Raw genomic sequence first — 57,671 nt, forward strand, 5'->3', positions numbered from 1 at the left:
TAATTTCTACACAAGGAACATCACTGACATAGTCACCAGTAATTAAGGTTCCCGTATGTTCCGGTTCAAAGGTATTTTTCACTCGCAAAGATATAGAGTTTTGACGCAAACCTTTTGCCGCCTTGGGATGAATAGCTTCCATACCAAGATTGGCTAACTGGTCAGCGACGTCATAATTAGTACGCCCAATTGGCACAGCTTTCGTTTCACCAACTAGACGAGGGTCTGCACTACTCAAATGGAACTCTTTATGAATGACCGCTTCTCGAGCTTGTGTTAACACAGCAATACGGCTAAATGTCATCTCACTATAGCCACGATCAAACGTTGTCATCAGACCTGTTTCACTATGGGCATAACCAGTAGCAATTGGTAGCTCTCGATTTAAATCTACCCCTTTAAAGGCATCAACAATTCGCTCATCAAGAGACATATGACTAGGGGCATTCCACCCAGTTAAATCAACGAATACCGCTTTAACACCGTCTCTTTGTAAAAGGTGAGCCATATTCCAAGCACTATGGGCTTCACCAATACTCGCTAGCATTTCGCGTACAGTGGCCAAATGCTCACTAATAGAAAAATGGCCATGCTGGCAGAGTCTGTATAAATCTTCTAAACACTCTTGTGCATCTTTAAGGCGGCTATTCAAAAAAGCGTCGGCTTTATCTCGCAAATCGCCTGCTTCAAATAGGCTATGATTAACTTCCAGCATTGCTTTCTTTACTTCTTGTAAGGCTGGAAGCCAATTGTTCTGATGACGATCATAGGCAAAAAGAGCATACACCCCCGCATCGCCTGTTTTCTTATGCTCTAACAATTTGTCTGTCATGCCACCGTAAGCAGAAACAACAAAAATGCGTTGATACATAGTATGCTTTTGAGCGGGCTTAAAAATAATATTATCTCTAACCGAATGGTAGTCGCTCATTGACGTGCCACCGATTTTTTCAACTGTATGCTGTGCCATTTCCGATCCAATTCATATGGGGGTAAGCCGAACGCTCACCCCAGAAAAAATTGTCGCTATATTGTCACAAGAAAGCCGAAAAATTAAGTGTTTTCCTACTTTTTAAGGGATATTTTACGATGTTTTTCTCTTTTCAGGCCTAACAACCTAATCATCACAGAAGACCAATCTCTAGTAATTTGCTCATTGTAATTGTCACTTAATGAAAGCACGAACAGCTTCTCAGCATGACCTTAAAGCATAACTTTCACCAATGGTTTCCATTGCACCTTTTACTTCACCCTCTTCTCTTTTATTTTGTATTTTACTCCAAACTAATTCATGGAAATAAAACGCAACTGTATTGATAGCAGGCTCAACAATAGCGACCAAACCACCAACCACAAAGCTCCCAGTAATTAAATACGCAACTAAAAAAGCGATTGAGAAATGCATAACAGAAAAAGTCATTGTTTTTATCATGATACCTACCTCCTAGTTATCTAGGACTAAGAGTATTATAGATCTATAGATATTAATAAAATTAATTATAACTAAATCATCAATAGCTAATAATTAACAAGTGCTTATCTAGTAACGAAGCGGGCCTTAATATAAGATACACTGTATATATAAACAGTTAGACCTTCTTATGATTCTTTACATTGCTGAAAAGCCCAGTTTAGCTAGAGCCATTGCTGCCGCACTACCCTCACCTCAAAAAAAGCAAGAAGGTTGCATATGGCTGCCTAACGGAGATTGCATAAGCTGGTGTATTGGGCACTTGTTAGAACAAGCCGAACCACATAAATACAACCCAGACTATAAATCTTGGAAATTAGATCACCTCCCAATCATCCCTAGTGAGTGGCAATGGCAAGAGAAGTCGCAAACCAAAAAGCAGTTAACCATTTTAAAAAAGCTAATCAAAAAAGCCTCAACCTTAGTTCATGCTGGTGACCCAGATAGAGAGGGTCAATTACTCGTAGATGAAGTTATCCATTATGCGAAAACAGCAAAATCAAAAATAGAAAGCACGCAACGCCTACTAGTGAGTGACTTAACTCCATCAGCAATAAAAAAAGCATTAAAGAATTTAAAAAGTAACAAGGAGTTCTCAGCACTGTCGCGGTCTGCCCTAGCAAGGTCAAGAGCCGACTGGTTATTCGGACTGAACCTAACGAGGGCTTATACCATACGTGGAAGGGAAGCTGGCTATCAGGGAGTACTGTCTATAGGAAGGGTACAAACGCCTGTATTGGGTCTAGTCGCTAATAGGGATAAAGAAAGAGATCACTTTATTCCTAAAGACTATTTCCAAGTATGGGCTCAAGTAGCAACAGTAGATAAGCAACACTTTCAGGCTAAATGGTTACCAAGTGAAGCTTGCCTACCTCATATGGACGACGAGAATAGGGTTATTAACCGTGCACTTACTGAAAACGTAGCTTCTCGTATTAACCAACAATATGGTCAAGTGATTGAGGCTAATTACAAGTCCAAAAAGCAACCACCACCATTACCTTATAGTCTTTCAAGCTTACAAATAGATGCGGCTAAAGCATTTGGCATGTCTGCCCAACAAACTTTAGACACCTGCCAAGCGTTATATGAACGCCATCAAATCATTACTTACCCCAGATCAGATTGCCAATATCTACCAAGCCAACAACATCAAGACGCTAAGAGCATATTCAATGCATTATCAAAGGCCACGCCAGAGCTTGCCAATAGCGTCACTGGGGCAAACTCAACAATACGCAGCAGAGCATGGAACGATAAACAGGTAACCGCTCACCACGCGATAATACCAACAAGCCAAGCTCACAAAGCGGCCTCTTTAAATAAGAATGAGTCTCTGATTTTCAATCTAATCGCACGTCAATATTTAATGCAGTTTTACCCTCACTACGATTACCTTTCCTCCTCGATAAAATTAAACATTGCTGGAGGAGTATTCGAGGCAAAAGGCAATACTCCTACGAATTTAGGCTGGCGAACGTTACTCCCTAATAAAGTGAAGCCAAAGCAAGATGATGAAGAACAAGAGCAGCTCCCAAAATTACAACAAGGTGACAGCGTATTCTGTAAAGAAGGGCTCATAAAAAACAAAACAACCACTCCTCCCGCTGCCTTTACAGATGCATCTTTGTTATCTGCTATGACGGGGATAAGCCGTTACGTATCGAACAAAGATATTAAAGGAATATTGAAAGAAACGGATGGACTAGGTACAGAAGCCACTAGGGCCAGTACCATCGAGCTCTTATTTAAACGAGGGTTCCTTATCCGGAAAGGAAAGCAGATTCATGCTAGTCCGACCGGTAGAGCCTTTATCGATTGCTTACCTACAGAACTCGTTACCCCAGATATGACTGCTCAATGGGAATCTTCCCTAAATGCAATAAGCTTAGGTGAATACAGTTACAACCATTTTATGAGCTCTCTTGAAGCTCATTTAAGTAAATTATTGGAATCACAACCTTTAGCCACTGAAGCATTAAAATCACTTCCCTCTCAGCCAAAGAAAGCATTCAAGAAAGGCACCTATAAAAGAAAGAAGACCTCTTCTAGGGCAGCAAAGAAGCGTTAATCTAGAGCTAACCAAGCGCCAACACCTATCATTAATGAACCAGATATTCGATTCATTAAGCGGACATTACCACTATGTTTCAATATGGCCTTCAGTGTCTTACCCCCAGCAGCATAGATAAGTAAGCAACTAAACTCGAGAATAAGAATTATGCTAATTAAAGCGGCTAGCTGGTTAGTAAGAGGTTGGCTAGCATCTAGAAAAGGAGGTAACAAGGCAACAAAAAAAGCCCATCCCTTAGGATTAGCAATAGCCGTTACAAAGCCTTGAGAAATTAAGTCAAACTTGGCGGTTTGTGTCACGTCGTCACCGACTTGTATTGCCATTTTTCCTTTTGACAGCCACATCTGAACACCAATAAAAGCTAAATAGGCACCGCCGATATATTTTAAAACAAGAAATATATTTGGATGGCTGAGTAACAATGCGGCAACCCCTACGGCAGACAGAGTCGCAACTATTGCAACACCTACTAATTCACCAAGCATCATCCAAAGGGCTCGTTTTACACCTACAGTCATGCCTAATGTCATAGCAAGTGTCATGCACATACCTGGAGTGATAGAAACAAAAAAGAAAGTCGGTATAAAAACCGAAAGAAGCACAAAGCTCATAAGTTACTGTAGTCCTTTAAAGTAATCCTAGATAAAGATAAATTGATAACAAAGTATATCTGCAATATAAACAAGGTTATAGATCGAGTCTTTAAAATTTTTCTTTCTTTTTAAATGTAGAGTCTTCGACGAATTTCCCCCACTCATCGTCATACACCTCACTAGTCGGTATATCTTCTACTTTTTGCTTTTCTTCCTCTTCTGCTTTCTTCAGAGCAATCGCTTCATTAATTTCAGTCACGGCCTCATTATATTTCAGCAGGGTAGGCTGAGCTTGAGGAAGATCTTTAACAGGCGACAATTGAGATAGGGCTTCGTTATACATTTCTAAAGCGACTTCATGCTGACCACTCAATAGCGCTTTTCGAGCACCATAAGCGTGAAAGTCGGATTGCACTTTATACTTAAAAAAACTGACGAGTTTAAAGTATCGGCTACTCTGCTTTTCATCAATTGTTTTTTCTCTTTGTGATACAGATAAATACGTCTCAAAAGAATCGAACAAACGCTTCACTTCTGTGATCAGTATTTCATCATTCATTGGTTTAGCACGGCGCTTTTGATCGCCATCCTGAAATGCTTTCATTTCTTCCATTAAGACACTTCGGCGTCGAGTGAGGGATGCATCAGGTTTTATATGAATAAGCTGATCTAAAATGGCAATAGTGCGTTTAAACAGCCATGAGCGCATATCTTTCGGTTGGTACTGGGGGGGCATTTCGTCTAAATAACGACGAACTTGTCTTAACTCATTATTGAGACCAGCGACCTTACGAAGCTCGTCTAAACGCGCTTTTTCTTTTAACTGCAACCAAATGGCAAAAGCAATAAAGCCGCCGATAAGCAGTAATAGTAAGGTGATAATAATGGCTGTCATGAGTTACTTTATTGGCCCTAGCATTTGTAGTGTATATTTCTACTTTGGAAATATTATTTCTGTCAAAGAGCCATTCTCTATTTAAAACTACCCTCCAATTGGTATTAGCTCTCTCCTCTTCCTTATCAAGTCGGCAGAAATCACAAAAAGTTGAGTAATTATTAAACCACAAAAAAGGCCAGAAAATCTGGCCTTTTTAAAATTTCGCTTTATTAGGTTCTAGTTATGCAACCGAAAAACCTAGTAGCATATAAAACAAAATAGCTGCTAGGAATGCTGAAGCTGGAACAGTAATTACCCAAGCTGCTGCAATTTTGAATAAAGCAGATCGTTTTACCAGCTCTTTCTTAGTCGCCTTTTTCAAGCCTTTACGCTCTGCAGATGAAATCGGTGAAGGCGATTGCGACGCTTTAAGTTCACGCAAAATAGCACGTTTCTCATCAACACTTGCTGTCTGAAAGCGCTCAACAAAGGCTTGCGTTTGCTCATTATCAAAACCGGATTTTTCTGAATGAGAAACAATTGCTTCCAATTTTTTCTCATACGACAGCTTTAGATATTCTCGTAGAAAACCGACACCAAAAATTCCGCCTACAGCAATATGCGTAGAACTAACAGGCAAACCAAGTTGGGATGCCAAAATTACAGTAATCGCGGCTGCCATTGCGACACAAAAAGCTCTAGATTTATCAAGCTCGGTGATCTCAGACCCAACAGTCTTAATGAGCTTAGGTCCAAATAAAGCTAAACCAAGAGCAATACCTAAACTACCAACAATCATCACCCATAAAGGAATAGCTGCTTTTGAAGAAACAAGCCCAGTCATCAGAGCATCATTTATAGCCGCTAAAGGCCCTATAGCATTGGCTACATCATTTGCACCGTGAGCAAAACTAAGCAAGGCAGCAGAAACAATAAGCGGAATGGTAAATAAGCTATTGACTGCATCCTTATCATTTTTAAGGCCTTGAGCAGCCTTATCAATAAGAGGGCGTACTATAAAGTAGACGGTTAAAGCAATTGCGAAGCCAATCATAGCAGCTGTAACAAAATCCAGTTTCCAGATTTTTTTCAACCCTTTTAGGATTAAGTAGGTCGAAAAAGCCCAAACCATTGTTGCTACTAGTAAAGGAACTGCCTTTTTGGCAGCCTCGACCATATCACTTTTATAAGTGATTGCTCGCTTAATATAGATCAAAAACAATGCTGCAATGACACCACCTAAAACAGGTGAAATTACCCAACTGGCAACAATCGCGGACATTTTTTCCCAGTTCGCAATATCCAGTCCACCAGCAGCAACACCAGCGCCTAATACGCCACCTACGATAGAATGAGTCGTGGACACTGGCGCGCCAAGATAGGTTGCCAAGTTAAGCCATATAGCTCCCGCTAGAAGCGCAGCCATCATGACCCAAACAAATGTCATAGCATCACCAATAGCGCTTGGATTGATAATGCCGTTTTTGATCGTGCCGACCACCGTTCCACCAGCAATCAGTGCACCAGACGCTTCAAAAATAGCGGCAATTACAATAGCACCCGTTAACGAGAGCGCTTTTGACCCTACTGCAGGCCCTACATTATTGGCGACATCATTCGCACCAATGTTAATCGCCATGTAAGCACCAATAGCGGCAGCAATTGCTAGTATTGATAAGTTAGAGACGCCCATACCATTGCTGCTAGCATAATAGCCAGCAACAAGAACAAAAGCTAAAGCGATTAGCACACGAACAAACTCATGCCCACCTAAAATGCCAGCATCGTCTTTAGAGTTATTTGCTTGGTTCATAATAATTCTTCTAAATTAAGTGTGTTTAGCATCAAATGTTTATAGATTCTCGGTATAAACAATTTGACCTGAAATGTCAGGGTAAATAGCTCTGAAGGTACTCTGCGTTTAGGGCTATAAAATAACCCCTTCCCTCAAATTCACTCTTCCAAATAACGCATTTTATAAAAAGCTGAACCTGACATATTTTTGAAACATTAATGAAATATTAATGAAATATTTCGTGGCGCCATTCTACACACTTTCATTTTGAAAAAAAGTACTTAATCAGTCCTTTTCTGCTGTTTTTTTGTTCAGTTTTCAAATCGAATTTACACTACTACCAATGAGCTTTTTTATTTTTTCCTGCTACCTTATCCCGATTTAAATAACTAACTACCTCCCCTATAAAACACAAAACCCCAAGCACTCAGTAAGCACTTGAGGTAAAGAGACTTTGCGGAAATAAGAAATGTATGGACTTTAAAAAAAGCCCAACGGATTAATATCATAGCTCACCAACATGTTTTTCGTTTGTTGGTAATGCTCTAACGCCAGTTTATGGGTCTCACGCCCGATACCTGACTTTTTGTACCCACCAAAAGCAGCATGAGCTGGGTAATGATGATAGCAATTCATCCAAATTCGTCCGGCTTCAATTTTTCGGCCCATTCTGTAAGCAAGGTTAGTATCTCTTGTCCATACACCAGCACCTAAGCCAAACTCGCTATCATTGGCAATAGCAAGTGCTTCTGCTTCATCCTTAAATGTGGTGACACTAACAACTGGCCCAAAAATCTCTTCTTGGAAAATACGCATGTCATTATTACCCTTAAAAAGAGTCGGCTGAATATAGAAACCATCATTCAGTCCATCAACCGCTGCCATATCTCCACCAATAAGTAGCTCGGCACCCTCTTCTTTACCGATATTGATATAGTTCATGATGCGATCAAACTGCCCCTGAGACACCTGAGCTCCCACTTGAGTCTCAGTATCCAAAGGATTGCCTCGTTTAATGGTTTTCGTACGTTCAATCACTAGCTGAAGAAACTCTTCATAAATTGACTCATGTATGAGCGCACGAGATGGACAGGTACATACTTCGCCTTGGTTGAAAAATGCCAAAACTAGACCTTCAACACACTTACTAATATAAGCGTCTTCTTGTTGCATAATATCGGCAAAATAAATATTTGGGGATTTACCTCCAAGCTCAACACTGGAAGGAATAATATTTTCTGCAGCACATTTCAAAATACTAGACCCCACAGGCGTTGAACCTGTAAAAGCAATTTTGGCGATACGTTTACTAGACGCCAAAGCTTGACCTGCTTCTTTACCAAAACCGTTCACAATATTCAGTACACCCGGCGGTAGGATATCTTTAATGAGCTTAACTAGTTCTAATACAGAAACGGGAGTTTGCTCAGCAGGCTTTAGTACCACGCAATTACCCGCGGCAAGCGCTGGTGCAAGTTTCCAAGCTGCCATTAGGATAGGGAAGTTCCAAGGAATAATTTGACCAACAACACCCAACGGCTCATGGAAATGGTATGCAACGGTATGTTCATCTAATTCAGCTGCACTGCCTTCTTGTGACCGTAAGCAACCAGCAAAGTAACGGAAGTGATCAGCTGCCAGAGGTATGTCTGCATTCAGTGTTTCTCGAACCGCCTTGCCGTTATCCCAAGTTTCTGCAACCGCGAGCATCTCAAGGTTTTGTTCAATAATATCGGCAATTTTCAATAAAAGACCTGATCGGGCAGTAACTGAAGTCTTCCCCCAATCGGCTTTCGCAGCATGAGCGGCATCCAATGCTAGATTTATATCCTCTTCTGTTGATCGAGGAATACGGCAAAAGACTTCACCATCAACAGGGCTAACATTATCAAAATATTGGCCTTTAACAGGCGCAACCCATTCACCACCAATAAAATTGCCATATTCTTTTTGAAAACTAATAAGACTATCAGCACTACCAGGCTTTGCATAAATCATGATTATTTCTCCACGGTTTTTATTTTTATAAAAGGGTGATCCCCTGTGCTTTTTACGTTAGGAAAAAAAACGCTCAATAACTTGCCTATGCGTCCATGAAACTTGCCCCCTAGTCTATTTTTTCTTTCTTACCCACACACAGACTAAGAAGATGGTTGACCAAAAACTAATCAAGAGAGATGATGAGAAAACATATATTCGTCACGCCACATACAAAAATAAGAGAGGTGTGTTAATGGGTTATTCGTCATCTATTGAAAATATTTTGCAGACTTGTAAAAGGAAACCGACACAGCTAGTGGAAAATCGTGTTGCCTTTGCAGGCCCTCACGCAGAATTAAGTATTTATGATACTTATGAAGAAGCTGAAAATATCAGTTTGAAAGCAGACTCTATGCTTTATTGCGGCATGGTTAGCGGTGCGAAGCGAATGCACACAAAAGACAGGAGTGCTATTCCTTTTCTTCCCCACGAATCGTTTGTTCTGGCTCCCCATGAGGAAGTGTTTATCGATTTTCCTGAAGCCAAAAGAAATGCACCTACGACTTGTCTTACTATTGCTATATCAGACGAAAGAGTCGCTCAGATATGTGACAGAATGAATGATCAAATTATTCAGCACTCCCCTCACGACATCCAAATTGATCCACATCAGCATTTACATACCATTCATACTCAAGCAACACAGCAGGTATTAGAACGTTTAACCAGCGACTTCATACAGAATGATCCTGACCGAGATTTATTGGTCGATTTTGGCGTAAATGAATTAGTCACTCGGATATTAAGACACCACGGGAAGAATGCCTTATTACAATTTTCAGCACAGGCACCTGATAGCAATGGCTTAACCTGTGTCATTCATTGGATAGAAAACAACCTCTCATCGCCATTAGACTCATATGTGCTTGCTAAAATGGCGTGCATGAGCCGTAGTCGATTTTATGAATGCTTTAAAAATCAGCTCGGCTGCACTCCATTGGAATATCAACACCAGCGGCGCATGGAGCAAGCTTTTAAAAAGCTTCAACAGCAACGTTCAGTGACGAGTGTTTGCTATGAGCTCGGTTACCAGAGTCTGAGTCATTTTAGCCGACGCTTTCACCAGCATTTTGGCTTATCTCCAAGGCAAGTTACCCAAAGACAACATTAAAAAAGAAACAAACCAAGCTGGTAAATAGGAGCAGAGGAAGGTTATTTGAATTTACGCTTTTCTTTCTCGATCGGCTTTAGCTTCCAGTTGGGAGCCTCGCCTTTTAAGTAGTAGATAACAATAAGAACAATTGTACTAAGAGCCGCCCATAGGCTCCACGACAACAACTCTACTTTAGGGTCTACTGTATAGCTAATAAGCACCAGACTTAGCAGGTACGAGACTTGTACAAACCAGCCTTGCCAAACCGTAGGTTTTGCCCAACCGATGCCCGTTTCTTTCGCAGGAAACCAAATCGTTTTTTTATCTGACATTGAAACAATTACACCTTATTCATTATGTTAAGAATACAAAAAAGAGCCGACAGCGGCTCTTTATTTTTATACGTTAATTAAAGCTAAAACCTAGCTACGAGCTAAAAATTCACCGCGGGTCTTATCACTCCTCTTAAACAAACCACCTAATGCTGTCGTTTGTGTCGACGAGCTAGCATCCATCACGCCACGGGCTTTCACGCAAAAGTGCACAGCACTAATGCTCACAGCGACATTATCAGTTTCCAATAATGCTTGTAAGGTTACTAAGATTTGTTGAGTAAGTCGCTCTTGTACTTGTGGACGCTGAGCAAAGAAGCGCACTATACGATTAATTTTAGATAAACCAATTATCTTACTCTTTGGTAAGTAAGCCACTTTTGCTAGGCCATCAATAGTCACAAAATGATGTTCACAGGTGCTAGTAAAGCTGATATCGCTCACTTTCACCATTTCATCTACCTTCATCTTGTTTTCAATAACGGTAATTTTTGGAAATTGCTTATAATCCAGCCCTGAGAAAATCTCTTTTACATACATTTTCGCAATGCGATGTGGCGTTTCCGCTAAACTGTCATCAGTTAAATCAAGCCCTAGAGTTTCTACCACATCAGTAAATGCACTTTTGATTCGAGTATACTTCTCTTCAGTGCTAAGACCGTTATCTATCATTGGCGTTTCTAAGCCGCTTTTTATTAAAGCATCTCTTACTAGTTGTGCTTCTTTTGACAATATAATGGGCGTTGAATTTGTAAGTTCTGCGATTTCAGCTTTCATATTAATTTCCTATGTGACGTCACCTTGTCACAGTCATAAGATATTTCTTAATGCTCTACACTTAGCGACTAAACTAAATGCCGACCGCCATCAAGGGACAAGGTCCTGCCTGTCATATAACGACTTCTTAACAAGTACTGTATGGACAACACACCTTCTTGTTCTCCAGGTTCTTTACTAAGCAACATTTTCTTTCGAGCCTTCTGCTTATATTCTATATCGTCTTGCTCATTAAACATAAGTAATGAGGGAGCAATAGAGTTAACTTTTACATGTGGAGCAAAACGCTTAGAAAATGAGTGGGTCAAATTCGCTAGACCTGCTTTGCTTGATGCGTAGGCTATATGATTATCACTACCCTTCTCTACCACATAGTCAGTGATATGAATAATGTCAGCCATCCCCAGAGATTCACTCGCTGCACATAATAATGGCTCGAAGGCCAGATTAATACGGTATGGCGCAAAAACATGTATTTGCCACATTTTTTCCATTAAAACGGCTAGGTCAGTGACTTCTTTTTCCGTTTGCCATTCAGAAGCATTATGAATAATGGCCCTTAGACCTTGGTAATTTTCTAAGATTTCCTGAATAAAATTCTCGACACCTTTATGGGTAGAAAAGTCAGCCTGTATACAATGCACGCCTACTTCTTCTAGAGCAGGAATACTTTCTCTTTTTGTCCTGTAGGTAATAACGACATCGTAACCGTCGCTTACCAGTGCCTTTGCACAAGCCAACCCCAAACGCTGCGCTCCGCCTGTAATCAAAACCGGCATTTTGTTTAACATTGTATTCCCTAACCTAATATTCTTAATCATTGACTAAAAACACAAATAACTGATTTCTATCACACCATAACAAACTAACGAGACAAAAGTTAAAAAAGATCAAACAAAGTGAAAACAAAGAGGAAACAAAAAATATTTTAGTGAATTTTCTATAAAGTAATCTAATAATGATTTTTAATCGTATTCATTGAACTAATCTTAAACAGATTACTCATAAATGTGTATTTGTTAAGTTTTAGACCACCAATAAACCATCTACCTGATGAATAAAGAAGTGATAAAGGAGTAACAATGAGCGTACAGACAGACAAAGCCAACCTAGCCCTATCTGCACAAGATATTCCCCAAGAAGCCTTCGACTGGTATGACGAGTATGCCCATGGTGACATTGACCGTCGTACTTTTCTTTCTCGCTTAGGCACCTTAAGCGTTGCAGGCCTAACACTTTCAGTTGTCGCTGGAGCACTTACACCGAACTATGCCCTCGCCGAGCAAGTGTCTTTCAACGACCCTGACATCACTGCTACCTATGTTGAATTCGACACACCAAATGGTCATGGCAAAGGACGTGGGTACTTAGTTGTCCCTAAAAATGTTAGTGCTGAAAACAAAGCTGCTACAGTATTAGTTGCCCATGAAAACCGTGGATTAAATCCATACATTGAAGATGTGGCTAGACGCTTAGCAAAAGCAGGCTTTATTGCTTTCGCTCCAGACGCTTTATTCCCTCTAGGTGGTTACCCAGGTAATGACGATGAAGGCCGTGCAATGCAAAAAACATTGGATAGAGCCAAGATTGAAGGCGACTTCATGGACGCAGCAACCATGCTTAAGAACCACTCACTGGGTAACGGTAAAGTCGGCATGGTTGGCTTCTGCTTCGGTGGCTACTTAACTAATGCACTAGTCGCAAATATGCCTGAGACTATCAATGCAGGTGCGCCATACTACGGTACGCCAAGTAAGACTAATATTGATAAGATTAAGGCTCCTCTTCAGCTTCATTTTGCTGAAATGGACAAACGAGTTAACGCAACTTGGCCTGACTACGAAAAAGCACTTAAGGCTAATGATGTTGATTACCAAGCCTATATTTATAAGACAGCCAATCATGGTTTCCACAATGACTCAACGGGTCGTTACCAAGAAGATAATGCTGAACTAGCTTGGAGTCGTACTGTAGACTTCTTTAAGCAAAACCTTAGCGCTTAATTAAAAGTTAGAAAACGCTAAAGGCGCTCTATGCTAAGCAAGAGCGCCTTTTCTTTTTGTGTCTTGTTTTACTAAGTCTGGCTTATTAACAAAAGCGGGCAAATTTAATGTTTGCTCCCAAAGGCAATCACAAAGATCTGAAAGACTCATTCCTTTATTGTCTTGTAACCAATCAACTACAGCTTTAGCAACATTCGGATAGGTAATACAAGTTACTTTGCTGGTCTCTAACCATTCTTTAATGATGTTCGAATCCAACTTATCCGCTGCTTTTGCCGCACCTAAAAGCTCTAATGCAATCGCATTAGAGTGCTGCTCTATTTGACCAGTTAAGGGCTTAACTAAAATACGACGCCCAAACTGCAGAGCCTCAGAATTCAGCTCAAACCCTGCATTACTTAAAACGGAAGCACATTCACTAAGATTTTTCTGGAACTCATTACGGCTAAATGGGAAAACCTCTACATTTCCATAAAGGCCGGGGTCAATATCCTTACAATGAAAACGAAAATGATATTCTGGAATAGCCTCTAACCAATCAAAAACAGCTTCACTGTTCTCAAATGGCAAATACACTAATACATTCTTTTCGTCGGGTGCATTACTCAACTCTTTTTCATGGATAAGAGGAGGCAAAATTGAGTGACCAAAATGATGCCAGTGAGATCCAAGCTGCATTGTTGCGGGAGCAAAATTAGACATAATCCATTGGGCTACTCGGTTCTTTTTATAGCGAGGAATATCATGAACAAAGGCATACTGATGACCAAAGCCGATACAAGCAATGCCTTGTTGTTTTGCTGCCCACGCGACAACAGGCTCATAGTCAGTAATAACAATGTCATAGCCACGGGTGTCAATGGAGCAAACATCCTTATATAACTGAAAAAGATTAGCTTTAAATAACGTTGCACCTAGGTCAAGTTTGCCATTGCGGGCAACAAAACTTAATCCCCTAAAATGCCTATATTCCCCAAAAGCAGACATATCAAAATAGTCTTCTGGGTCTCTACCTGAAAATATATAATCTACTTCTACTCCAGCGGCTGAAAATTCTGCCGCCATGGCTCTTGCTCTGGTTATATGACCATTACCCGTCCCTTGTACGCCATATAATACCTTCATATTAACACTCCTATAATAAAGGCCGCACAAGCACTACCTAGCAGTGCTCCAATAACAGTATCTGTTGGAAAATGTACACCTAAAAAGATTCGTGACATGCCAACATTTACTGCCCAAAAATATAAAATAAAGCTAAAAGCTGGGAACCACTCTGAAAGGCAATAAGCAACAAAGAAGGCGCCTGACGTATGGCCAGAAGGAAATGAAAATTGATCGGATGGAATAATATAACTTCGAAAGCCATCCAAAATATCAGCCGGTCTATTGCGCTTGCAGCTTCGTTTTAAAATAAAATATATACAACGCTCAAGAAGGAAACCAACCGTTAGCACTAATGCCAGCATTTCATAGCCGGTCATCACACATAACAAAGCACCAGCAACATATAGAGGACCGTCTGCCGTAAATGAAATAGCCCGGCCAATACGCGTGAGTAATGCCCTGTGCTTACGTGCCATAAACCAATAAAAAGCTTGTACATCAAATGCATGAATATTTTGAAGTATGTTCATCTTGATCCCTCATCATATTGTTTTTCATCCTTTCAACATAAATGAGAATAATGTCACCCCCATTTCAATTAGATGACAAATAGATGACAGACGAACAAACAAAAATGCCCCACTCAATGAGCGGGGCATTTTTGAATATTACCTAAAATATAAGCTTACATATCGTTCATTTTTTTGAACAAAGCAATCATAGCTTCAGGTTTTACTTTTTTGTTGCTGCTGTTCAATGCATATACAACGGTTTCACCTTCTGGGCCTGCACCAATGTCTGTATAGCGTAATGGTACTTCGCCAACAAGACGAGCATTTGCCATTTCTTCTAAAGAACCAAATACATAGATACGGCCTTCAACGCGCATTTCGCCATAAAAAGCATCTGCGCCTTCTAGTTTGCCATCGTACATATCAACAGAAGCGATACCTGATTGCTTCTTTTTATCTTCATTCGTCAAACCAAAGACAATTGTTTCGCCTTTTGGACCTTCACCGATACGAACTTTACGGTAAGAAGTTTCACCAACAGTTAAGAACTCTTTGTATACATCACGATCGTCAAAAATGTAGATGCGACCTTCATGATGAACTTCATACAAATCAACATTGTTTAAAGAAACCGCTTCAACAACAGGCTCAACAACGTCTTTTTTAACCGTTTCAGTACCACAAGCAGTTAATAAAGTTAGTGCAACTAAACTTGTCGCAACGGGTAAAAACTTCAATTTCATTTTTGAACTCCTTAGTTAGATTTACGAACACTTTAAGAGCTAAAAATGACAGAAACATGAAAAAAACATTACAAATTAATGACAATGAATAATAGTCGCCAAAATGACTTTAACCACAACTTCAAACACTTATAACCAATTGGTTAACATCACTCCAACACCTAAAGATTGAGTATGATGATCAAAGTCTAATAAAGACTGCCCGTAGCCATTAAAGTACTGCAGATATCCTCTACTTTTTCCCCATAAAGGAAAGGTGAAACCAACTTGAATAGCCCCTCTATTATCGGACGCTTTTAGGTTATTTCGAAACATCACATCAATACTGTAATCATCTATTACATGTATGACATTAAATTCACCATAACCAAAGTAGTTTTCGATATTAGGATTATCGTCATTAGAGGAACTCTCTGGCACCCTGTACCAAGGCTTAATAGAAAAAGCCGTATTCTCCGTTTCAAAAACAAAATCCATATAAAAACGGTTCCATGATCGAGATAAATCACCTGATTGGCCATTAGACTGGTGATTAAACCCATAACTTACATAGCTTGGTTTTATGCCAAAAATACCTTTTTTCGGCTGAGTCACGACAAAGATTTCTGGCTCATGATTGGTATCCCGGAACGGAGCCGAGATATCGCTATTGTAAGCCTGCCAATAGGCTTGCTGAGTATAAGCAAACCATAGGCTACTATTACGACCAGCCACATCCCACGCAATAGGGAATTTCATGCTGAGCTGAAATTTAAACTCAACACTTTGTAAATTCTCAGAATCATCTTCACCTAAAAAAGCCCTGTCATTAGGGCTAGAGGTGTAAGCAATAGGTAGGAAGTAATTCGGTTTGTGAGGAGTTAATACAAAAGGATTATTAACCGTTGCCGCTTCACGCCTAATCCGTTGCTCTAATAGTCCCTGAGCTTCTTGCGCACGCACTGAAATAGATTCAGGTATCTCAGGCTCTGTGGGATAAATACTAGACTCTTCCGCTATGGAATCAGACTGAGTCACTTTACTGTCTGTTTGAGCCTCTTCAGATAACCCAGTTTCCCCTATTGCAAAGCAGGGCAATAACATCACTAAACAAGCGATGATTTTCATCTAATCTATCCTTATAAGGTTAAGGTGATACTTTAGTTTTAACGTAAGAGGCTTTGTCTATATCACACACTTCCACACTCAAAATGGTTTGGGGGAAATTAAGACCAACTAAGTTATCTAATACTAAACTCGACAGCGACTTCTTTTGTTCAGCTGTACGACCAGACAATATTTTCAAAGTCACATGAATAAAACCTTCCTCTTCACCTGCAGCTACAAAGTGATTACAAGCAAATGCTCTTACTTTTACGTCTTCTGGAGAGAAAAGGCTTGAGCGAATGCAAGCTACTTTCACTTCTTCCATAATATTTGAGACAGGTATCTTTTGTTCAGTATTCTGACTGTATTCAATAATACAATGGGGCACATTAAACTCCTTTCAGCTAAATTTTCTATTTTATGAAAAAATAATGATTAATAACCGCGTTGCAAATCGACAAGAGTAGGCAATACTCCTTGTTTGCGATAACGACGAATATTACTCACAACGATTCGACTGGCACTTTCTGGATGTGTAGGCGCAGAAATATGAGGCAACACAGTAACATACTCATTCTCCCAGTATGGGTGATTATCCACTAAAGGCTCTTTATCAAACACATCCAATACCGCATGGCTCAAATGCCTAGTTTCTAATTTTTCTATTAGTGCCTTGTCATCAATGAGAGGGCCTCTGGCAAAGTTAATAATACTTGCTCCCTCTGGTAAATAAGAGAACTTCTCTGCATTTAGAATATGAGTCGTTTCTCGCGTCAAAGGCAGTAAGCAAATTAGAATATCACTCTGGGACAATAGCGTGATCAAGCCATCATCACCATAATGGCTAGTTAAACCTTTTATAGACTTTGGGCCTCTACTCCAACCCTGTACTGAAAATCCATTATCAGATAATCGCTTAGCACTGACTAAACCAAGCTCCCCTAAACCAAGAACTCCAATACGACGCTCTTTCGCCAGTACCATAGGTTGCTGACACCACTGTTTTTGCTTTTGTTGAAAGCGATACTGGGGCATATCTCTATGTAAATATAATGTCCAAGCTAATACAGCTTCTGACATAGTAAAAGCCAGATTAGGATCTACAAGGCGGGCGATATGAAAAGAAGGGGACGGTAATTCCATAACCATTTTTTCTACCCCAGCCCATACACTATGCACCCAAGTTAAATTAGGTAAAGCCAGTAAGTCTTGAGGATCTGGGTTAGCTACAATCGCAACATCTACGGTTTGTTTTTGAGCTTCAGTAAAACTTGAAAAAGCTATGATTTCTTCTTCCGGCATCATAGTCGATAAAAGCCTAACCCATTCATTTTGCTCAGCTAAACTGAGGCGACTAATAAAAGGAATCATCTATATAACATCCTGCTAACGACAATACTCTCTACTCTACAGCCAGCCTATAAAATACACATCTAAAAACTCAAAAATATAATAAGTATTTCCATTTGATATATAACAACTTATCTAAAATAAACCTCCCATAAAAAAGCCGCTATGACACAATTTGCGTCATAACGGCCTTTTCAAGTTTTCGAAATGAGGTTTTAACCTATCACAGCACCATCTTCTCTTGAGATGGCAATCACACTGGAGCGAGGTACAGATTGACCACCTTCAGGCCAGTGTGAGTTACCTTTTTCGCCAGGGTGCTGAACACTAATAAACATAGTGGTACGTTCAGGGTTCCAAGCGGCACCTGTGATTTCACACTCTTTAGGGCCAACAAGGAAGCGACGAATCTCACCTGTTTCTGGATCAGCCACTAACATCTGGTTATTACCCTGACCTTCAAAGCCTTTTTGGTTAGAGTAGTTTCCGTCTGTTTGAATCCAAAGTAAGCCTTTAGAATCAAATTTAATGCCATCAGGAGAGTTAAACATATTGTCCTGAGTGATGTTTGAAGAACCTGCATTAGCATCGTCATAAACAGCAGGGTTACCCGCTAATACAAATAGGTTCCACTTAAACTCAGTACTTGTATGATCTTCATTCATTGGCGTCCAACGAACGATCTGGCCAAAATTATTCTTAACACGAGGGTTTGGACCACTCGCTGGTGTTTCATCACCGCCAGCATTTGGTTTAACACCACGGTTTTTATTGTTAGTTAACGAACAGTAGACTTCTACTTTATTCGGGTTAGACGCTACCCATTCAGGGCGATCCATCGTTGTTGCACCCACTTTAGATGCGGCAACACGAGTGTGGATTGAGATTTCTGCCTCTGTCATTCCTGTTGTCTTTGGTGTTAAAGGCAACCATTCGCCGCGGTTATCATCATGGAATTTAGCAACGTACAGTGTTCCCTCTTCCAGTAAATCAAGGTTATTACCGCCTGCAAGATACTTATGCTTAGAAACAAAGCGATATAAGAACTCGCCTCGCTCATCATCACCTAGGTACACAACAACATGACCATTAGCTGCAATCGTCAACTCTGCGTTTTCGTGCTTAAAGCGACCAAGGGCTGTACGCTTTTTAGGACGAGCAGTTGGATTAAGCGGATCAATCTCAACGATATAACCTGCACGGTTTGGTTCGTTTGGCTCTTGAGATACATCAAAACGAGAATCTGCCATGGCCCATTTGTAACCCCAATCTTTATGGCTAATACCATAGCGCTTCATTTCAGACGTTAGTTCAAAACCTTCATCACTTGAAGAAAAGTAACCGTTAAAGTTTTCTTCACAAGTTAAATAAGTACCCCAAGGTGTTTGGCCATTACCACAGTTATTCCAAGTACCTTTAGAAGTTACACCTTTTGGATCTGCTTTTGTTTTCAATAAGTCATGCCCACGAGCAGGACCAGTAATATCCATATCTGTATCAACTGTAATACGACGGTTATAAGATGAGTCTTGAACAATGCCCCACTTACCATTACGTTGCGCAACTTCAACAATAGAAACACCATGTGCTGCTTTACTTTTACGAATGTCGTCTGCTGTTGTTGGTACACCATCAGTACGATTGATGTGTAGAGTCTTACGATTTGTGTATTCGTTGTTAACACAAAGAATTTGACGACCGTTATGTGAAAATAACGCCATGCCATCATTATGGTCACCAAACGCTAATTCTTGTGAGGCACCTGTACCACCCGTTGAAGTATCCAACGCTGGCGCATTACTAAATAATGGATCGCCCCAAGATACTAATACGTCCCACTTGTAGCCCTTTGGCACAGTAATTGTGTCCAAAGCATTTGCTTTCACCATTTCAAATGCGAGGCGCGAATGCTTATGTCCTGCTGCCAATGCACTACTTGTCGCTAGCGTTGTAGAGCCCATAACAAAAGCGCTTGCGCCAACAGCGGCACCACCACCTAAGAAGCCACGACGAGAAACCATCGAATTCGCAACCTGCTCAAATTCAACGACTTCTGGTGCCGGTCTTACCAGCTCATCTAGTTCATCGAAGCTCAATTCATCTCTTTGTTTAATACTCATAATACTGCCCTATATTATTCAGACCCACTTCTTCACAAGGGAAGTGGTCATACATGGAATGAAAAACATCTCTCCTGCAAAAGAGACTAGGGCAGAGTCTAATGAGCCAAGATGACAAAAAAGTGACGTTTTTATGGCGAAAAGAGTATCTAGATAAACATAAATACTGACCTAACTCAGGCAACTAAATAACCCAAGAGAAAAACAGCAAAAAAGCATTGGTTAAACGCATATTGATATTATAGAAATAATATTTCGAGAGTACTTAGGCATGGTCAAAAGCAAAGAAATAGACTAAAAATAAATAAATTAACCAATTTACTTAAAGTACACTGGCTCATAAGCATAAAAAATGTAAACTATAGGGACATAAAGAATTTTAATAGTTTTATTAATATCTTAGCTATTTATAAAGAATCTTCAGAAGACCAACCCTATAAACAGAGGCCACAATAATGATTAATAGCCTACGTAAGACCCCAATAAATTCACGCTTAACAAGTCTAGTTCTGTTCTTTGCTTTAGGTTTGCTCTTTGTAGTCTACCTTGCAATTACAAGTAACAAACAGTCGCTACTGGATGAGAAATACTCTCAGACTAAGTTCGTTGTTGAAACAGCTTCGGGAGCAATAAAGCACTTTTATAAACTAGAGCAGTCCGGCGCATTAACTAGAGAAGAAGCACAAAACTTTGCAATGAATGCAATCAAAGAAGCTCGCTACTCAGGTAATGAGTACTTCTGGATCAATGACTACTCATCAAACATGATAATGCATTCTGCCAATCCTTCCCTTGATGGCAAGAACCTCGCAACACTTAAGGATAAAAATGGTAAAACCATCTTCCCTGAGTTTATTCGCGTAGTAAAAGCTCAAGATGCAGGCTACGTAGATTACTTATGGCCAAAAGCTGGTAGTGATGTTCCTGTAGAGAAAATTTCTTATGTGCAAGGGTTTGAGCCATGGCAGTGGATTCTTGGCTCTGGTGTTTACCTAGATGACGTAGATACACAGTTTAAAAGCGAAGCAATCAAGCTTAGCCTACTAAGTGGTGCCATTATTATTATCGCATTACTACTCTCCATTGTGATTGTACGTTCCATCATATCCCCTATTACTCAGCTACAAGCTGCGATGGAAAATATCTCCCATGGTGATGGCGATCTAACAGCACGTTTACCAGAAGCAGGTAATGACCAGCTGACTAAAATTGCTTCTTACTACAACATATTCATTGAGCGATTAACTAACACTTTATCCGAGGCAGTCGCTCTCAACTTAGAGGTAGAAAGCAAAAGCCAAGAGTTAAGGTCTGTTGCTGGTAAAACAAAAGCAATAGCTCAAGAGCGTGAAGTCATGTTCACTGAAATGGCAGATACCATCACAGAAGTGGACAACTTCAAAGATGAAGTGATAGAAACGACTAAATCTACTATTGCCTCTGCTCACAATACAGTTGAAAAAACACGTACTGGACAAGAATCTATTACCCAAACGGTACAATCCCTTGAGAAGCTATCTCTTGAACTAGAAAGTGGCTTAAATACGGTAGTTCAACTCGCTGAGCAATCGCAAACGATTGGTTCTGTATTGGATGTGATTAGTGCGATTGCTGAACAAACTAACCTACTAGCACTTAACGCTGCGATAGAAGCTGCACGTGCAGGTGAGCAAGGCCGAGGGTTCGCAGTCGTAGCCGACGAGGTACGTGGTCTAGCCAGTCGTACTCAAGCATCGACAGATGAAATTCAAGCAATGATTAACAAGCTTCAGGCTGGTGCTAAAGAAGCAGAGTCTCGTATTACTGAAAGTCATAAGCAATCGCAGAAAACGACGGAAGAGATCACTCTGACCACTCAGTATTTACAAGAGATTGCTAACTCAGTAGATGATATCGATCATGCAAGTAATACGGTTATTCAGAGCGTTAACATGCAAAGTGAAGGCATGCACAAACTAACGCAGCTAAATGAAAAAATCGTTGATCTTTCTGCTCAAGCTAGCAAACAAGTTCAGAAAAACAACGAAACCAGTGTTGTTCTTGCGGACACATCAGAAAGAGCTAAGGAAGTTATGTCAACCTTTAAACTTTAAAGGCACATAATAGAAATGCTAGGAGGCCATTAACCTGACGTTATTGGCCTTCTTTTTTGACCTATGAAAGGTATTCTTTTTCTATGGTTTAAAGGGAGCTAGCACTTGGCCCCCTTCTCTCCTTCCTTCAAACCTGATTTCAAACGACTATAGATAATAAATCCTGTATCTGATCAGGAGATACAAAACGAACAAGGCGGCCTTTCTCCTCTCCGTCTTTTAGCAGGATAAGCGTAGGCCATAGTGTGACTTTAAATTGTCTGCCCAGTTTCTTACCTTTACCATCAAATACCTTCATATGAGGTAACTTGGGATAAGACTCCATAACTGTACAGAGCAAGGGCTGAGCCGCTTTACAATACCCACACCAGTTCGTGCCAAACTCTAACAAAGCCCAACCAGACATTCTGGTAAGACCCTCAACTTTTGGAGTTTTTTCTAAAAAGTCAGCGCTATAACCTAAGGTTACAACTTCAAAGCCATTTTCCTGCATGAAATTCCTCCTCAAGTTCACAGCATATAAGCCCATAGTAGTAAATTAAGAACATACCTGAGGCGCCTGATAGTCTAGCTTTAATAATTTAAAATAGTTATCGCCTAAAGCAATGTGACGGAATGCATCATCGTCTAGGTATTGTAAGATTCGACTGGTTGCCTTGAGCTCTTGTTGATATATCTCATAGGAATTACCTTTAAAAGCAACAAAATCAGAGCCGGGTAATATACGAGTAGAATACTTATTCAGAAAATCAATATAAACACTTTGATTCGACGGGCGTTTGAAATAGTAATCGTCTAAGAGGCGCCATGAAATATCTAGCATCAAGTTAGGATGTTTATTTAACAATCGAGATAAAATATCGATGTGTTCTTCTGCTCTTAAGCGTATTTGTTCATACGAAAGTCCCATATGCGCCCATACAATTTTATTATCTGGATAGGTATCTAATACCTTCTCCATTAGATAAAGATAACGAGTTGGCTCATCATCATTACCGATATCAGAGTGAATAGTAATAGGATCGTTACGCAGCCTAAGCGCCGTCATGAAATCAGCCCATTGGTTGATATTTTCAGGGGTGGCGGCAACATGTTGATTATTAAATTGAGCCTGCTTCACTAGGTTCACTTCACCCATCCAATGAAAAAAGCCTGGGTACTCTTTTTCATACAACTCCATTAATGCAATCGTCGACTCAGGGTTGGATAAATCAGTAAAGGTCATAGACAAGGTAAGATGTAAGTCGTTTGGAGGATTCTCTGCCATATTGGCAGCATTAACTAAATCATTTCGAGTAGTGGGCAATACAGGTACCCCAGGACACTTAGAATAATTAAGACAAGTGGAATTAGGTGGCAGCATTTGCCCAATGCCATAGACATTAGCAAAACGAACTGTAGTACGGCGAAGGTAATCGTTCACCTCTTCAAAAGGGATCGCCTTACCGTTGAATGGTCGGTAATGAAGGTGGGTATCCACAACTGGTGTATAGGGTTCTGTTGTCCTATCATAGCAAGCTGATTCCTCTTTAAACGAGGCTAAGCCACGATATGTGTTGCTTTCTGTTGGAGATGTACACCCAGTCAAGAAAGCTATGAAGAAGATATAAAAACCTATACGCATTATTTTACTCGCAGCTTATATGTGTCAATCCACGTTATCAGTAAAAGCTATTTACTCAAAGCTCCATACTGAAAAAATGAAGTTTTCCACGCAAAAAAATGGCCGCGACGAAGGCGGCCATTTTTTGTAGAAAAGGAATTACTTAAGATTTAAAACATCCTGCATATCATACATACCTGCAGCCTTACCTTCTAACCAGCTCGCTGCTCGAACAGCACCCTTTGCAAAGGTCATGCGGCTACTAGCCTTGTGAACAATCTCAATACGCTCACCTTCTGTTGCAAACCAAACGCTGTGCTCACCGACAACATCACCGGCGCGAATAGTTTCAAAGCCAATTTCTTTTTGAGTGCGAGGGCCTATCTGGCCTTCTCGTCCATATACAGCACATTCTTTAAGGTCACGACCAAGAGCATCTGCTACTACTTCACCCATACGCAACGCTGTGCCTGATGGTGAGTCAACTTTATGTTTATGATGGGCTTCTACAATTTCTACATCGTAATCATCACCCAAAATTTCCGCGGCTGTAGCTAACAATTTAAGCGTTAAATTAACACCAACACTCATGTTCGGAGCAAAAACAACTGGCGATGCAGAAGAAGCCTCAGTCAATTTAGCTTTTTCATCATCATTTAGACCTGTTGTACCAACCACAATCGCTTTATTATGTTGAGCACAAAACGCAGCATTTTCTAAGGTAAGTTCTGGTGTTGTAAAATCAATTAATACATCGAAATCGTTTACGCAGTCTTGTAATGACGCTACCGCAGCCACATTAAGTTTGCCTTCGCCTGCTATTTCACCAGCATCAGCTCCAATTAAACTACTACCCGGTTTTAAGATAGCGGCGCCTAATGAAACCCCTTCAGCACTTTTGATTGCTGAAATTAAATTTTTACCCATGCGCCCAGATGCGCCAATCACTGCTACTCGCATTTTACTTACTTCCTCAATTTTATCTGTGAACACAATAACAAAAAATCACTTTAATCTCAGCCCTTAAAAAAATTAAGAAGTCGACAGGCAATAAAAAAGGAGCCGAAGCTCCTTTAAAAATGAGACCCTATATTTAGAAAATCTGATTTGGAGATAACTCATCCAATAGCGACTCATCAAATTCAAGGTCACCTTGAAGAGGTAAATCGTCTACGGTTTGACGAACCACAGGGCGAGGTTGGTCATTTTGGTTAATCACGATTTCAACTCGACGGTTTATGCCACGGTTTCTCGGGGTATCATTAGGAACTAGAGGTCGCGTATCAGAATACCCAGTCACACCAAATCGACTTTCTTCGAGTCGGTCTGAAAGGAATAGCTCCTCAGCAACAGAGATAGCCCGGGCAGAAGATAGCTGCCAGTTTGAACCAAAACGAGCACTATCTATCGGTATATTATCTGTGTGCCCTTCCACTGAAATACTACCCTGCACCTCGACCAAAATTTCACGAATAAGGTCGATAACTGGAATAAAGTCATAACTTAACTCAGCGGAACCAGATTCAAACGCTCCCTGATCTTTGATCCGAATCGTAATTGTCTCTTCCTGAGTTTCAACTTCTACCGTTCCTTTAGAGATTTCTTCACGCAATACAGAAGCTATTTGTTGAGCATCTTCTTCTGTTTCTTGAATCTTTTGTTCTTTCGTAATATCGGCTTGAGATTTATCGACAAAATCAACAGGGGATGGAGAACCCGAATCACTTTGCTCTTTGAGCTCTGCTTCACCAGGGCTACACAAAACTTCTAAGGTATGCTCAGGTGTAGTATCGACTTTTTGCCTAACTTCATTGATAGGGGTAGGTTCTGGACGAGCAGGGCTAAATTCTTGCGCTATTATCGAGGTACCCATAGGTACCTCTTCAGCACGTATATCACGCTGAACACCAAAAGCGACTTTCAGAGAACCAGCAATCTGTTTGTACTTAGTGACGTCCATTTCAGCAAATGACAAAAGCAGTACGAAGAAACACAATAGCAAAGACATGAGATCCGCGAAGGTTCCCATGTAGGCTGGTAAGCCCTCAACACATTCTGGACAGTCTGATTCTGCTTCTTCACTCATTATCGAATCCGCTTATAACTAAATTATTCACGCTCAAGTCGCTTACCTTCAGGCATATAGGTCTTAAGTGCACCATCCAATACTCGAGGGTTAAGACCCGATTGAATGGCAACTAAGGCATCCAGAATCAATTGTTGGCAAATAAGTTCTTCATCTGCACGAGCATTTAGCTTGGCCTGAATCGGCAAACACACCATATTCGCAACCATGGCTCCGTAGAGTGTTGTTAGTAGGGCGATTGCCATCGCAGGGCCGATCGCTGCAGGGTCAGACATGTTAGCAAGCATCTGTACCAAACCTACTAGCGTTCCGATCATCCCCATTGCTGGAGCAACATCACCAAACGCTTTAAATATTTTCGCACCACCATTGTGTCGTGCATAAGCTTGATTCATGTCTTTAGAGAGCTGGTTTTTGACCACGGTGCTATCATGACCATCCACCAGCATTTGAATACCCTTTGATAAAAAAGGATGGCTAACTTCTTTACCTTCTAGAGACAGCAGGCCGCCTTTACGCGCTTCATCGGCAAGGCCGTAAATTTCGTCGATTAGAGCGTCAACAGGAACGCTTTTAAACATAAAGGCCTTACCTGCAACTTTACCAGCTCCAAGAAATTGCCCTAGTGGATATTGCATCAAAGTTACGAAAGTAGAACCAATCAATACAATCAGTATCGAGGTTACATCGACGAACATCCCTGCAGAGCCACCCAGTACAATCGCAGCACCTACGACGATACACGCTCCAACAAGTCCTAATAACGTTGCGATATCCACACACGTCTCCCAATAAAAAAGCTATAATGCGTACAATGAAGGTATATGATTCTATACGAAAGCAAGACTAACAATAAATCTTCTTGTGTATTTTTTATAATTTATATAATTAATTGTCTCAACGTTTCAACTTTTTACTAGTCAAACTGAGTTTTATTTAAGAGTAACTATTCATGCCGCGTAAAAACAGTGTTCATTACTTTGAAGAAAACCTAACTGAGTTAGATTCAATAGTCACCCAACTCGAATCTAATGAGCTTTCTTTGGAAGAAGCTCTAAAAGCCTTTGAAAAAGGTGTTAAACTCAGTAACGAATGCCAATCCGTACTGACAAAAGCAGAGCAAAAAGTTCAGATCTTATTGGAAAAGCAAGACGGTGAACATTTAGAAAACTTTGAACCGGAATCTAATTAGTGACTTTAGACGTTTTTTCTCAATATGCTCGTAATCGAGTAGATTTATACCTCCATCAGAATCTCCATCAATACGCACCTGCCAAAGCACTTCAGGAAGCGATGTTTTATAGCCTTTTTAACGGCGGAAAGCGCATTCGACCTATGCTGACCTATGCAACAGCGTCACTATTCTCTGATGTCAATAATCTAACGGATGCCAGCGCAGCCGCTCTTGAATCAATACATGCCTACTCGCTGATTCATGATGATTTGCCGGCCATGGACGATGATGATTTACGCAGAGGAAAGCCAACCTGTCATATTCAATATGATGAAGCGACCGCCATTCTAGCGGGCGATGCACTACAAACCTTTGCTTTTGAATTGCTAAGTAATAATGAACTTCAGCAGCCTACTACCCAATTATCGCTTATCCAAGAGCTGGCTAAAGCCTCAGGCCGCCATGGCATGGTAACAGGTCAGATGATTGACCTGTCCAATGTTGGTAAAAACCTTGATATCCAAGCTCTAGAACAAATGCACCTACATAAAACTGGTGCACTAATTCGTGCCAGTGTTCGAATGGGCGCTATTAGTACAGGAATGAGAGATCAGAAAGTTTTTGACGCATTAGATACCTATGCCAATGCCATTGGTCTAGCCTTCCAAGTGCAGGACGATATCATCGACATAACGAGCGATACGGAAACACTCGGCAAGCAGCAGTTTTCAGACGAAGATGCGGATAAACCAACTTATCCTAAACTATTAGGTTTAGAAGGGGCTCAGAAGCTTGCTCAACAGCTAAACGACCAAGCAATAAACGCGATATCACCTTTTGGTGACTCTGCGAAACCTTTAGTTGAACTTGCAAACTATATTATTGGTCGTAACCACTGATATACTTAGCCGCTTTTCAAAATTAACTTATTTGCGATCAAGCCTTTGCCCATGTTTGAAGAAATACCAACCTCACGACCTGACACACCATTACTGGATCAGGTCAATACACCAGCTGACTTGCGAACATTTAGCAAAGAGCAATTACCTACGCTAGTGAATGAACTTCGTGAGTTCATGCTATATAGTGTTGGGCAAACAGGTGGTCATTTTGGCGCTGGACTAGGCGTTGTAGAGCTAACAGTTGCATTGCATTATATCTACAACACTCCTGACGACCGTATTGTCTGGGATGTAGGCCATCAAGCCTATCCCCATAAAATTCTCACTGGCCGTCGTGATGCATTACTGAAAATTCGTCAAGAAGATGGCATTTCGGGCTTTCCAAAACGCGACGAGAGTGAATACGATACTTTTGGTGTCGGTCATTCTAGTACATCCATAGGCGCTGCATTAGGTATGTCTCTAGCAGCACAGCAACTTGAAACAGGGCGAAAAGCCGTTGCTGTAATTGGCGATGGCGCTATGTCCGCAGGTATGGCCTTTGAAGCACTCAACCATGCAGGCCATGTCAAAGCCAACATGCTGGTTATTCTGAACGATAATGAAATGTCTATCTCCAAGCCTGTAGGCGCATTATCTAGTTATTTTGCTCGTATTTGGGCAAGTAAAACCTACGATAATATTCGTAAAAGCGGCCATAAGGTTTTTTCTGGACTACCATCCGCATTAGAACTCGCACGTAAAGCGGAAGAACACATGAAGGGAATGGTTTCACCTGGAATGATGTTTGAAGAATTAGGCTTTAACTATATTGGTCCAATTGATGGTCATGACTTAGACCATCTAGTACAGACTATTGCTAATTTGAAAGACCGTGAAGGGCCTCAATTCCTTCATGTCATCACCAAGAAAGGCAAAGGCTTCGAGCCTGCTGAAGGTGACCCTATTGGCTACCACGCTATTAATAAAATTGAGCCGGCTCCCGTAACAAACAAACCCTCTTTGCCTAAATATTGTAACGTGTTTGGCAAATGGATATGTGATGCTGCAGAGCAAGACAATCAGCTCGTCGCCATCACTCCCGCCATGAAAGAAGGTTCGGACCTCATTGCCTTTGCTGACCGCTTCCCAAAACGTTACTTTGATGTTGCCATTGCGGAACAACACGCAGTGACATTAGCGGCAGGTATGGCGTGTGATGGTTTAAAGCCAGTGGTTGCTATTTATTCAACCTTTTTACAACGCGCCTACGACCAATTAATTCATGACGTAGCCTTGCAAAACCTTGATGTGCTTTTCGCTATAGATAGAGCTGGATTAGTGGGTGAAGATGGTCCAACTCATGCTGGAGCATACGATTTAAGTTACCTTCGCTGTATTCCAAACATGGTGGTCATGGCACCTTCAGACGAAGACGAATGCCGAAAAATGCTGCAAACAGGTTATTTTTACCAAGGGCCTGCGGCTGTTCGCTATCCTCGAGGGAATGGTCCTGGGGTAACTATTTCTGATGGTTTACAAACATTAGAATTAGGCAAGTCTCGGACTCTTCATGAGGGTAAATCTGGAACAGTAATATGTGCATTTGGTGCACCCACTTATGCGGCCTTAGAGGCTGCGAAGAATCTAGACGCTACTCTTCTTGATATGCGCTTTGTGAAACCTCTTGATAAAACGGCATTGCTTCACCATAAAGATGCAAAACTTATAGTCACGGTAGAAGAAAATGCCATCATGGGCGGAGCAGGCTCAGCTGTGAGCGAATTCTTGCAAAACCACAATATTCTTACCCCTGTTTTACATATTGGCTTGCCCGATAAATACGAAGAGCACGCAAGTCACAAAGCAATGCTAAAGCGTGTTGGATTAGACACTGAAGGAATTGAAAAAGCAATTAAGGCTAAGCTTAATTGCCTTTAACTGCCTAACTATTTTTAATTGCTTAGACCCTTGCATTGGAATCTTGCTATTGCAAACGCTCCTCTGGCACCGTGGTATCAGCTATTGGCATGATATTGATGTATTCTGGCTGCACTTCCTGTTCTGGACACATATCAGAAAATAGCTGAGAGTGAGTTTGATTTTCTATTATTCTGACGTGACATCTTGTTAAGCCCCTTGGCTCAGGAACACCACATGAATGGGCTATCATACCGATACTGTGCAGTAGTTCGGTTGCGTAGTTTGCCACTCGCTCCGATTTTTCTTCAGGTACAAGCCCCCGCTGCAAGTCTCTATTGTGAGTAGTGATCCCTGTCGGACAGCTATTTTTATTGCACTGTAATGCCTGAATGCAACCCAGCGAAAACAAAAATCCTCGTGCAGAAACAACAAAATCTGCTCCTGCGCTTAAAGCCCAAGCCACCTTACCCGGCACAATCAGCTTGCCCGATGCGATAATTTTAATATGCTTACGTAACCCATAAGAGGTAACGATATCGACAACCTTGGGTAAACTCTCTCGTAGACTCATTCCCACATAATCCATTAGAGGCTGAGGAGCAGCTCCAGTACCGCCGTCCGAGCTATCAATAGTGATAAAGTCTGGACAGTAGTCTATGCCTTTTTGATGAATCAGTTGGCACAACTCGTTAAAAAAGCTTAAGTCACCCACTACCATTTTAAAACCAACAGGCTTAGAGGTAACTTGTCGAACCCTATGTATCATATTTAATAAATCATCAACGGATTTAATATCTTTATGACCATTTGGGCTGTTTGAATCTTGCCCTTCGGGAATTCCTCGAATAGCCGCGATCTCTTTGCTTACCTTATCCCCAGGCAACATACCTCCCTTGCCTGGCTTTGCCCCTTGACTCATTTTAATTTCAAACATTCGTACATTTTCGTGCTTGGCAACGCTTTTCAACTTTTCATCATCGAGTTGTCCTGTTGCATTGCAAACGCCGTACTTTGCCGTTCCGATTTGATAGACAAGATCACAACCACCTTCTAAATGAAAAGGTGATACACCACCCTCTCCTGTATTTAGCCAGATACCCGCTTTTTTGGCACCTTTAGCCAAGGCTTGAATCGCTGGTTTAGATAACGCTCCGTAGCTCATACCTGAAATATTAATAACAGAGCGAGTACGGTATGGCTTCTTTGCTGTAAATTCACCGATACAGACTTCTTTTGGCGGCAGAGCATCTTCATCCAGTGTTGGAAAGGGGCTGTTTAAGAAAAATACATCACCGGGTGTTTCTAAGGATCGTGTTGAGCCAAAAGCAATTGTAGAATCCACTTTTTTCGCAGCACGATAGGCCCATGCCCTCTCTGCTCTATTAAAGGGGCGCTCTTCCCTATCCATAGCAAAGAAGTACTGTCGAAAAAATTCTCCCATATGTTCAAAGATATACCTAAACCGGCCAACAACAGGGTAATTACGTCTAATCGTATGCTTAGTTTGATGCTTATCGATCCAATACATAATGAAGACTGAAACAATCGTCACTAAAATAAGAGCAACAAATATCAAAATACTCCAACGAATAACAAATGTCGCTAATGAAGATAAATAGTCCATAACAGCCCTTATAATGAGATCACATCTCTAATAATGCTTTTCAGATAACAGGAAAGAGTCTTCTTTTATATGGCACAAGAAAACAAAGAAAGTTAATAAAAGATTACTTATATAGAACGGCAGAGAGCGAAAAGACTTTATATATTATTAATATACAAATGAAAGGAAGAGATAATAGACCTTAAAAACACCTATTACCCCTTTGCTAATTAGCAGATATTAGAACCAAAGAAAGACTACTTTATCGATTAAAACCCATAAAGCAAAGATAAAGGTAGTCATAGCCACCAAGCCATTCTTCCATTCATCAAAACGAACTCGGCAATAGACGATACCTGCAGACGTTATACATAGCGTTAGCAGACCTAAAACGCCCAAATAATTAGGGAACCATAAAGTGACAGCACCAAGTAATTCAGCGACACCAACGGCAAGTAAAATCCACTGATTCAGGCCGCACTCTTTGAAGAAAGTAAGGTTGCGTTGATAAACAAACTGAGGGACACCAATGATCTTGGCACTACCAGATAAAACAAAAAAAATGGTTAGCTCTAATGACACCACGAAAAGAATAAATGAACTCATTGAAGACCTTTTATTATTTATATATTTAGGTAGTAATTAACAAACCTACTTAGAAATAACCTTACAGAGGCAAAGCGGAATGTTTTTTTACAGCGGGTGATAATAATCCTCTTTTCCACCTTCTGCCAGCCCATTTTAGATTTTAACGAATGACTGAGTAGTCTTCGCTATTCGCTACGGAGAAATCAACAATAACTTCCTTGCCGCCAAATCCGTGTTGATTGCACTTTGCCCTAACCCGAACGGACTCAGTACCTACAGGTATCTGCACACCACATAAACTGCGAGTAAAAGGCTGCTCATTGACATGCGGGTGCAGTAACACCCTTTCGCCTAATATAACGCCTTGATCATCGATAACCTGCCAAGCATCAGCATAATGCTCCCAACCTTCATCATTATGACGAACAGCAACATGAAAGCACCAGCTCCCTTTGCTCATTTCCACTGCTTTGACGGATTGCACATGAGCGTAATTTAATGAAGCCTGTCCATCCGCATAAAGGCTGCTAGCAAAAAATAAACAGAAAATGAATGACCAGTATTTCATTTGAAGCTCCTTTTCTTATCTTAATTACTTAAATTTTCTTCTAAAATGCTCTTGAGCTTCTAAAGATAACAGCTGAGCATTGTGCAACAGCTTAGTAAGTTTTAGTCTGCTGTAATGAATAGCACTTTTTAATGGTAGAAAGTACTGAGTTAATACTCCTCCATTATCAATCTTTTCACCCGTACCAAAAATTATTTGTTGATTATCGTGGCCTGAAGACCAAGTGGAAAAAAGCCTATCCCATATAGCCAATATCACACCGAAATTTTTATCATAATGTTCCACAGAAATAGAGTGATGAATTTGGTGCTGAACAGGTGAAATCAGCCATTTCTCTATTGTCTTTCCATAACTTAAAACGACACCTGAGTGACGTAAGTTAGCTCCTAAAATATTAAAAACAAAAGTAGAAACTAGTACGCCAAATATTTGCAGCAAGCTAATCTGGTGAGGAAAAAGTACTAGAAAAATACTAATAACAAGGCTCTGTACTGTTAAAGATCGTAAGAAAAATAGCCCACCTTCTACAGGATGCGTACGAAAAACAGTAAAAGGGGTTAAAACTTTAGCACTATGGTGAACCTGATGAAAAAACCATAGCAAAGGAACTTTATGCATTAACCAATGGGTAAAGAACCTTGAGAAGTCATCTGCTAAAAAATAGCACAAGGTAAATAAAGCCATCACCAATGTATCCGACCACCCAAATGATAGGTTTGAAAGCCCCTGCTCTTGCCAAAAGAAAAACAAAAAACTAATCCACACACTTTGCGATAGGGTTTTGGGAATAGCAATAGAAAAGATGAGGCGGTTTAATAACCAGACTTGATAATCCGTTCGCGCAGAAGAGTGCCACCAAACTCTCCATGAAAAATAGCTTTTTACTCGATGTATACCAGCAAAGCCATAACGGAAGTAAAAAATAAATACAGCAAACACTGACGCAGACACCAAATAAAACAGTGAAACGCGTTTGCTTAAATCAAATAAAGAAGAGCCAGCAGATGCCAACTCTTCCCCTAACCAAAATATAAAGGCATCAAACATTGCCTCATAATATCCTAATTAGTCGTTTTCAACACTTTTACCTGCTGAATTGATCTGATCAAGCACTGCATTCATACCAGCAGTTTTATCATTCAATTTAGCTTTTAAATTAAATGCTTTTGCTAGTAAATTCTGAGTTTTGATCATGTTCAGCTTGTATTCTTGCATAGAGATAGACGAGCCTTGGATAAATTTACCTTTTCCGTCTACAGCTAACACTTGCGTATCACCAAATAGAATTGGGCTAAAACCAATTAGACGATCAAGATCGGCTTGAGTGCTACCTAGCTCACGTCCAGCAGCTTCTAGAGCAAGAGCGAAACCTTTTAACTCACCCCAATGCTTAACATAGTTGCGGAAAGATTTGCTTACATCACCTTGAGCTTCTTCTACTGCAATAATTTTATCGATATCAGAGAAGACGCTACCAGCATACTTATATGCAGCTTCAGCGATCACTTGCTGCCAAGCTGTTGCAATTACATCAGCATATGCACGTAATTCTGCATGCTGTGCTTTCGTCATTTTCTCGCCATTTGCAGATTCAATAAGTTTACGTCCATCTACAAAAGCTTGCATGATAGTGTGAAAGTAGTTTGTACCAGCACTTGCATCAGTACTAGCCGCATAATAAGCGTGAGCAAATGCCATTTCTGATTTCAGGTCAACTTTACCATCACCATTAGCATCAGCTTTAGAGAAAGCCTCAGCTTTTTGCTTAGTGATATTTACCACTTCTTTAGGTGTTAGAGAAAGACCGTTTGCTGGTGCACCAAAGTAACCAAAGCCTTCATCCCATACATGCTCTTTACCTGTGTAGACAGTACCTGCTTTATAAGGTTTGTCATTTGGGTATTCGCCTTCTTCGATTTTCTCATCTAGGTAGCGGTTAACTGCGTTGTGGTAAAAAACAGCACCCATCGCAAACTTTGATACTAGTTGAGTGTAGTCATAACCATTAACAGGGTCATAACCGTTTTTTGTTTTAGCAGCCATATCAACAAGTTGCTGAAGAAGCTCTTGGCCTGTTGGGTTTCCTGGCCAACCAGTAATAACACCACTATAAGTACTAGCTAAAAGGCTTTTCCCTTTAGATAGCTCATTAATTTTTGTTTGTTTAACCGGAAAACCGTCCTTAGATGCTGGATCTAGAATTGCTAGATCTCCTTCGCCTGTTAAGTAGGCTGCCATTAGATCTGCATCACCTTTACTGACCGCTTTTTTCAATGAATTATGCAAAGCATGACGGGCGATTTGACCACCGTAAGAAACTGAAGAAGTCTTATCCCCTTCATAGCCTTTTAGTGTTACGCCAAATTTATAGTCGTCAGCTGCTACAGCACTAAATGACAATGCTACAAATGTACTAAGGATAGTTCTTTTCATTATAAAAATTCCTTATATGAGTTAAAAAACGAAAATACCATAACTGTACTGCTAATGATTATCAACATATCTTTTGTTCGAATAAGTAATTCACTAATAGATTATTTTTATAAGCTGTATTTATGTGGGTTAAATATATAATGCTTGCAGAAAACAATATATTAAATAATAATTATTATCATTAGTATTTAATAAGAATCCACAATGCAAACTAAATTACTTTCTCCAGCGTCTGAAGAGCACTATCTCCTCAAAAAGCTCCATTCGAACAAACGAATGATTGTGCTATTTAGCATTTTTATTCTTGGGCTAATCCCTGATTTTAGAGAAAGCCTTTTTATCGTTTTCGCTGATGCTTTCTTACAAGTGTCTGCTTTTGTCGCCCTTACTCTCGCCATTTATTACGGTATCAGTCACAACTTTAATGCATCCTTTCTACATAACTGGATGCAGAAAGCTTCTTATAGAGAAGTGATTTTTGCTGGTGTAATGGGGGTTCTACCCGGCTGCGGTGGCGCAATTATTGTTATAACTCAATATACAAAGGGTCGAATTGGTTTCGGCGCGGTTGTTGCTGTACTGACCAGTACAATGGGCGATGCAGCTTTCTTGTTAATCAGCCAAAAGCCTGAAGACGCAATCATTGTACTTTCTATCAGCGTTTTTGTCGGGATATTATCTGGACTAGTTACAGACGCTTTTCTCCCAGCACCAAAACTAAACCTAAAAGATTGCAGTGAAAAATCAGCTCCAGAGCAAATTAAAGAACCTAACTCCTTTGAAGTATGGGTAAGCCGCGCAAGTATGGCATTTTGGTGTTTACTGCTCATCCCTGCAGGCAGTATCGCCTTACTTCTTTCCATGCAATACGATGTCAACCAATTACTGGGGTTGCCTGATCAGTCCATAGAGCACATTGGTGCTATTGCAGGTCTTGTATGCCTAACGTTATGGGCCCTTTCCGCTAAAAATGACAGTTATTCCGAATTATCAAAGGAGAATGACAGTGTTCTGCCAAAACACTGGATCAGGAAGGTTGCTCAAGATACTCAATTTGTCACTAGCTGGGTTATTGTGGCCTTCATTCTTTTCGAACTTGTATTGTTCGTTGTCGGCAGCGGCTTATTTGAAGCCCTTAAGTCTTGGGGGAGCACCACCATTATCTTTGCAACCTTGATTGGCTTACTACCCGGCTGCGGCCCTCAAATTATGGTAACAGGGCTTTATTTACAGGGTGCTATTCCCTTATCTGCACAACTCGCTAATAGCATAAGTAACGATGGAGATGCTTTATTTCCAGCCATCGCATTAGCACCAAAAGCGGCATTGATTGCCACTCTGTACTCTACGGTTCCTGCACTTATTGCTGGATATGGCTATTACTGGTTAGTAGAAGTAGGGTTATAAAAAAGCCGATAAATTCACCATCGCATGATGAGTTTATCGGCTTACTTTTCTTTATCTCAGCCTTTCTAAAGAACTTTAAGCGCGGCTATTAAAGCAGACATCTCTTCATCTGTTCCTATGGTAATTCTCAAATAATTACCAATCCGAGGCTTTTGACCAAAGTAACGAACCAAAATGCCCTGCTCTTTAAGGGCAAGATAAATGCTTTCCGCAGACTTTTCTGGGTGACTAACAAACACAAAGTTAGTCGCCGATGGCACTACCTCAAAACCGAGCACTTTCAGCTCTTCTACCGACTCTTCACGAGTTTTAATCGTTTTATCACATAAATTTTGAAGGTAGTCTTTATCTTCAACTGCTGCAGTTGCACCGGCCAAAGCTATACGATCAATAGGATATGAGTTGAACGAATTTTTTAGCCTCTCTAGACCCTCTATAAGGTCAGGATGTCCAAGTGCGTAACCGACACGAATTCCTGCTAAAGCGCGGGACTTAGAAAGCGTCTGAACGACCAATAAATTAGCGTATTGATTTACTAAACTAGCCGCGCTTTGCGCGCCAAAATCCACATAAGCTTCGTCCACCAACACCACAACATTTGGGTTAGCTTTTAATATAAGCTCAATTTCTTCTAACGCTAATGCTTTACCTGTTGGGGCATTTGGGTTCGTTACCACAACACCTGATACATCAAGATTTTGATAATCGCTTGGAACAATATCAAAACTGTCATTCAGAGGAATCAGTTTTGGCTCAATACCGTAAAGACCAGCATACACTTTATAGAAGCTATAGGTAATATCTGCGAACGCTAAAGGCTTGCCATCAGCGAAGTACCCCATAAAAGCAAGAGCCAGCACTTCATCCGAGCCGTTACCCACGAACACCTGATTCACATCCAACTGATAGTTTTTTGCCAATGCCTTTTTCAGCGTCATACAGTTAGGGTCTGGGTATAAACGTAGACTCTCGCCCACTTCTTTTTCCATAGCCGCTATCGCTTTTGGCGACGGCGGGTATGGGCTCTCATTAGTATTGAGCTTAATGTACTTTTTATCTTGTGGTTGCTCGCCTGGTACATAAGGATCCAGAGAGGCAATTTTATCTGTCCAAAAATGGCTCATGGCAACGTCCTTTATAATCAATCAAAAAATAAGGCCTCATTGCTAGAGGCCCTATTCATTACTACATGCGTTATTACTCGGCCTTAGCTTAGTCCTGAGGCTTCATATGAGGGAATAGCAATACATCACGGATAGATGGCGCATCAGTGAAAAGCATTACTAGACGGTCAATACCGATGCCCTCACCAGCCGTTGGCGGAAGCCCGTATTCTAGCGCATTGATGTAATCTGCATCGTAATGCATTGCTTCATCATCACCCGCATCTTTCTCAGCAACTTGGCGCTTGAAGCGCTCCGCCTGATCTTCTGGGTCATTCAACTCTGAGAAGCCATTGGCGATTTCACGTCCGCCTACGAAGAACTCAAAACGATCAGTAATAAACTCATTGTCGTCATTACGACGAGCCAATGGCGACACTTCTGCAGGGTATTCAGTAATGAAAGTCGGTTGATCTAACTTATGCTCAGCCGTTTCTTCAAAGATTTCAGTCCAAAGCTTACCTAAGCCCCAAATTGGTTTCACATCGATCTTAAGTTTCTGAGCAACAGCTGTTGCCGCTTCAATGGTTGCTAAATCTTCTGCCGTTAACTCAGGGTTATAGTGCAAAATGGACTCAAGCATTGTCATGCGTACGAAAGGCGCACCAAAGTCATATTCTGAGCCTTGGTAAGTCACTTTTGTCGTGCCCAACACTTTTTCCGCCACGTTACGTAGCATGTCTTCAGTAAGATCCATCAAGTCTTTATAGTCTGCATAAGCCTGATAGAACTCAATCATAGTGAATTCTGGGTTATGGCGGGTCGATGTTCCTTCGTTACGGAAGTTACGGTTAATCTCGAACACTCGCTCAAAACCACCTACCACCAAACGCTTCAAGTAAAGCTCTGGTGCAATACGCAAATACATGCTCATGTCCATCGCATTGTGGTGGGTAATAAATGGTCGAGCCGTCGCACCACCTGGAATCGTTTGTAGCATAGGTGTTTCTACTTCCATGAAACGACGATCTTCTAAGAAACGACGGATAGTAGAAATAATTTTTGAACGCACTTGGAAAGTATCACGAGATTCTTGGTTCACGATTAAATCAACGTAACGCTGGCGGTAGCGCATTTCCATGTCAGACAAACCATGGTGCTTGTCTGGTAGTGGGCGTAATGACTTGGTTAGAAGCTCTGCTTCTTGCATATCTATGTATAAATCGCCTTTGCCTGATTTATGTACAGGGCCACTCACACCGATAATGTCACCTAGATCCCAACTTTTTTGTTCAGCAAGTAATTCAGGTGACAGCGCTTTACGGTTCACATAAGCTTGAATTTGGCCTGTCATATCTTGCAACAACATGAAAGCACCGCGGTTACGAACAACACGACCAGCGATAGATACTTTATGATCCTTAGCCTCTAGCTCTGCTTTTTCTAGTTCGCCAAACTCTGCCTGTAAATCTTCAGCATAAGCGTTTGGACGGAAACTATTTGGGTATGCATTGCGCTCGTCTCGAATACTCGCTAGCTTAGCGCGACGTTCTGCCACTAAACGGTTGTCGTCGGACTGTGCTGCTGATTCTGTTTTATTTTCATTCGCCATGATTTTGCTATTGCTCTTCAAAAAGTGTTTTTTATAAATTAGTAAGCTTGTTATAAGCCTTGTTTCAAACTTGCCACGATAAATTGGTCTAGATTACCGTCTAATACAGAGCCCGTATTTGAGCTCTCTACACCAGTACGCAAATCTTTAATACGTGATGAATCTAGTACGTATGATCGAATTTGACTGCCCCAACCAATGTCAGACTTACTGTCTTCAAGGGCTTGCGCTGCTTCGTTACGTTTTTGCATTTCAAATTCGTACAATTTTGCACGCAATTGCTTCATGGCAAAATCTCGGTTCGCATGTTGCGAACGCTGATTCTGACATTGAACAACAATACCTGTCGGTATATGGGTAATACGTACCGCTGAATCTGTCGTGTTTACGTGCTGACCACCAGCGCCTGATGAACGATAGGTATCCGTTCTCAAGTCTGCAGGATTGATATCAATCTCAACATTGTCATCAATTTCAGGTGACACAAAGACAGAAGCAAACGAGGTATGGCGGCGGCTACCGGAATCAAACGGTGATTTTCGAACTAATCGATGAACACCTGTTTCTGTTCGCAACCAACCAAAAGCATATTCACCTTCAAAACGAATCGTCGCTGACTTGATACCAGCCACTTCACCTTCAGATACTTCCATCAACTCTACTTTGAAGCCTTTATCTTCACCCCAGCGAAGGTACATACGTAACAACATACTCGCCCAGTCTTGCGCTTCCGTACCACCTGAGCCAGATTGGATATCTAAGAAAGCGCTGTTCTCATCCATCTCTTTGGAGAACATACGACGAAACTCTAGCTTCGCCAATAAGGCTTCCATATCATCCAGTTCAAGCTGTACAGCTTCTATTGAGTCTTCATCATTTTCCTCAACAGCCATTTCCAGTAATTCTTTAGTATCTTCTACACCAGACTCTAAGCCATCTAACGTTTCAACAATGGCTTCTAGTGAAGAACGCTCTTTACCTAGCTTTTGAGCGTATTCTGGATCATTCCAGATCTCAGGGTCTTCTAGTTCACGGCTAACTTCTTCTAAGCGTTCTTTCTTTGACTCATAGTCAAAGATACCCCCGAAGAATAAGAGCACGTTCAGAAAGGTCTTTTATTTTAGAAAGTATCGGGTTTATTTCCATATTTGCATCAATTTGTTATAAACATTGTGGATAAAGTTAATTCGGGAATTGTAACGAATTTAGTCGCAGCATAAAATGCCATTCGCAAGTCAATGATGTAAAAACAGACCATTTTTATAAAGCTTGCAACCAAATGGAGTAAATATGGATAAGCCAACTGTGTCAGTCGTCATACTGGGACAAAAATACAAGATAAACTGCCCTAAAGATCATGAAGCTGCATTGCTTGAAGCAGCGGACTATTTAAATGATCAAATGAATGAGATTAAGCACTCATCCAAAGCAGCCAGCATAGAAAAAATTGCCGTCCTAGCCGCCTTAAATATTACACATGACATGTTATCGAATAGAAAATATGCACAGGCTAACGAGCAACAGTTACGATCACTTACTTCGCAGCTCGATGATGCCCTTGCACATCAGGCAGATTCAAACAACGAATAGTCCTGTTAAGATAAGTTGAAACATTAACTTTAAGAATTAACAATGAAACAGGCACTGTAATAGGTGATTTCTAATAACACTTATTCTATACTCCGCCACTTGTTTCCTGGGTTGTTCGAAACGGCTTAACGCCCTTGAGCCTATGAGTAAACCTTCGGGAAGAGCCTGCTGATTTGGTGTGCATGTCCGTGCGTCGGAAAGCCTAAAAAATCACAGTTCTTTCCACCTTGAACCACTGGGTTCAAGGCCATAAGTCGAAGCGGCAACTTGGGAAACTCCTTATGACACACACGAAAGAGTCACGTCAGCAACTACGCCAGCAACTACGCCAAGCAAGACGAAGTCTTTCTACTACAGAGCAAGCTAATGCGGCTAAGCACTTAGTAAAACAGTTTCAAGACAACTTACAGCCTCTTCTCATCAATTCACCTTCTCCAAAAAAAGTGGCTTTATACCTCGCCAATGATGGGGAAATTTGCCCGCAATATTTATGCGAGTTTTTTTGGCAAAGTAAGATTCAAACTTATTTACCCGTTATAGATAACCAAGAATTAAAATTTGCTGTCTATACAGAAAGTAGCCAATGGCAAAGTAATCAGTACGGTATAAAAGAGCCTGTCGCAACAGAATACCTTTCACCCCATGACTTAGACTTAGTATTTTTACCTTTGGTGGGATTCGACAAGCAGGGAGGAAGGTTAGGTATGGGAGGCGGTTTTTATGACAGAACATTCGCCAACAAAAAGGTGCACGAAGAACCTTTACTAATCGGCCTCGCCCATAACTGCCAACAAGTCGACGAACTCCCAATAGAGAGTTGGGATGTGCCTTTGCAAGCGATTCTTACGCCTAGCTCATTTATCGAAACTAAGACATAAAAAAACCGATAGTAGGCACCTATCGGCTTTTTCATATCAAATAAAATTTCGAGTTAAATCAAAACGCTGTGTTGTAAGCCAGAGAGAAGAAAATACTACGAGGTAGTTCTTCACCGTCTTCATCTTCAACCGTATCTAGAGCTACAGCCACATCTAAGTCTAGGCGTTTGATAAGCGTCAAACCTGCTGTTGCATAGCTAAGTTCTGTACCCGCTAAGTTTTGGCGCATGCCAACACGTAGCCCCGGCAAGAAGTGAGTGTCACCGTAGTAAGATAGTGAACCAGCCGCCCACTGATACTCATCACCTACCGCATCGACAACAGAATTAGTATCATAAGACATACCTAACGTTAGCTGTTTACCGCTCGTGGATATTGCAAAATCAACGGTCGTTTGCATTTCCATAACATAATCGTCAGTAGCACTAATATCGTAACTATCCGAAGCGCTATTGGTCGTAATAGATGCCCCCTCAAACTCAGGTTCGTTCAGGTTTGAAAAGGTCACTCCCAACTGGTAATTGTGGGAAACCCAGATCGCACCAAGATCAACACCAACACCTGTACTACTCACAGAATCATCTGAAATTGCATCGCCTGCATTGGTAGAGTCATCATCCAGCTCAGCCAATGCACGCCCTAGAGATAATTGATGGAAACTTGCCTTTAAACCACCCGATAACATACCGTGAGAGTTTTGCCAAATAGCTTGGTATAACCAAGACCAACACTCAGGACTACCGCTGTTTGGGCATATATAGAGCTATCGGTTTCGTATTCGCTTGAAACAACAGTGACATCATCCGCTAACAAGCTACCTTTATCTATTACTGAAGCGCAGGAGTCTAGCATAAAGGCACCGTTATTCTTAGTTTTGTAAATAATCGGCATCAAAGGAACTTACATAGAGACGGATGTTTTAACGTATGCAGTATCACTAATATCATCAAGAATATCATTCGCTTCAGAAGCACCAGCACTACTAGCCGTTGCATCCAAAATTTCTTCTAATTCTTCTACTTGGTCACCTAAGTCACTGACATCACCCATCTCAATGAATATACCAATAGGGCCGATAATACCAAAGCGGAAGCTGTCATTATCCTCTTTATTAACCATCAAGAAAGGCGCTGCTGGATTATGTAATGCCGTGGACAATACTCTTTTATTGGGAGAACCACTTAAGGTAAAGCTTGAACCTATTGGTTGGTTAACAGGCATGGCTGCCACAGCCACTCCACTTAATAAGCTAGCTGAAACGACTAAAAGCTTTTTCATGACGACATTCCCCTGTGTGAGTCAAAATATAGCATAAGAATGATAAATACTTTCTGTTCTGCTAGTATTAATACTATATATTTTCCTTACACTTTCTATACAAAAAGACAACTAATAAGCTATAGATATAAAAAAAGCCGCAGTACTATTTAAGCATGCAGCTTTTTCAATACATTACTTTTTATATGTCTTTAAGCCTTAACTCTCATTATAGATTATGACGATCTAGGAAAGTTTTAGTCTAAGCTTTTCAAGATCTTCTGGAGTATCGACGCCATGACTCGGCAATACATTAGATATAGCCACTTGTATTTTAATTCCATGGTGTAAAAAGCGCAGCTGTTCTAGTTTTTCCCAACGCTCTAGTGGCGATAGAGATAGCTCAGAATATTTAGCTAACAAACTCGCACGGTAAACATAAAGTCCAATATGGCGATACGCGGGAAACAACTCATTTAACACGTCATTTGTATTTTCATCTTCACTAAAGCCATCCCTATCCCAAGGCATAGGCGCTCGGCTAAAATACAAAGCACGTTGCTTCTCATCACACACTACTTTCACCACATTAGGGTTAAAGAACTCCTTTTTAGAATCTATGTGGCAAGCTGCTGTTGCCATCTCAGATTCTTTATCGCTAGCCAATGCGGATACACAGGAATGAATTAAATCTACAGGGAGAAATGGCTCATCTCCTTGCACATTGACAACAATTTCATCACCTTGCCAAGATTTCTTTTCAGCGACTTCAGCCAGCCTCTCCGTACCATTTTCATGATCATCTTTTGTCATGACTACATCAGCACCAAAGGCTAATGCTGTCTGCTCAATCACATGATGATCTGTAGCAATGGTCACAGATTTTGCCCCTGCTTTTAAAGCGAGCTCATATACCCATTGCAGCACAGGCTTACCACCCAAATCCGCCATAAGCTTTTTAGGAAAACGCTGGGAGGCATATCGAGCAGGGATAACAATATGAAAATCAGGCAAACTGCCTAGCAAATAATTTGTACTCATTATTTTTCAAACTCCGGCTTCTGAGCCAACTCATAGGCCTCTTCTAATGTCATTCTAGAGGCCAGTAATAAGTCGGCCACTTCACGAGCCACACCTTGTCCTGCCCCTTTCGTTAAAGCAAAAGAGCAATGGCGTTTTACAAGAACATGGGCATCTTCAGGACAAAAGGAAAGTCCAACGTGAGGCATCACCTGTAGATCAATAACATCATCTCCTACGTAGGCCGCATCTTCTCGTGCTATCCCCAAGTTGGACGTTAAATCAGCAAAGGCTTCTGCCTTGTTATGACAACCGGGATAAAAGTGCTCAACATTAAGATCTTGCATTCTTTTTCTAAGAGGCAAAGAGTCTTTCGCCGTAATCACAGCAACCTTAACCCCCCATTTAGGGAGCAACTTCATGGCTACACCATCTTTAACGTTGAAACTTTTTATCGTCTCACCTTCGGAGGTATAGAGTAGACGCCCGTCTGTTAGCACGCCATCCACATCAAAAACCACCAGTTTAATAGCACTAAATTGATCCATGAGCGGCTTATTATCACTGAGCTCCGAATAAGAGGAGAGAAAAGGCAAGTCCATAGTTAAGCGCTCGTATCTAATACTTCGAAGGTTTTAACTAACTCATCAAGCTGCTTCATTTGCTTTAAAAATGGCGCTAGTTTATTAAGAGGCAAGGCACATGGACCATCACATTTCGCACTGTCTGGCGTTGGGTGGGTTTCTAAGAACAAGCTAGACAAACCAAGAGACATACCCGCTCGAGCTAGCTCAGTTACTTGAGCACGACGACCATCTGCTGAATCTTCTCGACCGCCAGGGCGCTGCAATGAATGGGTGACATCAAACATGACAGGGTATTCATATTTTTTCATCTCACCGAAGCCGAGCATATCTACAACTAGGTTGTTATACCCCATCATAGTGCCACGCTCACATAACATTAGATTACTATTACCTGCTTCTTCACACTTTTTCAGAATATGTTTCATTTCATGGGGCGCTAAAAACTGGGCTTTTTTGATGTTGATGACTGCACCCGTTTGAGCCATAGCAACGACTAGATCTGTTTGGCGAGATAAAAAGGCTGGCAATTGAATGACATCAGCCACTTCAGCAACCGGAGCACACTGATGAGTTTCATGTACATCCGTAATAACTGGAATATCAAAAGTATCTTTGATCTCTTGTAAAATTTTCAGGCCTTCTTCCATGCCCGGACCACGAAAAGAAGTAATAGATGAGCGATTGGCTTTATCGAAAGAGCCTTTAAAAACATATGGTATACCCAAAGATTCTGTCACTTTGACATGCTCTTCAGCCACCTTCATCGCTAAGTCGCGTGACTCAAGTACATTAACTCCACTAAAAAGTACAAATGGTAAGTGGTTCGCAACTTCAATTTTCTGACCGATTTTAATAATTTTTGACTCTACAGACGAATTTGTCATAAGAACTCCATTTTTGAATTTTGGTGTATTACTCCCGCTTAACCGGAGCAAGCACAATAAACGGTTTATCTATCGAATATTTCAAGAATACCTGATACCTGTTGAGCATCATTAACAGCAATTAACAAAGTGATTTTTTGTTCTAACATCAGCTCTTCTGCTTGCACTATCATAGTATCCTCGTGGATGGTTTTCGGGTTCGCTGTCATCAGCAAAGACATTGGTTTATCTATCATGCCATCACCTTGAGTCAACATAGCACGGCGCAGGTCACCATCTGTAAAGATACCGAGCAGCTCGCCATCATCCTGAATTAACACCACCCCCATCCTGCCACGAGTCATCACAGAAATAGCTTCTTTCAAACTGGTGTTTGATGAACAAACAGGCAGATGATCTTTGTGCATTAGGTCTTTCACACGAGTTAACAACTTACGGCCTAGACTGCCACCAGGATGGAAGCGTGCGAAGTCCTGGGGCTGAAAATCACGACTTTCCATTAGGGCAACGGCTAAAGCATCTCCCATAGCGGTAGTCATTGTGGTTGATGTGGTTGGCGCTAAATTGTTTGGACAGGTTTCTCTATCAACAGAAATGTCTAACACGCAGTCACAATGCTGCGCTAACGTGGATTCCATGTTGCCGACAATAGCAATACTCTTATTGCCAAAGCTTTTTAAAGAAGGTAACAAACGCATCAACTCTTCTGTTTCGCCTGAATAGCTAATCAGTACAAGAAGATCACCGCTTTGAATCATTCCCAAGTCGCCATGGAAAGCTTCTCCTGGGTGAAGAAAAAAACTAGGGGTTCCTGTTGACGCAAGAGTCGCGGCAATTTTTTTGCCTATAAGGCCCGATTTTCCCATGCCACAAATAATAACTCGCCCTTTGCAGGCCAGCATCATATTTACGGCTTTGGGGAATTCTTCGGTAATTCGATTTGATAAATTAGCAAGAGCTTGAGCTTGGGTAGATAAGGTTCGTCGAGCACTGTCTATTAATGCACTTGAAGCAACACCTGTATTATGTGAATTGCCCATGAGGCCTCTCTGCTTTCCATAATGAATGTAATACTCAAACATTATACAGAGGAGAAAACTAAGCGCCTACCAAAGAAGTACTTTTCATAAAAACTTTGGCAAGCAACTCAGTTAGTCGTGTCAGTTTGCTACTTTAAGCAGCTTAAATATTGACCACTTAATGTTTTTAAGAAAGTTAAATAAGCGTCTTGGCTTAGTTCAATACTGCTACCTAGCGGGTCCAGAACCGCTGTTTTAACCTGCGAGCCACTCAATAAGGTTGTCACTATTGCAGGGCTAAATTGCGGTTCGCTGAATACACATTGAACGCCAAGCTCTTCTATCTGATGGCGTACTTCTGCCACTTTCTTAGCACCTGGTTTGCGTTCAGGACTAACAGTAACTTCACCGACCTTATTCAAATCATAATGTTCTTCAAAATAGGTATAAGCGTCATGAAATACAACATAAGGAACAGTCTTAACTTCACTCAATGACTTGCGTATTTCTGCATCAGTAGCACTTAAGCCTTTTTCGAATTTAGCTAGGTTCGACTTGTAATAAGCGGCATTAGCTGTATCTGCATAGACCAAACGCTTAGTCACCTCATTTGCTAACAATCTAGCATTTTCAGGCAGTAACCATACATGTGGATCTACACCACTATGGTCATGACCTTCGTGTCCATCATGGTGTTCTTCATGACCTTCATGATGTTCTTCATGACCTTCATGATGTTCTTCATGACCTTCATGATGTTCTTCATGACCTTCATGGTCTTCATGGTCTTCATGGTCTTCATGCTCGTCATGGTGCTCTTCATGACCTTCATGGTCTTCATGGTCTTCATGGTCTTCATGGTCTTCATGGTCTTCATGCTCGTCATGGTGCTCTTCAGCGAAATCATGTAAAACGACACCATTTAGGCCTAACCACTCTACAGATGAATCAAGCTTTCCCGCATTCTTTAACGGCTTTTCCAAGAAGCTTTCTAATGACTCCCCTACCCAAACAATTTCATCAGCGTTATGGATTTTCTTAAGATCAGAAGGACGTAAGGCAAAATCATGAGGTGAAGCCGTGCTCGAAAGAATTTGCTGAATATCTGCTTTATCTCCAGCAATCGCTGCTACCACCATAGAAACAGGGTTTATGCTGGTAACAACAACAGGTTTAGCAAGAGCCAAAGGAGAAAGCGCAGAAATACCAAGTGCGATGAGAGTTTTGTTCATTTTTAAACCAACCAAATCAAATTATGTTATAACATAACAATACGAGAATACTTATAGAGATTCAAGCCCTCCACAAAGCCCGAACACCTAATTAACCTTTTATTTACACTTAAAATACTAAAAACTTTTCTTTGATAGGGAATCGCGATGGCTTATGCTTTTCTGGGTACACACTTTCACTGAGTAATATATGCCTGACACAACAGAAATCATCACTCTCGTCGACAAAGACAATAATGTTATTGGCGATATTCCTCGCCACGAAATGGACTTTTCTAATCATTTTCACCGTGTCACATACATTTTGGTGTTAAGCCCGAAAGGCCACTTGATCGTGCAAAAAAGAGCGGATAATAAAGCCTTTTGTCCTGGTTACTTTGGCATTACCACAGGTGGTGTGGTGGAAAAAGGTGAGACCTATTTAAAATCTGCGCATCGTGAACTAAAAGAAGAGTTAGGAATTCAGGGCAAACTAGAAACTCACGGTGTTTTTATGACGCAAGGTGAAGGCTACAATATTTGGGGGAAAATATTCACCCTCCACTATAATCCCGCATTACATGGAACAATGGAGCTTCAAAAAAGTGAAGTTTCTTCCATCCACGAAATGAGCATCAAGAATATCATTGATAACCCTGATGGTCTGTTGTTCACACCAGACTCTCTAGATGCATTAAAATATTATATCAATCAGCAAACCCAGGCCTGTAGCCATGATCCGGCTTAGCTTCATCATTTTAATTATGGCACTGTCTTCCCATAGCCCAGCGTCTGAACGCTGGCAACAAGATGGCTATATCATCAACAGCTTTATTAAAATCGCTCTAGAACGTGAATATAAAGAGACAAAGTTCCCAAAATTAATTCGCTGGGTGAAGCCTATTCATATCTTTGTCGATAGTGATCATGATGATACTGAATTTTTAGCGGAGCTCCTCAGTGTTCATGCCAAGCATCTTTCTTCTATTACAGGGTTACCAATTAAGTTTGTCGACACCCCCAAAAAAGCCAATCTATTTACTATTTTCACCTCTTATAGCAATATGGAAAACAAGGTTAAACAATACATTGGTGATCCGGATAGAATACGAGCTGCACTAAACGAAGCCATCTGTTTAGGTAATTTTAGACGCAACTCACGCTACGAAATAACTCGAGGAACCATCATTATCCCTGTTGATTATGCTAGGGAGAAAGCTAGACTACTCGACTGTATTGTCGAAGAAATTACACAGCTGCTAGGCCTACCAAACGACTCGGACGAGGTCTTCCCTTCAATTTTCAACGATAGAAGTGTTGATGCTTATCTAAGCCCTCTTGACTACATTCTTTTAAAAGCACTTTACTCGCCACACTTAAAGCAAGGTATGGATGTCACTAAAACAAGAGCTGCTCTACCAAAAGTCTTGGCAAGCTTAAAAGCAAATAACGACATAAAAGACGCAGCGGAAAAAGTTCAAAAAGGCAGCCTAAAAAGCTATCTAGGAGAGTAAGTTAAGCATAAAAAATGGCAGCGTTGCCCTATATCAATAATATTGCTTATATTTTCAAGGCATTCGACAAATTCCACTTATCCACTCTGCTTTCTTAAATAAGTTAGGTAGAATGCCACTCATAAAAATTGGACCGGAGTGCCTTAATGTTCCCTGAGCTCAAAAATGACCGTTTTTTACGCGCATTACAGAAACAACCAGTTGATACCACCCCAGTATGGATGATGAGACAAGCGGGTCGCTACTTACCAGAATATCGAGCGAGTCGAGCTACCGCAGGAGATTTTTTAAGCCTGTGCAAGAATGATCAGTTTGCATGCGAAGTCACTCTACAACCACTCAAACGCTACGACCTTGATGCTGCCATTCTCTTTTCAGATATCCTAACGATTCCTGATGCAATGGGACTGGGCCTTTATTTCGAAGCTGGCGAAGGGCCTAAATTCAAACACCAAATTCGCACCAAAGCAGATGTTGACGCTTTACCTATAACGACAGACACAGACCTTGACTATGTAATGAAGGCTGTCACAACAATACGTCATGGTTTAAACGGAAGCGTACCTCTCATTGGCTTTTCTGGCAGTCCATGGACATTAGCAACCTATATGATTGAAAATGGCTCTAGTAAAGATTTTCGTCATATAAAAGCCATGATGTACAGTGAACCTGAAACACTGCACGCCTTATTAGACAAACTAGCAAAATCTGTTATCAGCTACTTAAATGGTCAAATATTAGCTGGAGCACAAGCATTACAAATTTTTGATACTTGGGGTGGAATTCTTAGTGGCCCTATGTACCAACAGTTTTCATTACTTTATATGAAACAAATACTTGATAGCCTGATACGTGATCACCAAGGTAAAAAAATCCCTGTTATTCTATTCACCAAGAACGGCGGACAATGGCTAGAGAATATGGCGGCCACTGGCGCAGATGCGCTGGGCTTAGACTGGACAACCGATATTGCTGAGGCACGTGCACGAGTAGGTAAAAATGTAGCTCTACAAGGAAACATTGACCCTTGCGTGCTCTATGCGGGCAAAGAAGTAATAGAACGCGAAGTTGAAAACGTACTCGCAGGGTTTGGCCATGGCACAGGACATGTATTTAATCTTGGTCATGGTATCCATCAATTTGTTAATCCAGACCACCCTAAGTATTTAATAGATGCCGTGCATGCTCAAGGACAAAAGTACCACTCAAAAAATTATGGCGACTTAGACGCCTTAAATGGGCTCTAAATATCACTCACTTTCGAGCAAACTTCACCTCGCTAGAACTGAACTAATGACTCTAACTCTAGCGATATAATGAATTGAGTGATACTTTAAAAGAAATAATAAAAATATCTCATTAGTATGGAGAAAATAATGAAACTAATTACCGCTATTGTTAAACCATTTAAACTTGATGAAGTCCGCGAAGCACTTTCAGAAATAGGTATTAATGGTGTTACCGTTACTGAAGTAAAAGGCTTCGGGCGCCAACGCGGCCATACAGAGCTTTATCGTGGCGCGGAGTATGTTGTCGACTTTCTTCCTAAAATTAAGCTTGAACTGGCCGTTGAAACAGGCCAAGTAGATGCAGCCATTGAAGCGATTCAAAAGAGTGCTAATACAAATAAGATTGGTGATGGTAAAATCTTCGTCACAGAGCTAGAAGAAGTTATCCGTATTCGTACAGGTGAACGTGGTAACGAGGCACTTTAAAAAGTCCGTTACATACACTACACAAAATAAAAAAGAGGCCCAAAAGCCTCTTTTTTATTTTCGTTAAACACTCACAAACTTAGCTTTTATCTTCAAGCTGAATAGACTGAGTTCCCAAGTAACGATTCTGACGAAGTTCAATCTGGCGGAACAAGAAGATAACCAACATGCTAATCAATAAGTAAATAGCACCGGCCGCAAGAAAAATCTCTATTGGCGTATAGGTTCTAGCAATAATAGTTCTTGCCATACCAGTCAGATCTAAAATAGTAATCGTGCTCGCTAAAGCGCTTCCTTTAAGCATCAAGATAATTTCATTACCGTATGAAGGTAAAACAATACCAAAAGCCCTAGGAAGCAAGATACGACGGTACATTTGCACCTTAGTCATTCCAAGTACCTTACATGCCTCTACCTCACCTTTAGGTATAGCCTGAATTGCTCCGCGGAAAATTTCGGCTGTGTAAGCTGAGGTATTAAGAGTGAATGCAATAATTGCACACCAAAATGGTTCTTTCAGTATCGGCCAGAAAATACTATTCTTTACCGCTTCGAACTGAGAGGCGCCGTAGTACACTAGAAATATCTGCACTAAAAGTGGCGTACCACGAAAGAAGAAAATATATCCAAAAGGAATGGCTCGTACCCATGCAACAGGAGATATGCGTGCTAAGGCAATAGGTAAGGCAAAAATACCGCCAAGCACAACGGAAAGCAAAACCAATTGCAAAGTGACCCAAGCACCGCTTAGTAAGCGCGGGAAATATTCAATAACTACAGAGAAATCCATCCACTACCCCCTAACTAAGCCACGGCTCGCGCGCTTTTCCATATAAGACACAAGAACCATAGATACAATGGTTAGCACTAGATACATTAGCGCTGCCACTAAATAAAACAAGAAAGCTTCTTTAGTATTACTCACAGCAATGTTTGCCTTACGCATAATGTCATCCAATCCCACTACAGACACCAGAGCAGTATCCTTTAGTAGCACTAAAAATAAATTGCCTAAACCAGGCAAAGAAACCAACCAAACTTGTGGCAGAATAATTCGATAAAACTTTCTAACCGGCCCCATACCCAAAGCGATAGCCGCTTCATGTTGCCCTTTGGGAATAGACTGTAACGCCCCACGAAACACTTCCGTTGCGTACGCCCCAAACGTTAAGCCAAGTGCTGTAACACCAGCGGCAAAAGAACTTATTTCAATATATTCTTGGTAACCAAATAGGCCAGCAATTGCCATGAGAACATGGGTAGCACCAAAATAAATAATGAGTACAGTTAAAAGCTCCGGAATACCACGAATCACCGTCGTATATGCATTAGCCAACCAACGAAAAGGCTTTACTGAAGATAGCTTAGCTGAAGCGCCCAATAGGCCTAATACTAGCCCAACAGCTAAAGACGCTAAGGCAAGCTGCAAGGTTACCAATGCACCTTGGAGCAGTTGGTCGCCAAACCCATAAAGATCAATCATAGCTTCCCTCTAGTATGAATAAAAAAACGTGTCCTTGGCACACAGTGCCAAGGACAGTTGCACGATTAAGACTCAAACTTAGTAGATTGAGAATGGGAAGTATCTAGCGTTGATTTTTTGGTAGGTTCCATCAGCAATAATTTCTGCTAATGCTTCATTAATTTTAGCTTTTAGCTTGCCATCTGATTTACGAACAGCGATACCAATTTCATCATTTTTCATGAAAGCATCACCTTTAAATTCAAATTTTGATGCGCCATCTGCTGTTTTTAACCAGTTGTAAGTCGGTAACTCGTCTGACAAAACAATATCCAAACGGCCAGAGACAAGGTCTAAATAAACATTATCTTGGTTATCATAAAGTTTAAGGTCTATTTTATCTGCCAAGTTATCTTCTAAGTATTGTGCAGCAATCGTTGCGCGTTGCGCACCAACTGTTTTTCCAGAAAGGTCTTTAGTGTCAACTGTATCCCCAACACGACCCATGTAACGAAGACCACCTGAGTAGTATTTATTTGTAAAATCAACAACTTTTAAGCGCTCTTCAGTAATAGACATAGAGGCGATGATGGCGTCAAACTTACGAACTTTAAGCCCTGGAATCAAACCATCCCAATCTTGAGTTAAAATTTCACAATCCGTTTCCATTCTTGCACACAATGCACGTGCAATATCCACATCAAAACCTTGAGGAGTTCCTGCAGAATCAATAAAGTTGAATGGCGCCCATGCACCTTCTGTTACAAATCGAACTTTATCTGCTGCGGATGCAGAAAAGGATGAAATTGTTGCACCCAATAATAGAGCGGAGCCTAAGGCAATTTTTTTAAGTTTCATAACACTTCCTTCTTTGATTTTAATAAATTTATGGGCGCCCTATAATAGAGCAAAAAGGTCATATCAAGCCCATTTATCGGACTCTAGCCTCTTTTTTATTTTAGAAAACACTAGATATAAAGGCCTTGCAGCGTTCAGACTTAGGTGAGCCAAACACTTCTTCTGGAGTACCTTTTTCTTCTACTTTCCCTTGGTGCAAGAAAACCACGTCACTTGACACCTCACGAGCAAAGTTCATTTCATGTGTAACAATCAACATGGTACGACCTTCGTCTGCTAAATTGCGCATAACACCTAATACTTCACCAACTAACTCAGGATCAAGAGCGGAGGTTGGCTCGTCGAATAGAATTACTTGAGGATCCATTGCTAACGTTCTCGCAATAGCTACCCTTTGCTGTTGGCCACCCGAAAGTTGATTAGGGTACATATGCTTCTTTTCAGCAATCCCCACTTTTTCAAGTAAATGTTCCGCATACGCCATTACTTCGTGCTTTGGGCGTTTCAAAACATGGAGAGGTCCCTCTACTATATTTTGCAAAATAGTCATATGAGGCCACAGGTTGAAACTCTGAAATACAAAGCCTATCTTCTGACGCATTTGCGTCAGTTGCTTCATATTATTTGGTACAAGGTCTACATCACCTCTTACTAAGTCCAACTCAGACCCGTTAAAAATCATTTGACCTTGCGTTGGATTCTCCAAAAGATTTATACAGCGTAAAAAGGTACTTTTACCTGATCCACTTGACCCTAAAATAGAAATGACATCACCATCGTACGCTTTCAAAGATATGCCTTTTAGAACTTCCACATCACCAAAAGTTTTGTGAATATTAATCAGTTCTAATGCTGGGGTAGTCGCCATTTCCAATACCTTCCTTAAATATATTCTACGAATCAGCTTACGTAACAATAAGATACACAAGCTTTGCAGTAAAAAAGTAAGCAGCAATTTTTGCGCCAGTTTCACTGTTTTTGTTAAAAATTGATCTTATTCTGAATTCCTTTTAACAATTTTCTCACAAATGGTACTAGATCAGCGTACAGCTTGTTCACAATTGATGGTTTATATAACTAAACCAAAGAAAACACAGTGTAAAGAACTAAATATGTAGAGCGAAAGCTCAGAGCAAAACACAAAATATATAGCGAAATAACACACTAAATACCGAATAAAATTCGCTAAAAGACAAATACAATCATACCGAACCAATAAAAAGCAGAATGATTATTATTTTTCTCTATTTACGTAATTTTGCTTGATACTCTGCTTATTTTGTACAAAATATTATTCTGCTAATTTTAAGTTAAAAAGAAGTTTATTTCGTTTAGAATGGTCTACTAAGGCTTTTATCCATAAAAAAAGAGATAGAAGATGAAAAACCTCTTCTAAGCACCGATTTTGTCAGCCCAATTGTTAGATAGTAAAGGAGTATTTCTTCAACAATGATCCTAAAAAATAAAAAACCAGTACTTTCGCAATCTGAAATTTACAACTAGCTTTATTACCAACACATATTTTAAAGAGATAAATTCAAATGACAGACCACAAAAAGACTGAATTGATCGAACGAATTGAACTAGAAATAAGCGATAACTTTAGCGCTACTGAAGCAAGTAACATAATTAAACTTGCACACCTTTACTTCCAAGACTCTTTAACAGAAGACTTAATCAGCGAGCCAATTGAAAACCTTTACGGCAAAATTGTCTGCTTATGGGATTTCATCCAGCAACGCCCGATAGGCCAAGCAAAAGTCAGAGCCTACAACCCTAACTTTGAAGAGCATAGCTGGCAGTCAACACACACCATCATTGAAATACTCACCGATGACATGCCTTTCCTAGTGTCCTCTTTAAATATGGCATTGATGCGACTTGAACATACTATTCATATGACGGTTCACCCTATCATTACCGTTGACCGAAATAAAAAAGGTGAACTTCAAGGGCTGTCTGAAGACTTGACTACGCAAGAATCTTTGATGCGCTTTGAGATAGACCATGTATCTAATATCGATGTTTTAGATACTATCAAAAACGCTCTTTTGAAAAGTCTAGAGGATGTTAAAAAAGCCGTAAGCGATTGGCCTGCGATGAAAGATCAGCTAAAAAATATCATTAGCGAATCTGAAAAAATTTCTCATCTAAAGAAAAATGAAGAGCATCAAGAAATTCTAGAATTCCTAAGATGGGTTGAGAACAACCACTTCACCTTTGTTGGCTTCCGTTCTTATGATCTTGTCATTGAGAATGACGAAACACATTTGAAGTTAGTAGAAGGATCGGGGCTAGGTTCATTTAGAGACAATCAAAACGTAAAAAAAGACATTGTATTACACGACAAACTAGCCAACCTTGCAGTTGATAACAACAACATTCTTGTTCTAACGAAATCAACAGCAATATCAACAGTTCATAGACCAGTACACCTAGATTACTTAGGCATAAAACGTCTAGATAAGAAGGGTAATGTGGTCGGTGAATGGCGATTCTTTGGCCTCTATTCCTCTGCCGCTTACGTTGCTCGTCTACAGGACATTCCTTTATTGCGCAAGAAACTGGATGTTATTGTCGAAAAAGCTAACATCAACCCAAATAGTTACAAGAGTCGAAACCTTAAACATATTCTTGATAGCTACCCCCGTGATGAAATGCTACAGGCACCTGTCAATGAACTGTTGAGTAACATCAAGAACATTCTAGCGATTCAAGAACGCAGACAGTTGCGAGTGTTTTTGAGAAAAGATGTATATGGCCGTTTCCTTAATGTACTCGTTTATGTTCCTAGGGATAGATATAACACTGAGTTGCGCATCAAGATGCAGAAAATTCTTATGGATGCATGCCAAGGCTCTAGCTCTGAATTTAACGTTCAGTTCTCTCAGCTTATCCTTGCTCGAGTGAACTTTACTATTCAAATATCTGATCCTAAAAACAGCCCAAGCATCGATGCGGAAGAAATCCAGCGCAAGATGCAAGATGCGATGAGTTCATGGGAAGACAAGTTATTAGTTGCTCTGCACAAAGGCCATGGCGAAGAAAAAGGTAACTCTCTTTATAACGAATACGCGCCTTACTTCCCTGCATCTTACCGTGAAGACTTCTCTCCCAATGCAGCAGTACTAGATATTGAACGCCTAAATCAATTAACTGGTGAAGGTGATACATCAACACATCTATACCGACAAGTTGGCCAGGCCAAAAACAATTATTACTTTAAAGTCTATGGCGCAGGTACAACTCTAATTTTGTCAGATGTGTTACCTATTTTAGAGTATATGGGGTTACGTGTACTTGAAGCACGACCATATGAACTTGATCAAAACGGCGATGGCATAGCAAACACTTGGGTAGTTGAGTTCGCAATCTGTGTTGATGCCGATGTTAATCTCGAGAAAGTATCTCAACGCGAAGCCTTCCAAGATGCCTTTAACCAAGTTTTCCGACGCCGTGTTGAAAACGATCGTTTTAACGCACTAGTACTAAATGCTTCCCTAACATGGCGCCAAACCACCATGTTAAGAGCATTAACAAAATACTTGATGCAACTTCAGGTTCCTTTTTCTCTATCTTACATGCAACAAACTCTAGAGAAGAATGCCGGCATCACTGGGTTGCTAGTACAACTTTTCGAGCAACGCTTTGACCCATCAAAAAGCGCTAAACGCGACGAGAAAGTACAAAAGCTACTAGAAAAAATAGAATCTGAGTTAGATCAAGTTGCTAACTTGGACGAAGATAGAATCCTTAAGCATTACCTATCTATTATTCAGGCAATGCTAAGAACTAACTTCTACCAAGCAGATGCAAACAATGAAATTAAAGATTACGTTTCATTTAAATTAGACCCTGCTTCCATTCCTGCCGTGCCTTTGCCTAAGCCGAAGTTCGAGATTTTCGTCTACGCTCCTTGGGTTGAAGGTGTACATATGCGTGGTGGTAAAGTCGCTCGTGGCGGTCTTCGCTGGTCTGACCGTATGGAAGACTTCCGAACAGAAGTTCTTGGTCTAGTCAAAGCGCAAATGGTAAAAAATGCCGTTATCGTTCCTGCGGGTGCTAAAGGCGGCTTTGTTGCTAAACAACTTAAGAAGAATGCCTCTCGCGAAGAAGTTCAAGCTGAAGTCATTCACTGTTACACCACATTCATTAGTGGTCTTTTAGACATTACTGACAACCTTGTTAAGAATGAAGTATCCCCTCCTCATTCTGTCATGCGTTACGACGAAGATGACCCATACCTAGTAGTCGCTGCCGACAAAGGAACCGCAACCTTCTCCGATTTAGCAAACAGCATATCCGAGAAATACAATTTCTGGTTAGGTGACGCCTTTGCTTCCGGTGGTTCTAATGGCTATGACCATAAGAAAATGGGCATTACAGCAAGAGGAGCGTGGGAATCTGTTAAACGTCAATTCCAAGAGCTAGACATTGACTGTCAAACAACAGACTTTACCGCTGTTGGTGTCGGTGACATGGCCGGAGACGTGTTTGGTAATGGCATGTTGTTATCTGAGCATACCTGCCTTGTTGCAGCCTTTAACCATATGCATATCTTTATCGATCCAACTCCAGATTCAGCAACGTCTTTTGCTGAACGTAAACGTATGTTCGAGTTACCTCGCT

56 protein-coding genes and 1 other RNA gene (2 of these 57 running past the window's edge) are annotated in these 57,671 nt (G+C 40.8%); 16 read left to right on the plus strand and 41 right to left on the minus strand.

Annotation, left to right across the window (positions count from 1 at the left end; translation table 11 throughout):
* Positions 1–970, minus strand: partial view of an aspartate kinase gene (locus OFY17_RS13370; protein ID WP_263531238.1) — the 5' portion only. The gene continues 473 nt to the left of window position 1, outside the view; only the first 970 of its 1,443 coding nucleotides appear in the window; its start codon is at positions 968–970; the stop codon falls past the left edge of the window.
* A gap of 222 nt (positions 971–1,192) precedes the next feature.
* Positions 1,193–1,432 (minus strand): DUF2061 domain-containing protein, encoded by a 240-nt coding sequence (locus OFY17_RS13375; protein WP_263531239.1) that lies wholly within the window; start codon positions 1,430–1,432, stop codon positions 1,193–1,195.
* Between the two features lie 169 nt (positions 1,433–1,601).
* Between OFY17_RS13375 and OFY17_RS13380 the strand changes: the two genes are divergently transcribed.
* Positions 1,602–3,542 (plus strand): DNA topoisomerase III, encoded by a 1,941-nt coding sequence (locus tag OFY17_RS13380; protein ID WP_263531240.1) that lies wholly within the window; start codon positions 1,602–1,604, stop codon positions 3,540–3,542.
* On the opposite strand, the gene OFY17_RS13385 is transcribed toward OFY17_RS13380, so the two are convergent.
* From OFY17_RS13385 to exaC, 4 genes are all read right to left on the minus strand, one after another.
* Positions 3,539–4,156: a LysE family translocator gene (locus OFY17_RS13385; protein WP_263531241.1), complete on the minus strand. Its 618-nt coding sequence runs from the start codon at positions 4,154–4,156 to the stop codon at positions 3,539–3,541. The genes OFY17_RS13380 and OFY17_RS13385 overlap by 4 nt on opposite strands.
* 91 nt (positions 4,157–4,247) lie before the next feature.
* Entirely contained in the window at positions 4,248–5,033 is a 786-nt protein-coding gene (locus tag OFY17_RS13390) for a hypothetical protein (protein WP_263531242.1), read from the minus strand.
* A gap of 223 nt (positions 5,034–5,256) precedes the next feature.
* Complete coding sequence (locus tag OFY17_RS13395) at positions 5,257–6,828, minus strand: inorganic phosphate transporter (protein WP_263531243.1); 1,572 nt, start codon at positions 6,826–6,828, stop codon at positions 5,257–5,259.
* A 462-nt stretch (positions 6,829–7,290) separates the two neighbouring features.
* Positions 7,291–8,808, minus strand: coding sequence for an acetaldehyde dehydrogenase ExaC (gene exaC, locus OFY17_RS13400; RefSeq protein WP_263531244.1), 1,518 nt, complete (start codon positions 8,806–8,808; stop codon positions 7,291–7,293).
* A gap of 235 nt (positions 8,809–9,043) precedes the next feature.
* Here exaC and OFY17_RS13405 point away from each other — a divergent pair, with 235 nt between their 5' ends.
* On the plus strand, positions 9,044–9,961 hold the full coding sequence (locus OFY17_RS13405; protein WP_263531245.1) for an AraC family transcriptional regulator: 918 nt from the start codon (positions 9,044–9,046) through the stop codon (positions 9,959–9,961).
* Positions 9,962–10,002: 41 nt separating this feature from the next.
* Here OFY17_RS13405 and OFY17_RS13410 read toward each other — a convergent pair whose 3' ends face one another.
* From OFY17_RS13410 to folM, 3 genes are all read right to left on the minus strand, one after another.
* Positions 10,003–10,275: a hypothetical protein gene (locus OFY17_RS13410; RefSeq protein WP_263531246.1), complete on the minus strand. Its 273-nt coding sequence runs from the start codon at positions 10,273–10,275 to the stop codon at positions 10,003–10,005.
* A 90-nt stretch (positions 10,276–10,365) separates the two neighbouring features.
* Complete coding sequence (gene folE, locus OFY17_RS13415) at positions 10,366–11,052, minus strand: GTP cyclohydrolase I FolE (protein WP_263531247.1); 687 nt, start codon at positions 11,050–11,052, stop codon at positions 10,366–10,368.
* A gap of 68 nt (positions 11,053–11,120) precedes the next feature.
* The gene (gene folM / locus OFY17_RS13420) at positions 11,121–11,843 is read right to left on the minus strand and encodes a dihydromonapterin reductase (protein WP_263531248.1); all 723 of its coding nucleotides are present in this window, start codon (positions 11,841–11,843) and stop codon (positions 11,121–11,123) included.
* 291 nt (positions 11,844–12,134) lie between these two features.
* Between folM and OFY17_RS13425 the strand changes: the two genes are divergently transcribed.
* Complete coding sequence (locus OFY17_RS13425; protein ID WP_263531249.1) at positions 12,135–13,055, plus strand: dienelactone hydrolase family protein; 921 nt, start codon at positions 12,135–12,137, stop codon at positions 13,053–13,055.
* Positions 13,056–13,088: 33 nt separating this feature from the next.
* On the opposite strand, the gene OFY17_RS13430 is transcribed toward OFY17_RS13425, so the two are convergent.
* From OFY17_RS13430 to OFY17_RS13460, 7 genes are all read right to left on the minus strand, one after another.
* Entirely contained in the window at positions 13,089–14,180 is a 1,092-nt protein-coding gene (locus OFY17_RS13430) for an MJ1255/VC2487 family glycosyltransferase (protein ID WP_263531250.1), read from the minus strand.
* Positions 14,177–14,692, minus strand: a complete 516-nt coding sequence (locus OFY17_RS13435; protein ID WP_263531251.1) for a phosphatase PAP2 family protein — start codon at positions 14,690–14,692, stop codon at positions 14,177–14,179. Before OFY17_RS13435 ends, OFY17_RS13430 begins: the two co-directional genes overlap by 4 nt.
* 155 nt (positions 14,693–14,847) lie before the next feature.
* The gene (locus tag OFY17_RS13440; protein ID WP_263531252.1) at positions 14,848–15,417 is read right to left on the minus strand and encodes a hypothetical protein; all 570 of its coding nucleotides are present in this window, start codon (positions 15,415–15,417) and stop codon (positions 14,848–14,850) included.
* A gap of 129 nt (positions 15,418–15,546) precedes the next feature.
* Complete coding sequence (locus OFY17_RS13445; RefSeq protein ID WP_263531253.1) at positions 15,547–16,524, minus strand: phospholipase A; 978 nt, start codon at positions 16,522–16,524, stop codon at positions 15,547–15,549.
* Positions 16,525–16,543: 19 nt separating this feature from the next.
* Entirely contained in the window at positions 16,544–16,891 is a 348-nt protein-coding gene (locus OFY17_RS13450) for a 5-carboxymethyl-2-hydroxymuconate Delta-isomerase (protein ID WP_263531254.1), read from the minus strand.
* A gap of 47 nt (positions 16,892–16,938) precedes the next feature.
* Entirely contained in the window at positions 16,939–17,874 is a 936-nt protein-coding gene (locus tag OFY17_RS13455) for a 2-hydroxyacid dehydrogenase (RefSeq protein WP_263531255.1), read from the minus strand.
* Between the two features lie 194 nt (positions 17,875–18,068).
* Positions 18,069–19,973, minus strand: a complete 1,905-nt coding sequence (locus OFY17_RS13460; protein ID WP_263531256.1) for a PhoX family protein — start codon at positions 19,971–19,973, stop codon at positions 18,069–18,071.
* A 455-nt stretch (positions 19,974–20,428) separates the two neighbouring features.
* Between OFY17_RS13460 and OFY17_RS13465 the strand changes: the two genes are divergently transcribed.
* Positions 20,429–22,066: a methyl-accepting chemotaxis protein gene (locus tag OFY17_RS13465; RefSeq protein ID WP_263531257.1), complete on the plus strand. Its 1,638-nt coding sequence runs from the start codon at positions 20,429–20,431 to the stop codon at positions 22,064–22,066.
* Positions 22,067–22,205: 139 nt separating this feature from the next.
* On the opposite strand, the gene OFY17_RS13470 is transcribed toward OFY17_RS13465, so the two are convergent.
* The 5 genes from OFY17_RS13470 to pomA all read right to left on the minus strand — a co-directional run bounded on the left by OFY17_RS13470 (position 22,206) and on the right by pomA (position 26,534).
* Positions 22,206–22,559 carry a thioredoxin family protein gene (locus OFY17_RS13470; protein ID WP_263531258.1) on the minus strand — a complete coding sequence of 118 codons (354 nt, stop codon included), beginning with the start codon at positions 22,557–22,559 and terminating at the stop codon, positions 22,206–22,208.
* A 45-nt stretch (positions 22,560–22,604) separates the two neighbouring features.
* On the minus strand, positions 22,605–23,690 hold the full coding sequence (locus tag OFY17_RS13475; protein WP_263531259.1) for an amidohydrolase: 1,086 nt from the start codon (positions 23,688–23,690) through the stop codon (positions 22,605–22,607).
* A 138-nt stretch (positions 23,691–23,828) separates the two neighbouring features.
* Complete coding sequence (gene dapB, locus OFY17_RS13480) at positions 23,829–24,629, minus strand: 4-hydroxy-tetrahydrodipicolinate reductase (protein ID WP_263531260.1); 801 nt, start codon at positions 24,627–24,629, stop codon at positions 23,829–23,831.
* A 133-nt stretch (positions 24,630–24,762) separates the two neighbouring features.
* A complete protein-coding gene (locus OFY17_RS13485; protein WP_263531261.1) occupies positions 24,763–25,755 on the minus strand; it encodes a MotB family protein in 993 nt (330 codons plus the stop codon).
* A 23-nt stretch (positions 25,756–25,778) separates the two neighbouring features.
* Positions 25,779–26,534, minus strand: coding sequence for a flagellar motor protein PomA (gene pomA / locus OFY17_RS13490; protein ID WP_263531262.1), 756 nt, complete (start codon positions 26,532–26,534; stop codon positions 25,779–25,781).
* A 173-nt stretch (positions 26,535–26,707) separates the two neighbouring features.
* Between pomA and OFY17_RS13495 the strand changes: the two genes are divergently transcribed.
* Genes OFY17_RS13495 through dxs form a run of 3 tightly spaced genes read left to right on the plus strand, consistent with a single transcriptional unit; the run spans position 26,708 to position 29,751 of the window.
* A complete protein-coding gene (locus OFY17_RS13495) occupies positions 26,708–26,947 on the plus strand; it encodes an exodeoxyribonuclease VII small subunit (protein ID WP_263531263.1) in 240 nt (79 codons plus the stop codon).
* A complete protein-coding gene (gene ispA / locus OFY17_RS13500) occupies positions 26,947–27,828 on the plus strand; it encodes a (2E,6E)-farnesyl diphosphate synthase (protein WP_263531264.1) in 882 nt (293 codons plus the stop codon). Before OFY17_RS13495 ends, ispA begins: the two co-directional genes overlap by 1 nt.
* A gap of 51 nt (positions 27,829–27,879) precedes the next feature.
* Positions 27,880–29,751, plus strand: coding sequence for a 1-deoxy-D-xylulose-5-phosphate synthase (gene dxs / locus OFY17_RS13505; RefSeq protein ID WP_263531265.1), 1,872 nt, complete (start codon positions 27,880–27,882; stop codon positions 29,749–29,751).
* A 46-nt stretch (positions 29,752–29,797) separates the two neighbouring features.
* Here dxs and OFY17_RS13510 read toward each other — a convergent pair whose 3' ends face one another.
* The 5 genes from OFY17_RS13510 to OFY17_RS13530 form a co-directional block, all read right to left on the minus strand.
* A complete protein-coding gene (locus tag OFY17_RS13510; RefSeq protein WP_263531266.1) occupies positions 29,798–31,357 on the minus strand; it encodes an FMN-binding glutamate synthase family protein in 1,560 nt (519 codons plus the stop codon).
* A gap of 219 nt (positions 31,358–31,576) precedes the next feature.
* Positions 31,577–31,942, minus strand: a complete 366-nt coding sequence (locus tag OFY17_RS13515) for a DoxX family protein (protein ID WP_263531267.1) — start codon at positions 31,940–31,942, stop codon at positions 31,577–31,579.
* A 142-nt stretch (positions 31,943–32,084) separates the two neighbouring features.
* Positions 32,085–32,492 carry a hypothetical protein gene (locus OFY17_RS13520; RefSeq protein ID WP_263531268.1) on the minus strand — a complete coding sequence of 136 codons (408 nt, stop codon included), beginning with the start codon at positions 32,490–32,492 and terminating at the stop codon, positions 32,085–32,087.
* 24 nt (positions 32,493–32,516) lie between these two features.
* Complete coding sequence (locus tag OFY17_RS13525) at positions 32,517–33,539, minus strand: sterol desaturase family protein (protein WP_263531269.1); 1,023 nt, start codon at positions 33,537–33,539, stop codon at positions 32,517–32,519.
* 18 nt (positions 33,540–33,557) lie between these two features.
* On the minus strand, positions 33,558–34,925 hold the full coding sequence (locus OFY17_RS13530; RefSeq protein ID WP_263531270.1) for a DUF4856 domain-containing protein: 1,368 nt from the start codon (positions 34,923–34,925) through the stop codon (positions 33,558–33,560).
* Positions 34,926–35,129: 204 nt separating this feature from the next.
* On the opposite strand from OFY17_RS13530, the gene OFY17_RS13535 reads away from it, so the two are divergent.
* The gene (locus OFY17_RS13535; protein ID WP_263531271.1) at positions 35,130–36,332 is read left to right on the plus strand and encodes a putative manganese transporter; all 1,203 of its coding nucleotides are present in this window, start codon (positions 35,130–35,132) and stop codon (positions 36,330–36,332) included.
* Between the two features lie 65 nt (positions 36,333–36,397).
* Here OFY17_RS13535 and hisC read toward each other — a convergent pair whose 3' ends face one another.
* The 3 genes from hisC to prfB all read right to left on the minus strand — a co-directional run bounded on the left by hisC (position 36,398) and on the right by prfB (position 40,193).
* Positions 36,398–37,456, minus strand: coding sequence for a histidinol-phosphate transaminase (hisC, locus tag OFY17_RS13540; protein ID WP_263531272.1), 1,059 nt, complete (start codon positions 37,454–37,456; stop codon positions 36,398–36,400).
* Positions 37,457–37,544: 88 nt separating this feature from the next.
* A complete protein-coding gene (gene lysS, locus OFY17_RS13545; protein WP_263531273.1) occupies positions 37,545–39,047 on the minus strand; it encodes a lysine--tRNA ligase in 1,503 nt (500 codons plus the stop codon).
* Positions 39,048–39,097: 50 nt separating this feature from the next.
* Positions 39,098–40,193, minus strand: a protein-coding gene (gene prfB / locus OFY17_RS13550) for a peptide chain release factor 2 (RefSeq protein WP_263531274.1) whose coding sequence is annotated in 2 segments (ribosomal slippage) — positions 39,098–40,120 and positions 40,122–40,193 — 1,095 coding nt in all. Because the reading frame shifts where the segments join, the coding sequence is not laid out codon by codon here.
* Between the two features lie 144 nt (positions 40,194–40,337).
* On the opposite strand from prfB, the gene OFY17_RS13555 reads away from it, so the two are divergent.
* From OFY17_RS13555 to OFY17_RS13565, 3 genes are all read left to right on the plus strand, one after another.
* Complete coding sequence (locus tag OFY17_RS13555; protein ID WP_263531275.1) at positions 40,338–40,637, plus strand: cell division protein ZapA; 300 nt, start codon at positions 40,338–40,340, stop codon at positions 40,635–40,637.
* 100 nt (positions 40,638–40,737) lie between these two features.
* Positions 40,738–40,915: non-coding RNA, 6S RNA (gene ssrS, locus OFY17_RS13560), on the plus strand.
* 3 nt (positions 40,916–40,918) lie between these two features.
* Positions 40,919–41,515 (plus strand): 5-formyltetrahydrofolate cyclo-ligase, encoded by a 597-nt coding sequence (locus OFY17_RS13565; protein WP_263531276.1) that lies wholly within the window; start codon positions 40,919–40,921, stop codon positions 41,513–41,515.
* Positions 41,516–41,573: 58 nt separating this feature from the next.
* On the opposite strand, the gene traF (OFY17_RS13570) is transcribed toward OFY17_RS13565, so the two are convergent.
* From traF (OFY17_RS13570) to znuA, 8 genes are all read right to left on the minus strand, one after another.
* A complete protein-coding gene (gene traF, locus OFY17_RS13570; protein ID WP_263531277.1) occupies positions 41,574–42,200 on the minus strand; it encodes a conjugal transfer protein TraF in 627 nt (208 codons plus the stop codon).
* Positions 42,182–42,367 (minus strand): hypothetical protein, encoded by a 186-nt coding sequence (locus OFY17_RS13575; RefSeq protein ID WP_263531278.1) that lies wholly within the window; start codon positions 42,365–42,367, stop codon positions 42,182–42,184. The genes traF (OFY17_RS13570) and OFY17_RS13575 overlap by 19 nt, the downstream gene beginning before the upstream one ends.
* Before the next feature lie 48 nt (positions 42,368–42,415).
* Complete coding sequence (traF, locus tag OFY17_RS13580) at positions 42,416–42,793, minus strand: conjugal transfer protein TraF (RefSeq protein WP_263531279.1); 378 nt, start codon at positions 42,791–42,793, stop codon at positions 42,416–42,418.
* Between the two features lie 225 nt (positions 42,794–43,018).
* The gene (gene kdsB / locus OFY17_RS13585) at positions 43,019–43,813 is read right to left on the minus strand and encodes a 3-deoxy-manno-octulosonate cytidylyltransferase (protein ID WP_263531280.1); all 795 of its coding nucleotides are present in this window, start codon (positions 43,811–43,813) and stop codon (positions 43,019–43,021) included.
* Positions 43,813–44,340, minus strand: a complete 528-nt coding sequence (locus OFY17_RS13590; RefSeq protein ID WP_318013693.1) for a KdsC family phosphatase — start codon at positions 44,338–44,340, stop codon at positions 43,813–43,815. Before OFY17_RS13590 ends, kdsB begins: the two co-directional genes overlap by 1 nt.
* A 56-nt stretch (positions 44,341–44,396) precedes the next feature.
* Entirely contained in the window at positions 44,397–45,263 is an 867-nt protein-coding gene (kdsA, locus tag OFY17_RS13595; protein WP_263531282.1) for a 3-deoxy-8-phosphooctulonate synthase, read from the minus strand.
* Between the two features lie 65 nt (positions 45,264–45,328).
* Positions 45,329–46,303, minus strand: a complete 975-nt coding sequence (locus tag OFY17_RS13600; protein WP_263531283.1) for a KpsF/GutQ family sugar-phosphate isomerase — start codon at positions 46,301–46,303, stop codon at positions 45,329–45,331.
* Positions 46,304–46,431: 128 nt separating this feature from the next.
* Positions 46,432–47,514: a zinc ABC transporter substrate-binding protein ZnuA gene (gene znuA, locus OFY17_RS13605; protein ID WP_263531284.1), complete on the minus strand. Its 1,083-nt coding sequence runs from the start codon at positions 47,512–47,514 to the stop codon at positions 46,432–46,434.
* 190 nt (positions 47,515–47,704) lie between these two features.
* On the opposite strand from znuA, the gene OFY17_RS13610 reads away from it, so the two are divergent.
* From OFY17_RS13610 to OFY17_RS13625, 4 genes are all read left to right on the plus strand, one after another.
* Positions 47,705–48,241 carry an NUDIX hydrolase gene (locus OFY17_RS13610; protein ID WP_263531285.1) on the plus strand — a complete coding sequence of 179 codons (537 nt, stop codon included), beginning with the start codon at positions 47,705–47,707 and terminating at the stop codon, positions 48,239–48,241.
* Positions 48,228–49,007 (plus strand): DUF2927 domain-containing protein, encoded by a 780-nt coding sequence (locus OFY17_RS13615; RefSeq protein ID WP_263531286.1) that lies wholly within the window; start codon positions 48,228–48,230, stop codon positions 49,005–49,007. Before OFY17_RS13610 ends, OFY17_RS13615 begins: the two co-directional genes overlap by 14 nt.
* Before the next feature lie 146 nt (positions 49,008–49,153).
* On the plus strand, positions 49,154–50,254 hold the full coding sequence (gene hemE / locus OFY17_RS13620; RefSeq protein WP_263531287.1) for a uroporphyrinogen decarboxylase: 1,101 nt from the start codon (positions 49,154–49,156) through the stop codon (positions 50,252–50,254).
* Positions 50,255–50,383: 129 nt separating this feature from the next.
* Complete coding sequence (locus OFY17_RS13625; RefSeq protein ID WP_263531288.1) at positions 50,384–50,722, plus strand: P-II family nitrogen regulator; 339 nt, start codon at positions 50,384–50,386, stop codon at positions 50,720–50,722.
* Between the two features lie 79 nt (positions 50,723–50,801).
* On the opposite strand, the gene OFY17_RS13630 is transcribed toward OFY17_RS13625, so the two are convergent.
* From OFY17_RS13630 to OFY17_RS13645, 4 genes are all read right to left on the minus strand, one after another.
* The gene (locus OFY17_RS13630; protein WP_263531289.1) at positions 50,802–51,512 is read right to left on the minus strand and encodes an ABC transporter permease; all 711 of its coding nucleotides are present in this window, start codon (positions 51,510–51,512) and stop codon (positions 50,802–50,804) included.
* A 3-nt stretch (positions 51,513–51,515) separates the two neighbouring features.
* On the minus strand, positions 51,516–52,205 hold the full coding sequence (locus tag OFY17_RS13635; protein ID WP_263531290.1) for an ABC transporter permease: 690 nt from the start codon (positions 52,203–52,205) through the stop codon (positions 51,516–51,518).
* Between the two features lie 78 nt (positions 52,206–52,283).
* Positions 52,284–53,042: a transporter substrate-binding domain-containing protein gene (locus OFY17_RS13640; RefSeq protein WP_263531291.1), complete on the minus strand. Its 759-nt coding sequence runs from the start codon at positions 53,040–53,042 to the stop codon at positions 52,284–52,286.
* A gap of 100 nt (positions 53,043–53,142) precedes the next feature.
* On the minus strand, positions 53,143–53,910 hold the full coding sequence (locus tag OFY17_RS13645; protein WP_263531292.1) for an ABC transporter ATP-binding protein: 768 nt from the start codon (positions 53,908–53,910) through the stop codon (positions 53,143–53,145).
* Positions 53,911–54,583: 673 nt separating this feature from the next.
* Between OFY17_RS13645 and OFY17_RS13650 the strand changes: the two genes are divergently transcribed.
* A protein-coding gene (locus tag OFY17_RS13650; protein WP_263531293.1) for an NAD-glutamate dehydrogenase crosses the window boundary here: on the plus strand, positions 54,584–57,671 show its 5' portion. It continues 1,724 nt past the right edge of the window; 3,088 of the gene's 4,812 nt are visible here — the first part of the coding sequence; it begins with the start codon at positions 54,584–54,586; the stop codon falls past the right edge of the window.

Source organism: Marinomonas sargassi, from assembly GCF_025716875.1.
Classification (GTDB): domain Bacteria; phylum Pseudomonadota; class Gammaproteobacteria; order Pseudomonadales; family Marinomonadaceae; genus Marinomonas; species Marinomonas sargassi.

Excerpts from the sequence above, each read along its gene's own strand:
- OFY17_RS13435 (WP_263531251.1), bottom strand. The coding sequence starts at position 14,692 with ATGAACATACTTCAAAATATTCATGCATTTGATGTACAAGCTTTTTAT.
- OFY17_RS13440 (WP_263531252.1), bottom strand. The coding sequence starts at position 15,417 with ATGAAATTGAAGTTTTTACCCGTTGCGACAAGTTTAGTTGCACTAACT.
- OFY17_RS13635 (WP_263531290.1), bottom strand. The coding sequence starts at position 52,205 with ATGATTGATCTTTATGGGTTTGGCGACCAACTGCTCCAAGGTGCATTG.
- OFY17_RS13385 (WP_263531241.1), bottom strand. The coding sequence starts at position 4,156 with ATGAGCTTTGTGCTTCTTTCGGTTTTTATACCGACTTTCTTTTTTGTT.
- OFY17_RS13405 (WP_263531245.1), top strand. The coding sequence starts at position 9,044 with ATGGGTTATTCGTCATCTATTGAAAATATTTTGCAGACTTGTAAAAGG.
- znuA (WP_263531284.1), bottom strand. The coding sequence starts at position 47,514 with ATGAACAAAACTCTCATCGCACTTGGTATTTCTGCGCTTTCTCCTTTG.
- OFY17_RS13645 (WP_263531292.1), bottom strand. The coding sequence starts at position 53,910 with ATGGCGACTACCCCAGCATTAGAACTGATTAATATTCACAAAACTTTT.
- OFY17_RS13625 (WP_263531288.1), top strand. The coding sequence starts at position 50,384 with ATGAAACTAATTACCGCTATTGTTAAACCATTTAAACTTGATGAAGTC.
- exaC (WP_263531244.1), bottom strand. The coding sequence starts at position 8,808 with ATGATTTATGCAAAGCCTGGTAGTGCTGATAGTCTTATTAGTTTTCAA.
- traF (WP_263531277.1), bottom strand. The coding sequence starts at position 42,200 with ATGTTATCGGGTGGTTTAAAGGCAAGTTTCCATCAATTATCTCTAGGG.
- kdsB (WP_263531280.1), bottom strand. The coding sequence starts at position 43,813 with ATGAGTACAAATTATTTGCTAGGCAGTTTGCCTGATTTTCATATTGTT.
- lysS (WP_263531273.1), bottom strand. The coding sequence starts at position 39,047 with ATGGCGAATGAAAATAAAACAGAATCAGCAGCACAGTCCGACGACAAC.
- OFY17_RS13510 (WP_263531266.1), bottom strand. The coding sequence starts at position 31,357 with ATGGACTATTTATCTTCATTAGCGACATTTGTTATTCGTTGGAGTATT.
- OFY17_RS13430 (WP_263531250.1), bottom strand. The coding sequence starts at position 14,180 with ATGAAGGTATTATATGGCGTACAAGGGACGGGTAATGGTCATATAACC.
- OFY17_RS13615 (WP_263531286.1), top strand. The coding sequence starts at position 48,228 with ATGATCCGGCTTAGCTTCATCATTTTAATTATGGCACTGTCTTCCCAT.
- folE (WP_263531247.1), bottom strand. The coding sequence starts at position 11,052 with ATGAAAGCTGAAATCGCAGAACTTACAAATTCAACGCCCATTATATTG.
- dxs (WP_263531265.1), top strand. The coding sequence starts at position 27,880 with ATGTTTGAAGAAATACCAACCTCACGACCTGACACACCATTACTGGAT.
- traF (WP_263531279.1), bottom strand. The coding sequence starts at position 42,793 with ATGAAAAAGCTTTTAGTCGTTTCAGCTAGCTTATTAAGTGGAGTGGCT.
- OFY17_RS13485 (WP_263531261.1), bottom strand. The coding sequence starts at position 25,755 with ATGAGTGAAGAAGCAGAATCAGACTGTCCAGAATGTGTTGAGGGCTTA.
- OFY17_RS13530 (WP_263531270.1), bottom strand. The coding sequence starts at position 34,925 with ATGAAAAGAACTATCCTTAGTACATTTGTAGCATTGTCATTTAGTGCT.
- OFY17_RS13525 (WP_263531269.1), bottom strand. The coding sequence starts at position 33,539 with ATGTTTGATGCCTTTATATTTTGGTTAGGGGAAGAGTTGGCATCTGCT.
- OFY17_RS13535 (WP_263531271.1), top strand. The coding sequence starts at position 35,130 with ATGCAAACTAAATTACTTTCTCCAGCGTCTGAAGAGCACTATCTCCTC.
- OFY17_RS13630 (WP_263531289.1), bottom strand. The coding sequence starts at position 51,512 with ATGGATTTCTCTGTAGTTATTGAATATTTCCCGCGCTTACTAAGCGGT.
- OFY17_RS13380 (WP_263531240.1), top strand. The coding sequence starts at position 1,602 with ATGATTCTTTACATTGCTGAAAAGCCCAGTTTAGCTAGAGCCATTGCT.
- folM (WP_263531248.1), bottom strand. The coding sequence starts at position 11,843 with ATGTTAAACAAAATGCCGGTTTTGATTACAGGCGGAGCGCAGCGTTTG.
- OFY17_RS13475 (WP_263531259.1), bottom strand. The coding sequence starts at position 23,690 with ATGCGTATAGGTTTTTATATCTTCTTCATAGCTTTCTTGACTGGGTGT.
- hemE (WP_263531287.1), top strand. The coding sequence starts at position 49,154 with ATGTTCCCTGAGCTCAAAAATGACCGTTTTTTACGCGCATTACAGAAA.
- OFY17_RS13425 (WP_263531249.1), top strand. The coding sequence starts at position 12,135 with ATGAGCGTACAGACAGACAAAGCCAACCTAGCCCTATCTGCACAAGAT.
- OFY17_RS13640 (WP_263531291.1), bottom strand. The coding sequence starts at position 53,042 with ATGAAACTTAAAAAAATTGCCTTAGGCTCCGCTCTATTATTGGGTGCA.
- OFY17_RS13410 (WP_263531246.1), bottom strand. The coding sequence starts at position 10,275 with ATGTCAGATAAAAAAACGATTTGGTTTCCTGCGAAAGAAACGGGCATC.
- OFY17_RS13600 (WP_263531283.1), bottom strand. The coding sequence starts at position 46,303 with ATGGGCAATTCACATAATACAGGTGTTGCTTCAAGTGCATTAATAGAC.
- OFY17_RS13575 (WP_263531278.1), bottom strand. The coding sequence starts at position 42,367 with ATGCTAGACTCCTGCGCTTCAGTAATAGATAAAGGTAGCTTGTTAGCG.
- OFY17_RS13455 (WP_263531255.1), bottom strand. The coding sequence starts at position 17,874 with ATGATTCCTTTTATTAGTCGCCTCAGTTTAGCTGAGCAAAATGAATGG.
- OFY17_RS13555 (WP_263531275.1), top strand. The coding sequence starts at position 40,338 with ATGGATAAGCCAACTGTGTCAGTCGTCATACTGGGACAAAAATACAAG.
- hisC (WP_263531272.1), bottom strand. The coding sequence starts at position 37,456 with ATGAGCCATTTTTGGACAGATAAAATTGCCTCTCTGGATCCTTATGTA.
- OFY17_RS13465 (WP_263531257.1), top strand. The coding sequence starts at position 20,429 with ATGATTAATAGCCTACGTAAGACCCCAATAAATTCACGCTTAACAAGT.
- OFY17_RS13390 (WP_263531242.1), bottom strand. The coding sequence starts at position 5,033 with ATGACAGCCATTATTATCACCTTACTATTACTGCTTATCGGCGGCTTT.
- OFY17_RS13445 (WP_263531253.1), bottom strand. The coding sequence starts at position 16,524 with ATGAAAATCATCGCTTGTTTAGTGATGTTATTGCCCTGCTTTGCAATA.
- OFY17_RS13565 (WP_263531276.1), top strand. The coding sequence starts at position 40,919 with ATGACACACACGAAAGAGTCACGTCAGCAACTACGCCAGCAACTACGC.
- OFY17_RS13495 (WP_263531263.1), top strand. The coding sequence starts at position 26,708 with ATGCCGCGTAAAAACAGTGTTCATTACTTTGAAGAAAACCTAACTGAG.
- dapB (WP_263531260.1), bottom strand. The coding sequence starts at position 24,629 with ATGCGAGTAGCAGTGATTGGCGCATCTGGGCGCATGGGTAAAAATTTA.
- OFY17_RS13375 (WP_263531239.1), bottom strand. The coding sequence starts at position 1,432 with ATGATAAAAACAATGACTTTTTCTGTTATGCATTTCTCAATCGCTTTT.
- OFY17_RS13610 (WP_263531285.1), top strand. The coding sequence starts at position 47,705 with ATGCCTGACACAACAGAAATCATCACTCTCGTCGACAAAGACAATAAT.
- kdsA (WP_263531282.1), bottom strand. The coding sequence starts at position 45,263 with ATGACAAATTCGTCTGTAGAGTCAAAAATTATTAAAATCGGTCAGAAA.
- OFY17_RS13460 (WP_263531256.1), bottom strand. The coding sequence starts at position 19,973 with ATGAGTATTAAACAAAGAGATGAATTGAGCTTCGATGAACTAGATGAG.
- OFY17_RS13590 (WP_318013693.1), bottom strand. The coding sequence starts at position 44,340 with ATGGATCAATTTAGTGCTATTAAACTGGTGGTTTTTGATGTGGATGGC.
- OFY17_RS13520 (WP_263531268.1), bottom strand. The coding sequence starts at position 32,492 with ATGAAATACTGGTCATTCATTTTCTGTTTATTTTTTGCTAGCAGCCTT.
- OFY17_RS13470 (WP_263531258.1), bottom strand. The coding sequence starts at position 22,559 with ATGCAGGAAAATGGCTTTGAAGTTGTAACCTTAGGTTATAGCGCTGAC.
- OFY17_RS13395 (WP_263531243.1), bottom strand. The coding sequence starts at position 6,828 with ATGAACCAAGCAAATAACTCTAAAGACGATGCTGGCATTTTAGGTGGG.
- OFY17_RS13515 (WP_263531267.1), bottom strand. The coding sequence starts at position 31,942 with ATGAGTTCATTTATTCTTTTCGTGGTGTCATTAGAGCTAACCATTTTT.